Origin of the sequence: Acetobacter sp. KSO5, assembly GCF_044094635.1 — a bacterium.
Lineage (GTDB): Bacteria > Pseudomonadota > Alphaproteobacteria > Acetobacterales > Acetobacteraceae > Acetobacter > Acetobacter cerevisiae.
Genome location: NZ_CP172014.1, coordinates 2541030 through 2597608 on the forward strand (window position 1 = coordinate 2541030; position 56579 = coordinate 2597608).

General features: G+C 59.2%; 55 protein-coding genes, 1 tRNA gene and 1 riboswitch (2 of these 57 cut by a window edge). Of the genes, 21 read left to right on the forward strand and 35 right to left on the reverse strand.

From position 1 onward, the window contains the following. A protein-coding gene (locus tag ACHQGU_RS11390) for an arginyltransferase (RefSeq protein ID WP_395495080.1) crosses the window boundary here: on the forward strand, positions 1 to 489 show its 3' portion. It extends 237 nt beyond the left edge of the window; only the last 489 of its 726 coding nucleotides appear in the window; the start codon falls outside the window, past its left edge; its stop codon occupies positions 487 to 489. A 9-nt stretch (positions 490 to 498) separates the two neighbouring features. Here ACHQGU_RS11390 and parC read toward each other — a convergent pair whose 3' ends face one another. The 9 genes from parC to dnaE form a co-directional block, all read right to left on the reverse strand. After that, on the reverse strand, positions 499 to 2712 hold the full coding sequence (parC, locus tag ACHQGU_RS11395; protein WP_395495081.1) for a DNA topoisomerase IV subunit A: 2214 nt from the start codon (positions 2710 to 2712) through the stop codon (positions 499 to 501). Positions 2713 to 2780: 68 nt separating this feature from the next. Next, positions 2781 to 3581, reverse strand: coding sequence for a DNA repair protein RecO (gene recO / locus ACHQGU_RS11400; RefSeq protein ID WP_395495082.1), 801 nt, complete (start codon positions 3579 to 3581; stop codon positions 2781 to 2783). An 18-nt stretch (positions 3582 to 3599) separates the two neighbouring features. Then, the gene (gene tsf / locus ACHQGU_RS11405; RefSeq protein WP_062141506.1) at positions 3600 to 4505 is read right to left on the reverse strand and encodes a translation elongation factor Ts; all 906 of its coding nucleotides are present in this window, start codon (positions 4503 to 4505) and stop codon (positions 3600 to 3602) included. Positions 4506 to 4633: 128 nt separating this feature from the next. Continuing rightward, positions 4634 to 5443, reverse strand: a complete 810-nt coding sequence (gene rpsB, locus ACHQGU_RS11410) for a 30S ribosomal protein S2 (RefSeq protein ID WP_043553616.1) — start codon at positions 5441 to 5443, stop codon at positions 4634 to 4636. Between the two features lie 164 nt (positions 5444 to 5607). Continuing rightward, positions 5608 to 6711, reverse strand: coding sequence for a Rieske 2Fe-2S domain-containing protein (locus ACHQGU_RS11415; protein ID WP_395495083.1), 1104 nt, complete (start codon positions 6709 to 6711; stop codon positions 5608 to 5610). Positions 6712 to 6906: 195 nt separating this feature from the next. Beyond that, positions 6907 to 7278, reverse strand: a complete 372-nt coding sequence (locus ACHQGU_RS11420) for a hypothetical protein (protein WP_062141502.1) — start codon at positions 7276 to 7278, stop codon at positions 6907 to 6909. A 114-nt stretch (positions 7279 to 7392) separates the two neighbouring features. After that, a complete protein-coding gene (locus ACHQGU_RS11425; RefSeq protein ID WP_395495084.1) occupies positions 7393 to 8217 on the reverse strand; it encodes an aminotransferase class IV in 825 nt (274 codons plus the stop codon). Further along, positions 8214 to 9629 carry an anthranilate synthase component I family protein gene (locus tag ACHQGU_RS11430; protein WP_395495085.1) on the reverse strand — a complete coding sequence of 472 codons (1416 nt, stop codon included), beginning with the start codon at positions 9627 to 9629 and terminating at the stop codon, positions 8214 to 8216. The genes ACHQGU_RS11425 and ACHQGU_RS11430 overlap by 4 nt, the downstream gene beginning before the upstream one ends. Positions 9630 to 9642: 13 nt before the next feature. Next, entirely contained in the window at positions 9643 to 13062 is a 3420-nt protein-coding gene (dnaE, locus tag ACHQGU_RS11435) for a DNA polymerase III subunit alpha (protein WP_043553611.1), read from the reverse strand. A gap of 92 nt (positions 13063 to 13154) precedes the next feature. Here dnaE and ACHQGU_RS11440 point away from each other — a divergent pair, with 92 nt between their 5' ends. Further along, entirely contained in the window at positions 13155 to 14249 is a 1095-nt protein-coding gene (locus ACHQGU_RS11440) for a cobalt-precorrin-5B (C(1))-methyltransferase (RefSeq protein WP_395495086.1), read from the forward strand. 1 nt (position 14250) lies between these two features. On the opposite strand, the gene cobM is transcribed toward ACHQGU_RS11440, so the two are convergent. Genes cobM through cbiE form a run of 3 tightly spaced genes read right to left on the reverse strand, consistent with a single transcriptional unit; the run spans position 14251 to position 16600 of the window. Then, positions 14251 to 15003, reverse strand: a complete 753-nt coding sequence (gene cobM / locus ACHQGU_RS11445; protein ID WP_395495087.1) for a precorrin-4 C(11)-methyltransferase — start codon at positions 15001 to 15003, stop codon at positions 14251 to 14253. Beyond that, complete coding sequence (locus ACHQGU_RS11450) at positions 15000 to 15380, reverse strand: cobalamin biosynthesis protein (RefSeq protein WP_395495088.1); 381 nt, start codon at positions 15378 to 15380, stop codon at positions 15000 to 15002. The genes cobM and ACHQGU_RS11450 overlap by 4 nt, the downstream gene beginning before the upstream one ends. Continuing rightward, entirely contained in the window at positions 15377 to 16600 is a 1224-nt protein-coding gene (cbiE, locus tag ACHQGU_RS11455; protein ID WP_395495089.1) for a precorrin-6y C5,15-methyltransferase (decarboxylating) subunit CbiE, read from the reverse strand. Before cbiE ends, ACHQGU_RS11450 begins: the two co-directional genes overlap by 4 nt. A 127-nt stretch (positions 16601 to 16727) precedes the next feature. Here cbiE and ACHQGU_RS11460 point away from each other — a divergent pair, with 127 nt between their 5' ends. Then, the gene (locus ACHQGU_RS11460; protein ID WP_395495090.1) at positions 16728 to 17534 is read left to right on the forward strand and encodes a cobalt-precorrin-6A reductase; all 807 of its coding nucleotides are present in this window, start codon (positions 16728 to 16730) and stop codon (positions 17532 to 17534) included. Here ACHQGU_RS11460 and cobJ read toward each other — a convergent pair. From cobJ to cobG, 4 genes are read right to left on the reverse strand one after another with little or no spacing between them, the layout of a single operon-like run. Then, positions 17504 to 18262: a precorrin-3B C(17)-methyltransferase gene (gene cobJ, locus ACHQGU_RS11465; RefSeq protein WP_395495091.1), complete on the reverse strand. Its 759-nt coding sequence runs from the start codon at positions 18260 to 18262 to the stop codon at positions 17504 to 17506. The two genes, ACHQGU_RS11460 and cobJ, sit on opposite strands and share 31 nt — an antisense overlap. Then, entirely contained in the window at positions 18259 to 18984 is a 726-nt protein-coding gene (locus tag ACHQGU_RS11470; RefSeq protein WP_395495092.1) for a precorrin-2 C(20)-methyltransferase, read from the reverse strand. Before ACHQGU_RS11470 ends, cobJ begins: the two co-directional genes overlap by 4 nt. Beyond that, positions 18984 to 19613, reverse strand: a complete 630-nt coding sequence (locus ACHQGU_RS11475; RefSeq protein ID WP_395495093.1) for a precorrin-8X methylmutase — start codon at positions 19611 to 19613, stop codon at positions 18984 to 18986. Before ACHQGU_RS11475 ends, ACHQGU_RS11470 begins: the two co-directional genes overlap by 1 nt. 2 nt (positions 19614 to 19615) lie before the next feature. Continuing rightward, positions 19616 to 20848 carry a precorrin-3B synthase gene (gene cobG, locus ACHQGU_RS11480; RefSeq protein WP_395495094.1) on the reverse strand — a complete coding sequence of 411 codons (1233 nt, stop codon included), beginning with the start codon at positions 20846 to 20848 and terminating at the stop codon, positions 19616 to 19618. A gap of 126 nt (positions 20849 to 20974) precedes the next feature. Then, a riboswitch (cobalamin riboswitch) is annotated at positions 20975 to 21219 on the reverse strand. A 121-nt stretch (positions 21220 to 21340) separates the two neighbouring features. Between cobG and ACHQGU_RS11485 the strand changes: the two genes are divergently transcribed. From ACHQGU_RS11485 to ACHQGU_RS11495, 3 genes are all read left to right on the forward strand, one after another. Next, a complete protein-coding gene (locus ACHQGU_RS11485; protein ID WP_395496426.1) occupies positions 21341 to 22396 on the forward strand; it encodes an aldo/keto reductase in 1056 nt (351 codons plus the stop codon). 96 nt (positions 22397 to 22492) lie between these two features. Then, positions 22493 to 23332, forward strand: coding sequence for a pantoate--beta-alanine ligase (panC, locus tag ACHQGU_RS11490; RefSeq protein WP_395495095.1), 840 nt, complete (start codon positions 22493 to 22495; stop codon positions 23330 to 23332). A 29-nt stretch (positions 23333 to 23361) separates the two neighbouring features. After that, entirely contained in the window at positions 23362 to 23712 is a 351-nt protein-coding gene (locus tag ACHQGU_RS11495) for a RidA family protein (RefSeq protein ID WP_061501652.1), read from the forward strand. A 274-nt stretch (positions 23713 to 23986) separates the two neighbouring features. Here ACHQGU_RS11495 and ACHQGU_RS11500 read toward each other — a convergent pair. After that, positions 23987 to 24062: transfer RNA gene (locus tag ACHQGU_RS11500), tRNA-Asn, on the reverse strand. 121 nt (positions 24063 to 24183) lie between these two features. Here ACHQGU_RS11500 and ACHQGU_RS11505 point away from each other — a divergent pair. Further along, a complete protein-coding gene (locus tag ACHQGU_RS11505; protein ID WP_395495096.1) occupies positions 24184 to 25230 on the forward strand; it encodes an ABC transporter substrate-binding protein in 1047 nt (348 codons plus the stop codon). Positions 25231 to 25234: 4 nt separating this feature from the next. On the opposite strand, the gene ACHQGU_RS11510 is transcribed toward ACHQGU_RS11505, so the two are convergent. After that, a complete protein-coding gene (locus ACHQGU_RS11510) occupies positions 25235 to 26149 on the reverse strand; it encodes a DMT family transporter (RefSeq protein ID WP_395495097.1) in 915 nt (304 codons plus the stop codon). A 26-nt stretch (positions 26150 to 26175) separates the two neighbouring features. Between ACHQGU_RS11510 and ACHQGU_RS11515 the strand changes: the two genes are divergently transcribed. After that, positions 26176 to 26733, forward strand: coding sequence for a helix-turn-helix domain-containing protein (locus ACHQGU_RS11515; protein ID WP_209436698.1), 558 nt, complete (start codon positions 26176 to 26178; stop codon positions 26731 to 26733). Between the two features lie 18 nt (positions 26734 to 26751). On the opposite strand, the gene ACHQGU_RS11520 is transcribed toward ACHQGU_RS11515, so the two are convergent. The 3 genes from ACHQGU_RS11520 to gluQRS form a co-directional block, all read right to left on the reverse strand. Further along, complete coding sequence (locus ACHQGU_RS11520; RefSeq protein ID WP_062250930.1) at positions 26752 to 27957, reverse strand: pyridoxal phosphate-dependent aminotransferase; 1206 nt, start codon at positions 27955 to 27957, stop codon at positions 26752 to 26754. A 4-nt stretch (positions 27958 to 27961) separates the two neighbouring features. Continuing rightward, on the reverse strand, positions 27962 to 29164 hold the full coding sequence (locus ACHQGU_RS11525) for a pyridoxal phosphate-dependent aminotransferase (RefSeq protein ID WP_395495098.1): 1203 nt from the start codon (positions 29162 to 29164) through the stop codon (positions 27962 to 27964). Between the two features lie 195 nt (positions 29165 to 29359). Then, complete coding sequence (gluQRS, locus tag ACHQGU_RS11530; RefSeq protein WP_395495099.1) at positions 29360 to 30244, reverse strand: tRNA glutamyl-Q(34) synthetase GluQRS; 885 nt, start codon at positions 30242 to 30244, stop codon at positions 29360 to 29362. Between the two features lie 217 nt (positions 30245 to 30461). Here gluQRS and ACHQGU_RS11535 point away from each other — a divergent pair, with 217 nt between their 5' ends. After that, positions 30462 to 31025, forward strand: coding sequence for an HNH endonuclease (locus tag ACHQGU_RS11535; protein WP_395495100.1), 564 nt, complete (start codon positions 30462 to 30464; stop codon positions 31023 to 31025). 6 nt (positions 31026 to 31031) lie between these two features. On the opposite strand, the gene ACHQGU_RS11540 is transcribed toward ACHQGU_RS11535, so the two are convergent. Both ACHQGU_RS11540 and ACHQGU_RS11545 read right to left on the reverse strand, forming a co-directional pair. Beyond that, entirely contained in the window at positions 31032 to 31298 is a 267-nt protein-coding gene (locus ACHQGU_RS11540) for a hypothetical protein (protein ID WP_062141565.1), read from the reverse strand. A gap of 183 nt (positions 31299 to 31481) precedes the next feature. Then, complete coding sequence (locus ACHQGU_RS11545; protein WP_062141467.1) at positions 31482 to 31694, reverse strand: heavy-metal-associated domain-containing protein; 213 nt, start codon at positions 31692 to 31694, stop codon at positions 31482 to 31484. Between the two features lie 204 nt (positions 31695 to 31898). Here ACHQGU_RS11545 and ACHQGU_RS11550 point away from each other — a divergent pair, with 204 nt between their 5' ends. After that, entirely contained in the window at positions 31899 to 32579 is a 681-nt protein-coding gene (locus tag ACHQGU_RS11550; RefSeq protein ID WP_395495101.1) for a hypothetical protein, read from the forward strand. A 54-nt stretch (positions 32580 to 32633) separates the two neighbouring features. On the opposite strand, the gene hpnR is transcribed toward ACHQGU_RS11550, so the two are convergent. Next, positions 32634 to 34190 (reverse strand): hopanoid C-3 methylase HpnR, encoded by a 1557-nt coding sequence (hpnR, locus tag ACHQGU_RS11555; RefSeq protein ID WP_395495102.1) that lies wholly within the window; start codon positions 34188 to 34190, stop codon positions 32634 to 32636. 438 nt (positions 34191 to 34628) lie between these two features. After that, positions 34629 to 35051: a nucleoside-diphosphate kinase gene (gene ndk / locus ACHQGU_RS11560; protein ID WP_048842124.1), complete on the reverse strand. Its 423-nt coding sequence runs from the start codon at positions 35049 to 35051 to the stop codon at positions 34629 to 34631. A 133-nt stretch (positions 35052 to 35184) separates the two neighbouring features. Here ndk and ACHQGU_RS11565 point away from each other — a divergent pair, with 133 nt between their 5' ends. Further along, positions 35185 to 37077, forward strand: a complete 1893-nt coding sequence (locus tag ACHQGU_RS11565; protein WP_395495103.1) for an ABC-F family ATP-binding cassette domain-containing protein — start codon at positions 35185 to 35187, stop codon at positions 37075 to 37077. Between the two features lie 6 nt (positions 37078 to 37083). Here ACHQGU_RS11565 and ACHQGU_RS11570 read toward each other — a convergent pair whose 3' ends face one another. Next, the gene (locus tag ACHQGU_RS11570) at positions 37084 to 38286 is read right to left on the reverse strand and encodes an MFS transporter (protein WP_395495104.1); all 1203 of its coding nucleotides are present in this window, start codon (positions 38284 to 38286) and stop codon (positions 37084 to 37086) included. A 160-nt stretch (positions 38287 to 38446) separates the two neighbouring features. Here ACHQGU_RS11570 and ACHQGU_RS11575 point away from each other — a divergent pair, with 160 nt between their 5' ends. The 5 genes from ACHQGU_RS11575 (at position 38447) to ACHQGU_RS11595 (ending at position 42984) form a co-directional block, all read left to right on the forward strand. Continuing rightward, positions 38447 to 39613 carry an AI-2E family transporter gene (locus ACHQGU_RS11575; protein ID WP_395495105.1) on the forward strand — a complete coding sequence of 389 codons (1167 nt, stop codon included), beginning with the start codon at positions 38447 to 38449 and terminating at the stop codon, positions 39611 to 39613. Positions 39614 to 39685: 72 nt separating this feature from the next. Further along, positions 39686 to 40363: a response regulator transcription factor gene (locus ACHQGU_RS11580; protein ID WP_062250936.1), complete on the forward strand. Its 678-nt coding sequence runs from the start codon at positions 39686 to 39688 to the stop codon at positions 40361 to 40363. Next, positions 40360 to 41832: an ATP-binding protein gene (locus ACHQGU_RS11585; RefSeq protein WP_395495106.1), complete on the forward strand. Its 1473-nt coding sequence runs from the start codon at positions 40360 to 40362 to the stop codon at positions 41830 to 41832. Before ACHQGU_RS11580 ends, ACHQGU_RS11585 begins: the two co-directional genes overlap by 4 nt. 84 nt (positions 41833 to 41916) lie before the next feature. Next, the gene (locus ACHQGU_RS11590) at positions 41917 to 42267 is read left to right on the forward strand and encodes a hypothetical protein (RefSeq protein ID WP_156474626.1); all 351 of its coding nucleotides are present in this window, start codon (positions 41917 to 41919) and stop codon (positions 42265 to 42267) included. Continuing rightward, a complete protein-coding gene (locus ACHQGU_RS11595; RefSeq protein WP_395495107.1) occupies positions 42268 to 42984 on the forward strand; it encodes an SIMPL domain-containing protein in 717 nt (238 codons plus the stop codon). A 136-nt stretch (positions 42985 to 43120) separates the two neighbouring features. Here ACHQGU_RS11595 and infC read toward each other — a convergent pair whose 3' ends face one another. From infC to ACHQGU_RS11615, 4 genes are all read right to left on the reverse strand, one after another. Further along, positions 43121 to 43642, reverse strand: coding sequence for a translation initiation factor IF-3 (gene infC / locus ACHQGU_RS11600; RefSeq protein WP_043553587.1), 522 nt, complete (start codon positions 43640 to 43642; stop codon positions 43121 to 43123). 171 nt (positions 43643 to 43813) lie between these two features. Further along, positions 43814 to 45745, reverse strand: a complete 1932-nt coding sequence (thrS, locus tag ACHQGU_RS11605; protein ID WP_253554184.1) for a threonine--tRNA ligase — start codon at positions 45743 to 45745, stop codon at positions 43814 to 43816. 45 nt (positions 45746 to 45790) lie between these two features. After that, complete coding sequence (locus tag ACHQGU_RS11610; protein WP_395496427.1) at positions 45791 to 46696, reverse strand: glycosyltransferase family 9 protein; 906 nt, start codon at positions 46694 to 46696, stop codon at positions 45791 to 45793. Positions 46697 to 46710: 14 nt separating this feature from the next. After that, positions 46711 to 47592 carry a hypothetical protein gene (locus tag ACHQGU_RS11615; RefSeq protein WP_395495108.1) on the reverse strand — a complete coding sequence of 294 codons (882 nt, stop codon included), beginning with the start codon at positions 47590 to 47592 and terminating at the stop codon, positions 46711 to 46713. 107 nt (positions 47593 to 47699) lie between these two features. Here ACHQGU_RS11615 and ACHQGU_RS11620 point away from each other — a divergent pair, with 107 nt between their 5' ends. From ACHQGU_RS11620 to ACHQGU_RS11640, 5 genes are all read left to right on the forward strand, one after another. Beyond that, positions 47700 to 48911 carry a glycosyltransferase family 4 protein gene (locus ACHQGU_RS11620; protein WP_395495109.1) on the forward strand — a complete coding sequence of 404 codons (1212 nt, stop codon included), beginning with the start codon at positions 47700 to 47702 and terminating at the stop codon, positions 48909 to 48911. A 57-nt stretch (positions 48912 to 48968) separates the two neighbouring features. Beyond that, positions 48969 to 49790, forward strand: a complete 822-nt coding sequence (locus tag ACHQGU_RS11625; RefSeq protein ID WP_253554196.1) for an NAD kinase — start codon at positions 48969 to 48971, stop codon at positions 49788 to 49790. Positions 49791 to 49924: 134 nt separating this feature from the next. Continuing rightward, entirely contained in the window at positions 49925 to 50740 is an 816-nt protein-coding gene (locus tag ACHQGU_RS11630) for an OmpA family protein (protein ID WP_395495110.1), read from the forward strand. Positions 50741 to 50772: 32 nt separating this feature from the next. Further along, positions 50773 to 51825 (forward strand): flagellar motor protein MotA, encoded by a 1053-nt coding sequence (locus ACHQGU_RS11635; RefSeq protein WP_215754173.1) that lies wholly within the window; start codon positions 50773 to 50775, stop codon positions 51823 to 51825. A 2-nt stretch (positions 51826 to 51827) separates the two neighbouring features. Continuing rightward, the gene (locus tag ACHQGU_RS11640; RefSeq protein WP_395495111.1) at positions 51828 to 52808 is read left to right on the forward strand and encodes a peptidoglycan -binding protein; all 981 of its coding nucleotides are present in this window, start codon (positions 51828 to 51830) and stop codon (positions 52806 to 52808) included. Positions 52809 to 52838: 30 nt separating this feature from the next. On the opposite strand, the gene ACHQGU_RS11645 is transcribed toward ACHQGU_RS11640, so the two are convergent. From ACHQGU_RS11645 to ACHQGU_RS11665, 5 genes are all read right to left on the reverse strand, one after another. Further along, positions 52839 to 54311 carry a hypothetical protein gene (locus ACHQGU_RS11645; protein WP_395495112.1) on the reverse strand — a complete coding sequence of 491 codons (1473 nt, stop codon included), beginning with the start codon at positions 54309 to 54311 and terminating at the stop codon, positions 52839 to 52841. A gap of 71 nt (positions 54312 to 54382) precedes the next feature. After that, entirely contained in the window at positions 54383 to 54886 is a 504-nt protein-coding gene (locus tag ACHQGU_RS11650; protein WP_395495113.1) for a peptide deformylase, read from the reverse strand. A gap of 12 nt (positions 54887 to 54898) precedes the next feature. Next, the gene (locus tag ACHQGU_RS11655; protein WP_395495114.1) at positions 54899 to 55465 is read right to left on the reverse strand and encodes an RBBP9/YdeN family alpha/beta hydrolase; all 567 of its coding nucleotides are present in this window, start codon (positions 55463 to 55465) and stop codon (positions 54899 to 54901) included. Between the two features lie 24 nt (positions 55466 to 55489). Next, positions 55490 to 56002, reverse strand: a complete 513-nt coding sequence (gene rnhA, locus ACHQGU_RS11660; RefSeq protein WP_062141436.1) for a ribonuclease HI — start codon at positions 56000 to 56002, stop codon at positions 55490 to 55492. Continuing rightward, a protein-coding gene (locus ACHQGU_RS11665; RefSeq protein WP_395495115.1) for a homoserine kinase crosses the window boundary here: on the reverse strand, positions 55986 to 56579 show its 3' portion. 381 nt of this gene lie beyond the right edge of the window; 594 of the gene's 975 nt are visible here — the last part of the coding sequence; its start codon lies beyond the right edge, outside the window; the stop codon is at positions 55986 to 55988. The genes rnhA and ACHQGU_RS11665 overlap by 17 nt, the downstream gene beginning before the upstream one ends.

A 56579-nucleotide genomic window follows, 5' to 3' on the forward strand; every position in this document is an offset into this window, starting at 1 on the left:
GAACCAGACCGCACGCAGCGGCGCACCCTGCGCCACAATGCCGATTTGCACGCCATGCGCATCCCGCCCATCACCACGTCGGAACAATACGCCCTCTTCCGCCGCTATCAGACAGCACGCCATACGGACGGTGACATGGCCACCATGACGGGAGAAGACTATCGCAGCATGGTGGAAGACACACCCGTGGAAACCATGCTGTTTGAATTTCGAACAGAAGCGGGTGAACTGATGATTGTGAGCCTGATTGACCGGCTGGAAGATGGGCTGTCGGCTGTCTACAGCTTCTATAACCCGGACCTGCCCCGTCGTTCACTCGGTAGTCTGGCCGTGCTGTTCCTTATTGAGGAAACCGCACGCCTTGGCCTGCCTTACCTGTATCTGGGTTACTGGATTCAGAAAAGCCGGAAGATGTCCTACAAATCCCGCTTCCAGCCTGCCGAAATCCTGACCCACGGCGTCTGGCACACGCTGGATGCTGAGGCGTAATAATCCTGTTCAGGCTTTCTTGAGCGCCCAGGAGGGGGCTTCCTTACCCACAGCGGCGCGTTTCCCCACCCAGGTCTGAAGGTCTGCAAACGGACGCAGGCGCACGTTGCCGGGCCATAGCAGACCATCCTCAGCTTTAAAGACGACTGCATTCTTCAGGGACTCACTGGCTTTGGCATATTTCTGCAAGCCGACACCCAGACCACGCCCCATGACCGGCAGTTGCTCCAGCGGGAAAATCAGGAAGCGGCGGTTACTGCCCAGCACGGCAACCTGATCACCTTCTGCAGGCACGCAGAGCTGTGCGCTTTCCTCGCCCTTCAGGTTGAGCACCTGACGGCCTGAACGCTTTTCCGCCACCATGCTCTCTTCGTCCACCAACATGCCGCGCCCGGCGCTGGAAGCGACAAGGCGACGCGCACCGGCCTGCACCGGGAACACGGTAATCACGTCTTCATCGTTCGAGAGATCAAACAGCAGACGCACTGGCTGGCCATCGCCACGCCCTCGCGGCAGGTCCGCGCCTTTCACGGTAAAGGCGCGCCCATCAGTGCCGAAGAAGCACAATTTGTCCGTGCTCTGGCAAGGCACCGCAAGGCGCAATCCGTCGCCTTCCTTGAACTTCTGGTTCTCCAGATCAACAGCATGGCCTTTCACAGCCCGCACCCAGCCTTTCTGAGACAGGATGAGGGTCAGAGGCTCACGCTCCACCGTTTCCACTACGGAGATATCAATGGGGGCCGGAGCGGACTGGAGCGTGCTGCGCCGTTTGCCCAGCTGACCTTGCCCGAATTTCTTGACCATGCCCTCAAGTTCGCGCCCGATACGGAACCACCGCTTCTTCTCGTCACCCAGCAGCGTTTCCAGTTCGGCCTTCTCGGCTGAAAGCGCGTCATGCTCCTTGCGGATTTCCAGCTCTTCCAGCCGGCGCAGGCTCCGCAGCCGCATATTGAGCACAGACTCGGCCTGCAGATCGGTCAGTGAGAACGTGGCAATCAGGCTGGCCTTCGCATCATCCTCTTCACGAATAATGCGAATGACCTCATCCAGATTCAGATAAACTGCCAGGAAACCTGCCAGAATTTCCAGCCGACGCAGGACAGCGTCCAGACGGTGGCGGCTCCGACGCTCCAGCACCACATGGCGGTGGTCCAGCCAGGCACGCAGAACGTCCTTCAGGCCCATAACACCCGGTGCGCGGTCCGCACTCAGCACGTTCATGTTCAGCGGGAAGCGGCTTTCCAGCGTGGTCGCCCGGAAGAGGGTTTCCATCAGCACTTCCGGCTCAATGCCGCGTGTTTTTGGCTCCAGAACCAGGCGGATTTCATCCGTGCTTTCATCCCGAATGTCGCCCAGAAGCGGCAGCTTCTTCTGCTCCAGAAGATCGGCAATCTGCTCAATCAGACGGGATTTCTGCACCTGATACGGAATTTCGGTGACAATAATCTGCCAGGTGCCAAAACGCCCCTGTTCGACTTCCCACCGCGCCCGCATGCGGAAGCCACCACGCCCTGTCTCATAGGCTTTCAGAATGGCGTCCGAATCTTCAACAATCAGGCCACCGGTCGGGAAGTCCGGCCCCGGCATCAACGCCAGCAGTTCAGCCGTGGTAATGTCTGGCTTACGGGCCAGCAGTGCAGCAGCCGCACAGACTTCGGCAGCATTATGCGGCGGAATGCTGGTGGCCATCCCTACAGCAATCCCGGCCGCACCATTGGCCAGCAGGTTCGGGAAAGCCGCAGGCAACACAACCGGTTCCTGCTCTTCACCATCATAGGTCGGGCGGAAATCGACGGCATCATCTTCAATACCGTCCAGCAGAGCCTTGGCGACTTCGGTCAGCCGCGCTTCCGTGTATCGCATGGCGGCGGCGTTATCGCCGTCAATGGAACCGAAGTTCCCCTGCCCTTCCACCAGCGGGTAGCGGGCAGCAAATTCCTGTGCCAGACGCACCAGCGCCTCATAAACCGAGGCATCCCCATGCGGATGGAATTTACCAATAACGTCACCCACCACACGGGCGCATTTCTTGAAGCCGGAGGACGGGTCCAGCTTGAGTTGGTGCATGGCGTAAACAAGCCGACGATGCACCGGCTTGAGGCCATCCCGCACGTCAGGCAGCGAGCGCGACATGATGGTGGACAGCGCATAGGCCAGATACCGTTCACTGAGCGCATCCGCCAGCTTGGTATCCTCAATATGGCCTTCAAATGTCTCGCTCATTTCCTGCTCCCCAGACCCAATGCCGGCTCTCATACAGCCTGAGACATAACGCTGTGACGCGTTTTGTTCTAGTCTCCTTCTTCTTCAGGCGTCTCATTCGGCTGTCCGGCAAGACGCGCCACCCGATCCACCAGCCGCTCCCGCGCCGCAGGCAGGGGACGATGCCGCTGTCCGAAGGCGTCCCGCGCCAGAAAATGACCTGTCAGCCTTAACCCGGCCAGCCAGTCCTCCGGTGTGCCGGTTTCCTCCTCAGACAGCAGAAAGGACGGAAGCGGCAAGAGCCTGTCTTTCCATTCCCCGGCACCGTCTTCAGACACCGCTTTTCCTGTTTTGGGAGATACATAGGCGAGGCCCGTTGTGGCGCCTGTCACTGCGCAAGCGGAAAAATCGAGACCAAAGCCAAGTTCCGTCAGCAAAGCGCATTCCCAGCGCACCACATCTGGCAGTCCTTCCCGCTCGGACACGGCGGGGTCAAACCCCAGAAAACTGAGAAGTTTTACCGTTTTGGCAAACAGTATCGGGCACGGCTCACCTTCCGGCAAAGCCGCATCGGCCAGCACACAGACGGACTGGACCATGGCCAGCGTGAGCGGCGCATCCAGCAGTCGGAAGCCGCAGCCATACAGTAATTCACCAGAAAGCCGGACGATGCCGCTGGCAGAGCGCGCCTGAAAACGGGTTTTAACCAGATTTCCCGGCTGCCATAACGCGCTGCCTGCGCGGGATCTGGCCCCATAGACCACACCGCGCACCAGCCCGTTTTCTTCTGTCAGCACATGCACACGGGCGTTATTTTCACCCAGCAAGGCCGCAGAAAGCACAAGGGCGGGAGCCTCCCTGTCGAGGGAAGTCCCGCCCTGTTGCATCATCGTGCAGAAACGCCCGACTTAGACGCCGGAAACCTTGGCCACTTCTGCAGCAAAGTCGTCGGCTTCTTTTTCAATGCCTTCGCCCAGCTGGAAGCGGTCAAAGCCAACCAGCTTCACGCCAGCTTTCTCCAGAACTTTCTTCACGCGGCTTTCACCGTCATGCACCCACACCTGCTCCAGAAGAACAACTTCTTCATAGAACTTGCGGATACGACCTTCGACCATCTTTTCGATGATGGCTTCCGGCTTGCCGGAGTCTTTCGCCTGGTCGATCAGCACAGCGCGTTCACGCTCAACTTCAGCCTGATCAAGGCTGGTCACGTCCAGAGCGGACGGACGCGTTGCAGCAACGTGCATGCCAATCTGGCGGCCGAGCTGGGTAATGGCGTCAGAAGCAGACGGAGCTTCCAGAGCAGCCAGAACACCAATCTTGCCAACGCCCGGGCGCAGGGCACCGTGCACATACGTTGCCACAACGCCAGACGGCACCGTGAACACGCGAGCGCGACGCAGGGACATGTTTTCACCAATGGTGGCGATCAGGTGCGTCAGTTCATCAGCAACCGTGCGGCCGCTGGCCAGTGTTGCTGCCTTGATAGCTTCCAGATCGTCACCGACCTTAAGAGCAACCTGAGCAACAGATTCAACAAAGCTCTGGAACGCTTCGTTACGGGCCACAAAGTCCGTCTCGGCGTTCACTTCAACCATGGCTGCTTTTTTGTCTTCGGATGCAACAGCAACCAGACCTTCAGCGGCGGTACGGCCGGACTTCTTGGCAGCAGCAGCAAGGCCCTTGGTGCGCAGCCAGTCAACGGCACCTTCAATTTCACCGTTGGACTCGTTCAGAGCCTTTTTGCAGTCCATCATGCCTGCGCCCGTTTTTTCGCGCAGTTCTTTGACCAGTGCAGCGGTAATGGCCGCCATAGTTCATCTCCTTAAAAACCGGAACGCGCCCCTGGGGGCGCGCACAGGGCTGTCATGCCTGTGTGCAGGCATCTATCGTATCTGAAAAACCGGCCCGGCAGATCATGCGCGGGCCGGCCAGCAAAACTTTAGTTTGCAGCAGGTGCCGGAGCAGCAGCAGCTTCAGGCGCTGCAGCCGGAACTTCTGCTTCCAGAGCCGGGTCAACCGGCAGTTCTTCAGCAGCACCGAAATCCTGGCCAGAAGCGCCCAGTTCAGCGGAGATCCCGTCCAGAACGGAAGAGGAGACCAGATCGCAATACAGGGAGATGGCGCGGATGGCGTCATCGTTACCCGGAACCGGGAAGGTCACGCCCTTGGGGTCGGAGTTGCTGTCCAGAATCGCCACAACCGGAATACCCAGCTTGTTGGCTTCTTCAACAGCCAGCTTTTCCTTGTTGGTGTCGATGATGAACAGGATGTCGGGCAGACCGCCCATTTCCTTGATCCCGCCGAGGGAGCGTTCGAGCTTGTCACGGGCGCGGGTCAGCTCAAGAATTTCTTTCTTGGTCAGACCGGACGTGCCGCCATCCAGCGTTTCTTCAATCTGGCGCAGACGCTTGATGGAACCCGTAATGGTCTTCCAGTTCGTCAGCATGCCACCCAGCCAGCGGTGGTTGACGTAATACTGGCCGCAGCGCTTTGCAGCTTCAGCAATCGGTTCTGCTGCGGCGCGCTTGGTGCCAACAAACAGAACGCGGCCACCACCGGCAACCGTGTTGCGGATTGCCTGAAGAGCGCGGTCAAGCAGGCCAACGGTCTGCTGAAGGTCGATGATGTGGACCTGATTACGCACACCGAAGAGGTATGGCTCCATCCGCGGGTTCCAGCGGCGGGTGTGGTGACCGAAGTGAACACCAGCTTCAAGCAGCTGGCGGAGTGTGAAATCTGGCATCGCCATGGGGCGTATTCCTACCTTATCTGGTTAATCCTCCGCGAAGCACGGCCCCTTTACTGTTCAGGGCACCAGAAGGTGTATGGCTTCGCGTGCGTAGTCCCGGCCTGGGCCAAGCGATGCCGATATGGCGGTTTTCGCTGGCCCTTGCAAGGCAAAAATGCGGGTTATCAGCCCTTGTGGATGGGTTTGGCGTTTGCGTTGGGCACGCCTTTACGGGCAAGCAGAGCCCGCAGAGCCTTCACAATAGGGAAGACTTCAATGTTGTGGTCGCCCCCAAGCTCACGCCAGGCCTTCTGTTCGAGCTCCACAATTTCCCGGTCTTCTTCAAAAATACGGTGCGTGAAGATCCCCAGAACCGGCCAGGCCATATCCAGCAGAAAGCCCCATTTGGGCTTCTTGACGGAGAGCAGACCAAACGTCTGGGTGCCCAGCTGGTCAGACCCCAGCGGCACATAGGCCACCCACAGGTCCATCACCAGATCACCATCTTTGTCATGAATTTGCAGAGTCTGGTACGGGTAGGTGGTGCGGATGGAGACAATTTCCTCCACCGGCTGTTCCTGCCCTTCAATCTCACGATGCTTGCCAAAAATCAGAGCTTCAGCCAGCGGCTGGTTGCCACCCTTACGGGCAAAGCTGTACCGGGCTTCCTGAAAGTTCTCGCCCTTGTCCTGCCCCATGAAGCGGGCCGTGATGGACCCCATCTGCCGCCGATGCAGGAACTGATGGTTCATGTCCATCAGGTTTTCATGCATGAAGGTGTAGTGGCATTTCAGACGCGGATGGAAACGGCGGGTCTTGAATTCCGGATTTTCAACCTGCGCGATATCAGGCATCGGCACGCTGTCCGCCAGAGCAGGGTCTCCGGGGAACACAAAAATCAGACCGCTTTTTTCCCGGCAGGGATAAGACTTAACAGGCCGCCCCACCCCTTCCTTATTAAGATAAGGCACCGTGACGCACTGGCCCGCACGGTCAAACGCCCAGCCATGATAGCAGCATTTGATGCAGTCACCTTCGACCTTCCCCTTGCTCAGAGGGACCTGCCGATGGGCACAGCGGTCTTCCAGCGCATAAACCGGACCATTTTCCGGACGAATCAAGGCAATGGGGTGCCCTGCATACCGGGCAGGAAAAGTCTTTCCCGGGCGCACCTTGTGCGACCACGCAATGGGGTACCAGAAATTCGGATCACAATCGATCTGCCGCAGATCATACTCCGGGGCAGAGACCTGTTCAGCCAGTTTTTCTTTGACTGCTTCTTCCTGCATGGGTCACCTCTCATAGTACCAGAGGCGAATGCGCAAAAAAACGGCACCACCTCACCGGGTCATGCCGTCTAGGATTGGTCTTTCCCCCAGGATCAGACAAGCCCCACCTCTGCATGCCAGATTAGCAAGGGATTAGCGTATTATAAAGGAAGAGCCCTCTGCTCCACTGAGAAACAAAGGGCTCCAGAACATTTTTTATTTAGGCGAATGCGGCAGGGGGTAGTGCTTACGGGGCTTGGTCGGCTGATCAGGCTTTTCGGTTTTTGGGCCCGGAGTTGTGGTGCCGCGGTTCGTCGTCGAGTCCTGACCATTGCCACCATTGGACGGCGGCTGCGTCCCGGGCTGTTCGGCCTCGGTGCGCGGGTTGTTCCAGAGTTTATGAGACGGCTCGACCCGATTGCCGTTCTCGTCCTTGGCCGCAGGCGGCACCTTACCAACCTGAGACGCCGCAGAATTTGCGGTCGGCGCGCCGGGAACCGAATCACTCTGCGTTGTCTGCGCCAACGCAAGCGTCGGGGCCATCAGCATGGAAACAGCCAGAGTCATGGAATACAGTTTTGAAGACATGGGATATCCTCCCGTTCAAGATGTAGATACGCACTCATGCCTCTAACGAGGCCTTTCCGGAAAGGTTGCCTTTCCTTATTTACAGAGCACACCTGCCAGAACGGAAAGGCGGCCTCACGCTCCCCCACATGCGGGCAGCGGTATGTCCAGCGCAGCACATAGCCTGCTCAGACCGGCCGCGGACTGTCTGACCGATGCACCATCAAACGCCTTCACCTGTCGCACACTCAGACTGTTAATCAGGTAAAGTCCCTCTGCGGCCTTCAGTCGCGCCAGAGAGAGAGGCTCTTCCCGCAACAGCCCCGCCTGCAACAGCACGGCCCGCGCAACTCCCGGCAATGCCCCCTCCCCCACCGAAGGCGTAAAAAACTCGTCCCCCTCCTGAATCACCACCGTGCTGATGGGGGTTTCCGCCACTCTTCCGCGCACGTTCAGCAACAGGGCTTCATCACACCCAGCCCGCATGGCCTCCTGCCGGGCCAGAATGTTAGGCAGATAATTCAGGCTTTTCAGACGATTTAAGGGGGATAACTCATCACGCCGAATGGTTTGGCTTGTCATGAGGGAGACCGATGACACCGTTGCCTGCCCTGCCGTAGCCGTCATAAAAACGGTAGGCTCTCCCTGCTGTAGCGGCAAAAGCCCTCTCGGAGCCACACCCCGTGTGACTGTCAGACGGGCAGAGCCGTTTTGCACATCCGTTGCCAGCAAAAGCGCCTGCGCGGCCTGCGCCACTGTCGCCGCATCAGGAACTGCCAGCCCAAGCACCGCTCCTCCATGCTGCAAACGCTGCATATGCAAATCCAGATGGCGCACACGTCCATTTTGCACACGGAGCGTTTCAAACAGGCCATCCCCCAGCGTCAGCCCCCGATCCGTCAGACTAACATGCGCCTGTGCAGCCTCACACAGATGCCCATTCAGCCAGACCAGACTCATGCCTCATCTCCAAAAAGCGCTAGGAAAGGAGCCAGTTTCAGGCGCATTTCTTCATATTCCTTTTGAGCGTCAGAGAGGATGGTAATCCCCCCACCTGCGGCCAGTGTCAGAGAGTCCTTTTTCCGGACAAGCGTTCGAATAATCACAGAACTTTCTAAACGGCCATCCACCCCGACACAGAGCACGCTCCCGCAATAGGCCCCACGCGGAGAAGCTTCCAGTTCTTCAATAATTTCCATAGCCCGATGCTTCGGGGCGCCCGTCACAGAGCCGGGTGGCAGGGTAGCACGCAGCAGGTCAAACACATCCCTCCCGGCCTCCAGTTCCCCCCGCACTTCAGACACCAGATGATGCACATGGGCAAAGCGTTCCACCCTGAGAAATTCCGGCACACTCATGCTCCCAACCCGCGCCACACGGCCAATATCATGCCGCATGAGGTCCACAATCATCAGGTTTTCAGCCCGCTCCTTGTCATCTGCGCTCAAACCAGCCGCAAAAACGTCATCCTCTTCCGGCGTCTGCCCGCGCGGGGCTGTACCCTTGATGGGCCGGGATGTCACAACGCCCTGCGCGTCACACTGCAAAAACCGCTCAGGGGACGTGGAATGTAACGCGTATCCCGCCCCACAGGACAAATACGCGCCAAACGGTGCCGGAGCCTTCTGACGCAGAGCCAGATACAATGCCGTATTTGGAAATTCTTTTGGAAATAAGGAAAAATAACGCCCCGTGATATTCACCTGAAAAATATCCCCGGCAGCAATATACGCTTTAGCGCGCTCTATGGCCTCGCAATACGATGCGCGGGACTGATCGAGACGCAACTGCACCCAAGGCACATCTGGCAAAGTGACCAAGCCCTCAGGCACAGCCTCCCATGCTGCGACATGCGCCGCAACCGACTGGCCCCCAGCGGTATCCTGATCCCCCTCCAACACAACGCCCGTAACAAAAGCACGTTTTGAAAGACGATCCCACACAAAGGCATGATCATAAAAGCCGGAAGCCCAGTCCGGCTCATCCTGCGCAGAGTGACGGGGCGAAATATGTTCCAGCTGCTGCCCGAGACCGTATCCTGCAAACCCGACCCATCCACCGTAAAATGGCAGTTCCGGCATCCCCTCTGGCCCATCTGCGCGGATAACAGCAGACGGCATGGCCTGCCGTAACCGGACAAACAATGCATCTGGCGCAAAGGGAACAGGCGGTTCGGCATTCTGAAAAATCTGCCCACCCTGCACCACAAGAATCTGACGCGGCGTTCGGCAAAAAATCTGCCAGCGACTGCGGCCTTCTACCGGTCCGCCACTATCCAGAAACGCACACCACGGCGCATCTCCCCATGCTGCAAACACAGCCTCCGGCTCACGCCAGGCCAGTTCCTTTACCCAGACCCGTGCCGTGACCATATGTTTTGCAACCTCAGACCTGTTCTACGCGGGAAATACCTTCCAGCATTTTGAGCCTTTGCCCCAATAGCGGTGTAACCCGATACCCACCGCGCAAACGGATTTCCACATCACAGGTTTCCGCAACCCCCGGCAGCAGAACAATCCGGCTGGAACCGCCTTTCTGTTCTGTCAGAATTTCATTCAGACGCGGTAAAGCGCCTTCCTGCTCTACCCAAATCCGCAACTCACTTTTTGCCTGCGCTGCGGCCTGCTCAAGCTCCACAATATCCGTCGCTGTAATGCGCATTGCCTCGCCTTCCAGCTTCAGGTCCGCCGTTACCAAAACAGCAGTGCCAGCCGTAAGGCTTTCGCGCACACGGGTCAGAACTTCAGAAAATACGGTCACTTCACAGCCACCGGAGGAGTCTGAAAGCCGGACCCATGCCATCTTGTTACCCGTGCGGGTCGGGCGTTCCTTACGGTCCACCACACAGCCCGCAATGCGCACACGGCCTACCCCGGCTTCCGCCGCTGAGAGCAGACCAGAACAGCGCGTCACATCCAGCCGACGCAGCACAGTGCCGTAGGAATCCAGCGGATGGGCCGTCATATGGAAGCCAATAGCTTCTGCTTCCATGGCCAGACGCTCGAACTCAGGCCAGTCCTGACATTTTGCAAGACGTAGCGGCTCAACATGGCCACCGCCGCCAAACAGACCAATCTGGCCAGAAGCCGCCTCCTGCGCCTGACTTTGCGCTCGCCGCAAAATGGTATCTGCCGAGTTAAACGCCAGTGCCCGGTTTTTATCCAGACATTCAAACGCCCCGGCTTTTGCCAGATTTTCCATTTGCATGCGATTGATCTGCTTGGGGTCAATCCGCATGGCAAAATCTGCCAGATCCTTGAACGGTTTGTTCCCACGCGTTGCCACAAGAGCTTCCATCGCGCTGAACCCAACCTTTTTGACGGCTGCCAACGCATAACGAATCCCGTGGGTGCCATCCGGCAACGTCTCGACCGAGAAGTCCGCTTCGGATTTATTCACATCCGGCGGCAGAACCTTAATGCCCATCCGCTCGGCTTCCTGCCGCAGAGCCGCCAGCTTTTCCGTCCGCTCCCGCGCCAGAGACATACAACCAGCAAGGAACGCTACCGGATGATTAGCCTTCATCCACGCTGTCTGATACGAAACTAATGCGTAAGCAGCGGCATGGGATTTATTAAAGCCGTAGTCGGCAAATTTCGCCATGAGGTCAAACACCTCAACGGCTTTATCCCGATCAATCCCGCGCTTGACGGCCCCTTCCGTGAAAATCTCGCGCTGGGTATCCATTTCCGCACGGATTTTCTTACCCATGGCACGGCGCAGCAAGTCAGCGCCGCCGAGGCTGTAGCCCGCCATTTTCTGGGCAATCTGCATCACCTGTTCCTGATAGACCATGATGCCATAGGTCTCTTCAAGAATATCGCGGAGTTCCTCGTGCGGCGGTTCCCACGCTTCCCCGTGCTTTCTGCGGCAATAATCAGGAATATTCGCCATTGGGCCGGGACGATACAGCGCCACAGCCGCAATCAGATCTTCCAGCCGGGTGGGACGCATCTGTTTGAGAACATCACGCATCCCGGCACCTTCAAACTGGAAGACGCCGGCCGTATCGCCGTTACTGAGCATGTCGTAGGTGGCCGGGTCGTTCAGCGGAATACGGCTGAGATCAACCTCAATCCCCATTTTCTTGAGGAAGCCAACGCCCCTTTGCAAAATGGTCAGCGTGGTCAGCCCCAGAAAGTCGAACTTGACCAGCCCCGCCTGCTCAACAAATTTCATGTTGTACTGCGTGACGAGCATGTCGCTTTTCGGGTCTCGGTAGAGCGGCACCAGCTCTACCAGAGGCCTGTCGCCAATCACCACACCGGCGGCGTGGGTACTGGCATGGCGGAACAACCCTTCAATCTGCTGGCCAATTTCCAGCAGGCGGCGCAACGCTTCATCATTGTCGCGCATTTCCTGAAGTTTCGGCTCTCCGGCAATAGCTTCCTTCAGTGTGGTCGGTTTGGCCGGGTTGTTTGGAATAAGCTCCGCGACCCGGTTGACCATGCCATACGGCAAGCCCAGCACACGCCCGACGTCACGCACCGCAGCACGCGCCTGCAACTTACCGAAAGTGATAATCTGCGCCACACGGTCCGGCCCGTATTCCCGACGCACATAGGCAATCACCTCGTCTCGCCGGTCCTGACAGAAATCGATATCAAAGTCAGGCATGGAGACACGTTCGGGGTTTAGAAACCGTTCGAACAGCAGGTTGAAAGGGATCGGGTCGATATCAGTAATGGTCAGCGCCCATGCCGCCAGAGAGCCTGCGCCCGACCCACGCCCCGGTCCCACCGGAATATCGTGCGCCTTCCCCCACTGGATGAAGTCCGCAACGATCATGAAGTAACCGGGAAACCCCATGCGGGAGATAATATCCAGCTCAAACGTCAGCCGGTCTTTATATTTCTGCCGGGTTTCCTCATCCATGGTCATGCCGGAAAGGCGTTTTTCCAGCCCTTCCCACGCCATGGCGCGCAGCGTTTCGTCTTCCGTCGCTCCTTCACGCACTTTTGGGCAAACTGGCAGCAGTGGCTTGCGGGTTTCCACTTTAATCGCGCAACGCCGGGCGATTTCCAGCGTATTGTCACAGGCGTCCGGCAGATCGGCAAACAGAGCGCGCATCATTTCCGGCGGTTTGAACCAATGTTCCGGCGTCACACGCCAGCGGTCCCGCTCCGCCATGGTCCGGCCCTGAGCGATACAGATCAGCGCATCATGCGCCTCGTACATTTCCGGGCGCGGGAAAAAACATTCATTGGTCGCCACCAGCGGCAGGCCAAACTCATCCGCCAGCGCCAGTACACCCGGCTCCACCGCTTTTTCCACCGCCAGATTGTGGCGATGCAGCTCGACAATCAGGCGGTCACCAAAGGCTTCCTTCGCCTGCGCCAGCCAGCGTTCTGCCTCGTCCTTCTGCCCATCGGCCAGCATCTGGAAGACCGGGCCGCGCGTGCCGCCCGTCAGCAGCAGCAGCCCTTCCGAACGCTCACACATTACCTCCATGCTGATCACCGGATCAGCCGGGTCGGACTCTCTAAAGCCAGTGGAAGACAGATATTGCAGGTTGGCCAGCCCCACCTCGTTCTGCGCGAGCATGACAATCGGCTCAGACGGAGAGCCGGGCTTGTCGTTACGAGACGGCAGGCCAAGCTGGCAGCCAATAATCGGCTGAATGCCGCTTTTGCTGGTATACTGGGAGAATTCCAGCGCCCCGAAGAGATTGCCCGAATCCGTGATAGCCACGGCGGGCATTCGCATCTCTTTGGTCAGAGAGACCATCTCCGGCACACGAATGGCCCCCTGACTAAGGGAGTAGGCGGAATGGACACGGAGATGAACGAAATCGGCGTAAGACATGCGCCTTTCTATCACATCCTGCGGGGCCTTCGTCACCTTACAAATGCTTATCTGGATACCGCCCCGCGCCCGGATGCTTTACAACCGCCCTTATGGAACATACGGGAACAGAGCTACGCCGGGGCTGGACCACCGGAAGCTGCGCAACAGCCGCCGCAAAAGCCGCATGGCTGACGCTCCTGGGGCACGAGCCTCCGGCCAGTGTGACCATTACGCTCCCCGGCGGCCAACGCCCCACCTTTGCCATTTGCCGAACTGGTCTGGACAACGGGCATCCCTTTGCCGAGGTGGTGAAAGATGCAGGTGATGACCCGGACATCACCCACGGGGCCGTTATCCGCGCCACGGTTCGCCGCCTGCCTGCGGGTTCCGGCGTGCAGTTTCGGGCTGGCCCGGGTGTTGGCATGGTCACACGCCCCGGCCTGCCCATTCCCCCCGGTGAGCCAGCCATTAATCCCACCCCGCGCGCCATGATCCGCACAGCCCTGACCGAAGCCAACGGCGTCACCCTTCCTGACGCAGAGGTCACGCTTTCCATTGAGGATGGGGCCAGACTGGCAGAGCGCACCCTTAACAGCCGCCTTGGCATTACCGGCGGCCTCTCTGTTCTGGGCACAACCGGCATTGTCGTGCCGTTTTCCTGCGCTGCGTGGATCGACAGTATTCATCGCGGCATTGATGTCGCCCGCGCAGAAGGCCTGACGCATATTGCAGGCTCTACCGGCAATGTTTCAGAAAAAGCCGTGCAGAAATTCTATGATCTGCCCGATACTGCGCTGATTGAAATGGGCGATTTTGTCGGCGGTATGTTGAAATACCTGCGCCGCCACCCCGTACCACGCCTGACCATTGCGGGCGGCATTGCCAAAATGACCAAACTTGGTCAGGGCAAGCTGGACCTGCACTCCAAACGCGGACAAGCTGACATGGCAGCACTGGCACAGCTTGCCGCAACAGGGGGCGCCCCTGCACCCATAACAGACGCCATTGCGGCCAGCCCCACCGTCGCGGAGGCTTTTCTGCTAACTACCGCTGCACACATCCCGCTCGGCACGCTCATCGCACAGTCAGCCCTGCGCACAGTTCAGGAAACCGTTGCCCCCGCCCCCTGCGCAGTGGACGTGATGGTCTTTGACCGCTCAGGCCAGTGTGTTGGGCAGGCCGGCCCTTCCCTGCCCCAAACCTGATTTAGCTCCGGAAACGCCGCCGATAATCCGGGTCATACAAAGCGCTTTCCCGAAAGTCTTTTTCCGCCAAAGCAGGCCCCACAAGCACGAGAGCTGTGCGTTCCACCGGGTTTTGCGCCAGTTCTGCTTCAATCGTGCTCAGTGTGCCGCGCAACACGAGTTGGTCCGGCCATGTCGCCCGCGCCACAATGGCGACCGGACAATCGGCTCCATAAAAAGGCGTCAGTTCCTGTACGATTTTTTCCAGCGCATGAATGGCCAGATGAATAGCCAGCGTCGCACCTGTGGCCGCAAACGCCGCCAGTGTTTCACGTTCCGGCATGGCAGAGGCACGGCCTGTCATACGCGTCAGCACAACACTCTGGGCCACACCCGGCATGGTCAATTCCCGCCCCAGAACAGAGGCCGCAGCCGCAAAAGCGGGCACACCCGGCACCATGCTCCATGGAATCCCCAGCCGGTCCAGCCGACGCGTCTGTTCCGCAACGGCACTGTAAATGGACAAATCGCCTGAATGCAGGCGGGCTACAGCGTGCCCTTCCGCATGAGCTTTGGCATATTCCGCTTCAATCTCATCCAGAGAGAGTGGGGCCGTATCCACCAGCCGCGTGCCCTCGGCGCAAAATTTCAGCATATCCGGTGGCACAATGGAGCCTGCATACAGGCACACCGGGCAGCGCTCCAGCAGATCGCGCCCCCGGAGCGTCAGTAAATCCGCAGCCCCCGGGCCGGCCCCAATAAAATAAACCGTCATTTCGTTTCCTCTCCTTCCGCCACCGCACAGGTTATGCCCGCATGCGCTTGCCGCAGCACACGCAACCACGCACCCGGCCCAGCTCCAGCCAGTGCGCAGCCTTCCGCCACAGAGGCAAAACCTGTTTCCTGCAAAGCTCTTTCTGAAACTGTTTGGCAAATATTCTGCACGCCCCGCAATGCGTCATCCGAAACCCAGAACAGAGGGACGCCAAGTAGCGAGGCCACTTCCTCCGGTAACGCTTCACCGTGCCGAAAGCCCGGAACTGCCAGATATGTCAAAGCAGTGGCCTTATTCTGTTGCACCACCTGCCGCACAAAGGTCGCTGCCTCGGTCGCGCTGGCCGAGTTGCTCCATCCCATCCCGGCCACGCTCATGAATGATCTTCCGATTTCCACGCAACCCACTGCGTCACACTCATAGCCGGACGAAAACCGTGCATCTGCCCGACCCCTTCCATGCGAGAGACCGCCAGACGGGTCAGTGTGCCTCCCCATTCCTGCACCGCCTGCATCAGCCGTGCTTCCGTTTCCATCACCACGGCATTAACCACAAGCCGCCCTCCGGGTTTGAGCGCCTCCCATGCGCCTTCCAGAACACCAGTCCGACTCCCGCCCCCGCCAATAAAAATAGCATCCGGGCGTTCCAGATTTTTAAAACCCTGAGGAGCACGCACTTCCACAACCTGTAAATCAGGCACCCCCAGATTTAGGGCATTCCGGGCAATCCGTGCAGCCCGTTCCGGCACGGGTTCAAGCGTGATGGTGCGGCAAGACGGGTCTGCGAGCATCCACTCAATCCCGACAGAGCCAGAGCCGCCCCCCACGTCCCACAGCAATTCCCCGGCACGCGGGGCAAGAGACGAAAGCGTCACGGCACGAATTTCACGCTTCGTCATCTGCCCGTCATGCTCGAAGCAGGAATCCGGCAGGCCCGAAGTCAGAGAAAGGCTAAACGTCCGGCTGTCCGGTACAATCTCCAGCGCCAGAATAGTCAGCCTGCCGGGAGTGACGGGCACACCGTCCCGCGCCTCAAAATCATACCGCCGTTCTCTTGGGCCGCCGAGCGCTTCCAGCCCATGGCAACGTGTGAGCCCAAAGCCTGACTCCGTCAGCCATTCCGCAACCTGAGCCGGCGACTGCTCATCCGCACAAAGCACAATCAGCTGCGCACCGGGCTGCAAAAATGGCCTCATGCGCTGCATAGACCGCCCGCACAAAGACACGACCCGACAATCCTGCAAGGCCCAGCCAAGACGCGCACAGGCCAGAGACATGGACGAGGCCGCAGGCAAACACAGCATTTCTTCCGGCGGCACATACTTAGCCAGCGTTGCACCAACGCCATAGAAAAACGGATCCCCCGAGGCCAGCACCACGACCGGCATGCCCCGACGGGCCAGAACAGCCTCTACACCTTTTTGGAAAGGTGATGGCCAGACCAGCGTTTCTCCCTGAATATTCTCAGCCGCCAGTTCCAGATGCCGTGCGCCCCCCACAACATACGACGCATGAGAGAGCAGTGTGCGGGCAGCAGGACTCAGGCCGTCCAGCCCGTCCTCGCCAATACCGATCAGCGTCAGCCAGACATCAGACATCACATCTCTCTCCCCGGTTCCGCGCTGCCCTCGTCACGCTCATCCTCTCTCGGAGCCTCCAACTTGCAGAAACCCCATGCCGGTCGCTATGGAAAGACCCATACGGTCCTTCAGGATACAGCACGCCATGCCCCTCTCTGCTGCCTCTGCACCCCTGCCCGTGCTGATTCTGGGCGGCACGACGGAAGCCTCGGGCCTGTGCCGTCTGCTGGAACATGAGGCTATTTTTGCCCCCACACTCTCTCTGGCTGGCGTGACCAAAAACCCGCATCTGCCCAATATCGCTGTGAGGATTGGCGGATTTGGAGGCGTGAAAGGACTGAAAGACTGGCTGCATCATCATGCTATTCAAGCTGTGATTGACGCCACGCACCCGTTTGCCGCCACCATGAGCCAGCATGCCGCCAAAGCCTGCGCAGACCTGGAGCTCCCGTTGCTTCGGCTGGAACGCCCGGCGTGGCTCCCCACTGCGGAAGACCAGTGGCACAGTGTCCCCAGCCTGACCGTAGCTGCCAGCCTGTTGGCGGCCCCCGCAGGTTATGGCCAGCCCCCCTTGCGGGTTTTTCTGACAACCGGACGCAAGGAGGTCGCACCGTTCTGCGCTGCCCCGCAACACACCTATCTGCTGCGCTCCATTGATGCACCAGACCCAACCAGCCTGCCCCCGCACACCACATGCCTCTCCGCGCGCGGACCGTTTGATTACGCGGCAGAACTGGCGGTGATGCAGGCGCATCACATTGACATTCTGGTCACTAAAAACTCTGGTGGAACGGCAATCTTTCCAAAATTGGCAGCGGCCCGCACCCTGCATTGCCCGGTGATTATGGTTGAGCGCCCGCCACACCCTGCCTGCCCGAGAGTAGACACGCCGGAAGAGGCTATGGCGTGGCTGCAAACGCATCAGACCGCCTCAACCTTGCGAGACGTATAAAACCACACGCTCCCGTCTGGGCGCGGGATCAGATGACTGGCCACACAGCCAATCAGCACCAGCGTGCTCATATCTGCCCATGTGGCATCAGCTTCTGCCAGAGTGGACAAACGCACGGCCTCATCTTCCCGCCCAATGGCCCGCGCAAAAGCAACCGGGATTGATCCCGGCAGACACCTACGCAAATGGTCCAGAGCCTCCCCCAACTGCGTCGGGCGTGCTTTGGAGCGCGGATTATACAATGCAATCACAAACCCGGCCTCTGCAGCCAGAGCCAGCCTGCGCAAAACAACAGACCAAGGCTTGAGGTTATCAGAAAGCGACATCACACAGAAATCGCCCCCCAGGGGCGCTCCCAGCCGTGCCGCTGCAGCCAGAACCGCGCTGACACCGGGGACAACCGTAATCTCAAGCCCGCGCCATTCCTGCGGCCCATGGTCTACGGCCTCAAACACGGCGCTGGCCATACCGAACACCCCGGCATCACCACCGGACACGACAGCAACATGCCGCCCCCGCATGGCCATTTCCAACGCATGACGCGCCCGCTCAAGTTCCACCCGGTTATCCGAACTGTGCCGCACAACTGATGCAGGCGCCTCAACGCGCTCCACATACGGCCCATAGCCAACCAGATCCGTCGCCCGACTGAGCGCCTGATTAGCCTGTGGCGTGCGCTGTAGCACATTGCCTGGTCCCAGCCCGATAATGCTGACAGACCCCGTCATCGGACACCCTTTCTGCCAGGAACCAACGCCAGTGAAAAATAGGGCGCAGGCCCTTCCTGCTCTGCCAGAGGCAAACACCGCGCCTCTGGCTGTGTGCCGCGTTCCACATAAACAGCTTCTGGCAAACGCCCTGCCTGTGTCAGCGCCTTACGTAATTTTGGCATATTGCGGCCAATCTTCATCACCACAGCAGCATCGGCCTTTTCCAGCCAGTTCGCCAGATCCTCTTCCGGCATGGTGGCGGGCAGCACGCACAACACATCATCACCATGCGTCATAGGCCGCGCCGCCTGTGACCAACACCCGCTCATGGCGGAAATACCCGGCACAACCTGCGTTGCAAACCGGCTGCGCAAGCGGTCAAACAGATACATGGCCGAGCCATACAGAAAGGGGTCGCCTTCACAGAGCAGAGCCACATCCTTCCTCTGCTCCAGCACGGCAGACAGATTCTGCGCGCAGCGATCATAAAAGGCGTTCATGTCCGTATGGTAAGCAGGGTCTTTCACGGAAATTTCGGTTGTGAACGGATACGCCAGCCGGATTTCCTGCGTGGTTGGAGCAATATGCGCCTGCGCAATGCGTCGGGCATGGCCCTGTGTGTTATGCCGGCAGAAATACGCCACCGCCGGTGCTGCTTGCAGGACTTTCACTGCCCGCAGCGTCATCAGGTCCGGGTCACCCGGCCCGACACCCACCACATACAACGTGCCGTGCGCCATCACTCAGCCTCACTTGCGAGTGCGTTCACGGCCGCCGCAGCCATGGCGCTGCCTCCCAGCCGCCCGTGCACAACCAGCCACGGTACATCATGCCTTTTTGCAAGAGCCTCTTTGGATTCCGCAGCCCCCACAAAGCCGACTGGCAAACCGATAATAGCCGCAGGCTTCGGTGCACCGGCATCCAGAAGTTCCAGCAAGTGGAACAGCGCCGTAGGGGCATTGCCGATTGCTACCACGGCCCCGGCCAGTTTCTCGCCCCACAAATCCAGCGCGGCAGCGGAGCGGGTATTGCCAATCTCTTTAGCCAGTCCCGGTGTGCGAGCATCCCGCAGGGTACACACGACCTCATTCTCCGCAGGCAGACGAGCACGGGTAATACCATGCGCAACCATCTCGGAATCACAAAGAATAGCACAGGATTTTTTAAGAGATTCTCTTGCTGAAGAGACGAAATCCTCCGTCATCGCCACAGACTGCGCCACATCCACCATGCCACATGCATGAATGATCCGGACGACGATTTGCGCCTGCTCAGGCGAAAAGCCGCGCAGGTCCGCTTCTGCCCGGATGGTGGCAAAGGAGCGTTTATAAATAGCGGCTCCATCCCGAATATAATCATAAGCCTGCATATTCAAACGTCTCCTTTAGGCAGAGCCTGCAAAAAAGCTCTTACATCTTCAGTTTTTGGCAGAATACAAATCGGCTCATCGCTGGCCGTGCCCTGCAGCACCACGCCATAGCCCTCACTCCCGGCAACCAGCGTGACCGTTGCGACACCGGGATGCGCACAGCCCTTACGACAACCCGATACATGCAGATCGGCTTTATCCGGCAGGAACGGCGCAAGGGCCAGCGCATCGCGTCCCACATCTCCAGCAGCCTGTGCACATCCCGGCGCACCAATGCAGGCATAAACGCGCAGGCGTGCATCATCAGGATGCGTGATCATTCCGGAAATTTCAGGATTTTTTTCCAGACCGGAAAAAACCAGCCCAGACCATGCCGTCATCCGCAACAGGCCATCTCCTTGCTGCGCAACGTGCGCACAGGCGCGAAGCGTTGCGGCGGTCAGACGCCCTAGCGGCGCTACCGCAGCATAAGCTGAGCCTGTCAGATGGCCCGCCCGCGCGGCAAGGAGGCTTCCGTTCTGCATTTCTGCCCCGGAGGCTGACACGCCCCTCAGTCCGATTTCTGCAAACAGCTGTTTCCCGATAGCTGGCTCGCGAAGAGGCCGCTGCGTTTCACCGCGTTTTACAAAAGCCTCTGCCAGAGCAAGGGTTGTCTGCACGGCCTCCTGCGCGATCTGCGGCTCTGAGCAGCCACTCCCACACACCACGCGCCAGCCAGCCTCTGTGGGGACGGAACTTCCCACCGCCTGAAGCATAATATCGGCACGCAGAGAGCCTGTCGGGAAAAACCCTCCGCCATCAACGCAAAAACCAAATTTATCAGGCAGGGCAGAAAGAGACGGATGATTTATCAAGCCGTTCCGCAGAGCGTCAGCACACAGCATAGTCTCTGTCGCACAGGCAGGATCTTTCCCCGCCAGAGGAGAAACCTGAAGAGCAAGGCGTCGCTCGGCTTCCGGGTCAGCCTGCCCCAGACCAGCCGCGATCATCCGCTGCGGGAAAGCCTGCGCGGCCTCCAGACTAAAGCCGCGCAGTTGCACGTTGCCCCGGTTGGTCAAGCTGATCTGCCCATTGCCGTCCTGTTCCGCGACATCTGCCAGCAGATAGGCCTGTGCTGCTGTCATCCGGCCCAGAGGCGGACGCACGCGCACCAGCCAGCCGTCCGCCGCCTGCATGGGCGCAAACAGGCCGGGACACCATCCTTTGACCACAGGTGCAGAAAATGCGGCCGACATGAACACCCTTCAGGCAACACACCGCACAAAACGGCATGGGGGTGCAGTTCCAAGGCCGCCCGGACAAGCCAGACGGTAGCGCGCATCGCAACGCGCCATCACGCACCGGACACCCCGCCAGGCATGACACTCCAGAAATCAGATGGCAGGTCTCCTGGCTGATGACACAAAACCACCGGTTTTCCGGGGGTTCTCACTCGTTCCATACCTTCCCGGAGAAGTCCCCAGTGGTACAACACCCTGTAGCAGAGTGCTGGAACAAGCCTGATGTCACATACAGTTGCGGGGGCAGCGACGGCCAAGAAACAGCGGAGTTCTCACCGTACTTCCCTTTTCATCCCAAAGCGGGAACCATCGCGTCCTGTTAAGCAGGCTCTCCGGGAGATGTCAAAACACTGTGTACGCAGCCCTGCACTCTTGAAACAAAGGCCCTGAGCCGTCAGCTCTCAAGGGGCTCATACCTTACCCGCCACACGCACGGAGAACAGAATGATGCAGTATCGCCAGCTCGGTCGGTCCGGCCTGCGTATTTCCGCCTTTACCCTTGGCACCATGACATTCGGGGGCAAAGGCTCTTTTGCCAAAACCGGCAATACCGATACAGCGGGGGCCCGCCGCCTGATTGATCTGTGTCTGGATGCTGGCATCAACATGTTTGATACAGCAGACGTCTATTCCTCCGGAGAGTCTGAAACCATTCTGGGAGAAGCCCTGAAAGGCCGCTCGCAGGAAACTCTGGTGACGACCAAAGCCCGCTTCCGCATGCAGGACGGCCCGAATGGAGAAGGCTCTTCCCGCCTGCATCTGATTGCCGCGTGTGAAGCCAGCCTGAAGCGTCTGGGCCGGGACCATATTGATCTGTACTATCTGCATGAATGGGACGGCCTCACCCCACTGGATGAAACGCTGGAAGCGCTGGATACCCTGACCCGTGCGGGCAAAATCCGCTATGCAGGCGTTTCCAATTTCTCTGCATGGCAGGTGATGAAAACGCTTTCCGTCGCTGAACGGAACAGGCTGATTGCCCCTGTCTCCCAGCAGATTTATTACTCCCTGCAGGCGCGGGATGCGGAGTATGAACTACTGCCCGCCGCTGTCGATCAGGGTCTTGGGGTGCAGGTCTGGAGTCCGCTGGCAGGTGGCCTGCTCTCCGGCAAGTATCGCCGCAACCAGCCCACCCCGCAGGGCCGCCAGCTTGAAGATTTTGGTGAACCGCCGGTGCATGACAAGGAAAAGCTGTTCGATATTGTCGAAGTGCTGATTGCTGTTGGCAAAGAACATGGCGTTTCTGCCGCCCAGATCGCTCTGGCATGGACCATGCACCGCCCGGCCATTACGTCCGTCATTATCGGCGCGCGCACGGAAGACCAGCTAAAAGACAACCTGAAGGCCGCTGAACTGGTGCTGTCGGAAGACCAGTTGAATCGCCTCAATCAGGCCAGCCTGCCGCCCCTGCTCTATCCATACTGGCATCAGGCCAGCACTGCCGCCAGCCGGTTGAGCGCTGCGGACCGGGTGCTGCTGGAACCGTTCCTGAAAACACAGTAAGACGGGCGCAGGCCGGACAGCCGCCCTCCTCGGTTTTCTCGTGCATAAACCGTGCGGGCGGCTGTCCTTCCCTTTTATCGCAAACCGGGATGCGTCATGAAGCTTGTGAGAACCAGACACGAACTGGCCGAAATTGTCACGCAGTGGCACCATGAGGGTGAAACAATCGGGCTGGTGCCCACCATGGGGTCTTTGCACGAAGGCCATCTGACGCTGGTGCGCGCACTGGACGGCAAAGCCACCCGCCGGATTGTGACGATCTTCGTCAACCCGATCCAGTTCAACAACCCAAATGATTTCCAGCTTTACCCACGCGGTCTGGAGGCCGACGAAGCACTTCTGGCAGAAACCGGCGTGGTGGACGTTCTGTACGCCCCGGATGAAACGCAGATCTACCCGCCCGGCTTTTGCACCCGTATCAGCGTGTCCGGCCCTGACCGGATGCTGTGCGGCGGAGACCGGCCCGGCCATTTTGATGGCGTTGCAACCGTTGTCACCAAACTGTTTATGCAAACCCGGGCCAATATCGCAGCTTTTGGGGAAAAAGATTTCCAGCAGCTCTGCATTATCCGCCGGGTGGTGACGGATCTGGACCTGCCTCTCACTATCCTGCCGGTTCCCACCGTGCGGGAAGCGGATCATCTGGCTTTATCCTCACGGAATAAACGCCTCACCCCGGCTCAGCGGGAACAAGCCAGCCATCTGCCAAAGGCTCTATTGGACTGCCTTGCGGCTCTGAAAGCTGGCCAGCCTGTTACCGCCGCTCTGGAACACTGCACACAGACCCTGAAAGATGCTGGCTTTACCGTGCACTATCTGGATCTGCGCTCTGAAAAATCACTCGGCACTGTTGAAAAGGCCGAGGCCGGCGCACGGCTTTTTGTCGCCGCCAGTCTGGGCGATGTCCGGCTGATTGATAACATGCCGGTAGCCTGAAACCATTTTGCACATACAGGGAAAACCCCATGACCATTACACGCCTTGACCCCGAAGAACGCCTGACAGGCGCAGTAATTTATAACGGACTGGTGCATCTGGCTGGCCAGGTCGCAGATGATGCCTCTGCGGATGCAGAAGGCCAGATGGCGGACATTCTGCGGCAGGTTGATGCCCTATTGGCCAAAGCGGGCACAGATAAAAGCCGCCTGCTCTCCGTGCAGATTTTTCTGGCAGATATGAACGATATGGCAGGCATGAACCGAGCATGGGATGCCTGGCTGGACCGTGACAACAAACCTGCCCGCGCCACCGTGGAAGCCAAACTCGCCAACCCGGACTGGCGCGTGGAACTGACCGGCATCGCCGCTCTGCGCTGAGGCTGACAAAAAGGCTGCTTTCTTCCGGGTGAAACGGAAAAGAGCAGCCTTTCTGGTTTCATAAACACATAGCGCCGCACACAGCGGATTTGCCATGACGGATGCTTTGAACGGATTTTTTGGAAGCATGAAGAGCGCATCAGTCTGAGATTGAAACGGTCAGCCAGAACGCGTTCCACTAGAATCAGAACAACAGACCTATCGACGCAAACTGCATGGCAAAAATCTACAGCTTACAGCGTGAAAATCTATTTTGAATTTTAAGAAGAAAGGCTGGCTCCCGAAGTAGGACTCGAACCTACGACCCAGCGATTAACAGTCGCTTGCTCTACCAACTGAGCTATTCGGGATCAGCGAGGCATCGTATAACCGTGATCCGGGGGTGCCGTAAACCCCCTTTTTTCATTTTTTTTGTGTTGCATGTTTTTATGAGCAGACGACGCTGAAAACCCCGCGTGGTAAGAAAGAAGCATGAGCGCACAAGGACCTTCCTCCGACCCGGCCTTCCGCCGCCGAATTGTTCTGACCAGCCTTGCCGGGCTGGCCATAGCGGGAGCCGTGGGTGCGTTTGAACACCACGCGCATAATCGGCCACCACGCAAGCAGCCGGATGGCCAGTATCGCAAACTCAAGCTGATCTGGCCGCACTCGGACACAGCCCCGGTGCTGGCCGTTGCGTATCAGAAAGGGTTTTTTGCCCGCTACAGTCTGGATTTGGAAAGCGTTTCCACCCCGCAAAACGGGAATGAAGCCCTGGATGCGTTGGCAGCAGGTAAAGCGGACTATGCCGTCGCGCCTGCGTTAACCTGGCTCCCTCGTCTGTATGGCGGTCTGCCTGCCAGCCTCATACTGGGCATTCAGCCCGGCACCTTCCGTCTGCTGGTGCGGCGGGGGGCAAACATCAGCCGGCTGGACCAGCTTGTGGGTCGCACAGTGGCCATGCCGGATAAGAATGCTGCGGATAAATTTTTCTTCGCCATCATGATGCGCCGCAAGGGCATTAACGCCATGGGCGGCATTACCTGGACTGATATGCCAGCAGACCAGATGGTTGACTCCGCGCGCGCACGTACCATTGATGCCGTCGTGGCGCACGACCCGCTGGCCTGGCAACTGCTGAACGGCCATGCGGACCTGTTTTCTGAACTGGTTGGCAGCAACACAGGCCATTATGCAGACCGCACCAGCCTAATCCTCGGGGCCTCAAAGGCCGCGCTGGACACGGACCCCGATGCTGCAACCGCGTTGACTCTGGCTCTGCGCGATGCCGCAAAATGGGCCAATCAGCACCGGGATGAAGCCGCGACACTCGTCGCAGATGACTCCGCAGATGTCAGCACAGATGCCATGCGCGCCATGCTGCATCATCAACCCGCCATCAGCCCGGTGACGGGTCATGCACTGCGCGAGCAGATGGCCCAGTATTGTGATGAATTGCAACTGATCGGCTTGCTCCCTGATACAGAAGCCGCCTCTGCGATTGCCCGGCGTTCGACCCGCAATGTGCTGAACGGCTGATTTGTCAGGACAGTTCAGGGTCTTTTTTACGACGCGGCAGCCGGATTTCACTCGCCAGAACCCCCAGCACAATCAGCCCAGCGCCCGCTATGGCCAGTGGCGGCAGAAGCTCCCCGGCAAGACGCCCCACAAGTCCGGCCCAGACCGGCTCCCCTGCGTAAATAACCGTCGCCCGCGTGGCGGAAATGGTTTTCTGCGCCCAGTTCATGGCGAACTGGATGACCGCACTCATCACCCCCAACCCCACGCCGGACGCCACCCATACCCATGAGAAAGCCGGGATATGTTCCCCCGCCACCGGCATGAAGGCCAGCGCCAGAATGCCAGCCACCAGCAACTGCACAATGGTGACGCGGCGACTATCCACGCGCAGCGCGTAGCGGCTGATCAGAATGATTTCACCCGCTATGGAGACTGCGCCGAGCAAGGTCGCAATCTCACCGGGGCTGAAGCTCAGGCCGCTGGCGGCATCCGGCCCGGTCAGGCAGATCAAACCGACGAAGGCGATCAGAACACCGACCCAGCTCATCATATGCGGCCTGCGTTTGAGCACGGCCCACTGCAAAAACGGCACCATTGGCACATACAAAGCGGTGATAAAGGCGGACTGACTGCTGGAAATGGTTTTCAGGCCCAACGTCTGGAACGTGTAGCCCAGAAAGACGCCAACCCCGATCATGCACCCGGCCTTCAGCTCATACCGTGTCATCCCCGCCAGCGATTTGCGGAACAACAACAGGGACATCAGGCCAGCCGTAAGAAACCGTACGCCCACAAAAAACAGCGGGCCAGTATGTTCCATGGTATGGTGGATGATCAGGAACGTTGCCCCCCACAGCATGGTGATCAGGACAAGTATGATCTCCTGTTTCGACAGGAACTTGACGTGAGAGCCAGAGGCGGGTGGAGTCTTGATCATAGTTAGCAGCGTATATGGGCACTATAATGCACAATCAACCCCCACGATCTGATGTTTTGAAATATGTGGGGACAAATCTGCGTCGCCTGCGCAAAGACGCTGGCCTCAGTCAGGAAGCTCTGGCCAATGCATCCGGCATCAGCCGCCGCATGATTGTGAGTCTGGAAGCCGGGACCGCCAATATCAGTCTGGGCAGTCTGGACCGTCTGGCAGAAGCGCTAGACACAACCTTTCTCAAGCTGGTGAGCAATCCGGACCGCGAATTACGCCGCATTGAGGAAGTGATGTGGCGGGGTAAAACACCCTCCAGTAAAGCAACCTTGCTTGGGGCGGCCCCCGCCCGGCAGGATACGCAGCTGTGGCTATGGTCTCTTGCACCGGGGGAACGCTATGTGGCGGAACCCGACCCGGAAGGCTGGCATGAAATGATTTTTGTGCTGGACGGCACACTCACCATTGAGTTCGATACAGAGACTCAACTAGTGAATGCGAACGATTTTACAATTTATAACAGCGCCCAGAATTACGCCTACCTGAACGCAGGCAAGAAAGCCGTGCGCTTCCTGCGCACGGTTTCATCCTGAAGAAAAAGGGCGACCTGTTCAGCGCAGATTGCTGACAAAACGCTCCAGACGCTGGCAGGCTTCCATCAGGTCGGCATCACTCGTGGCACAGGACAGACGCAAATAGGGCGACTGCCCGAACGCACTGCCCGGCACGGCGGCAACATATTCCTCTTCCAGCAACGCCAGCGCAAAATCATGATCTGTTTCCAGCCGGGCACCGCCCGCACTGGTCTGCCCCAGACACCCGGCCACACCCGGATACGCATAAAATGCGCCTTCCGGCATAGCGCAGGTCAGACCGGGAATGCGACGCAGCGCATCCACCACCATCTGCCGGCGGCGGGCATAGGTTGCGGCCATTTCCTGCACCAGATCCGCCGGACCATCCAGCGCCGCCGCAGCAGCAGCCTGAGCAATAGTGCAAATGCCGGACGTGGCATTCCCCTGCACTCCCCGCATGGCGGCAATCAGGTCTTTCGGCCCACCGGCAAAACCAACGCGCCAGCCTGTCATGGCATACGCTTTGGACACACCATTCAGCGTGATGATGCGGTCTTTCAGATCGGGTGCCACAGCAGCCAGTGAGGCTGAACGCACACCGTCAAACACCAGATGTTCGTAAATCTCGTCCGACAAAACCCAAAGATCAGGATGCTGACGGACGATTTCGGCAATCGCCTCAAGCTCCTGCGCCGTCATCACCGCCCCGGTGGGATTATTGGGGAAGTTCAGCACAAGCCAGCGCGACTTCGGCGTGAGGGCCGTAGCAAGAGCCTCGGCTTTCAGCTTGAAGCCATCTTCCTCACGGCACGGCACCGTGACCGGCACACCGCCAAACATGCGGGCAATTAGCGGATAGCTGACCCAATAGGGTGCAGGCACAACCACTTCATCACCGGGGTTCAGCGTCGCCATGAAGGCGTTGAAAATCACCTGCTTGCCGCCATTGGAGACCATGATCTCATCCGGCGCGTAATCCAGACCGTTTTCCCGCGTGAATTTACGGGCAATAGCGGCTTTCAGGGCTGGTGTGCCGTCAACCGGCGGATATTTGGTCTGCCCGGCCAGAGCTGCCGCATGGGCAGCTTCCACCACAGCCGGGGGCGTGGGGAAGTCCGGCTCCCCCAGCGCCAGAGAAATAACCGGCTTGCCTTCCGCCCGCAGCGCACGGGCACGACGCGCCATTTCAATAGTGGCAGGAGCAGGCAGCCCCTCCAGCCGACGGGCGAAAGACCGGGCCATACTCTTAAATCAACCCTTTGCAGAAGCGCTGGATACGGGTGCAGGCTTCACGCAGGCTTTCCGTATCCGTGGCGTAGGAAATGCGCATGTAATCCGGATACATGAAGGCCGAGCCATGCACGGCTGCAACGCCTTCTTCTTCCAGCAGGGCCGTGACAAAATCCTCATCCGTTTCCAGCTTGCGGCCACCGGGGGAGGTTTTGCCAAGACAGCCTTTGACAGACGGGAACACGTAAAACGCCCCTTCCGGCTTGTCACACTCCAGACCTTCGGCCTCGTTCAGCATGTCCACAACCAGATCGCGCCGCGCCTGATAGGTTTTGACCATCTCGCCAATAAAGTCCTGCGGGCCGGTCAGCGCTTCAACAGCCGCTGCCTGCGCGATGGAGCAGGTATTGGAGGTGGACTGGCCTTGAAGCTTGTTCATGGCTTTGGTCAGTTCCACCGGCGCACCGGAGAAACCAATGCGCCAGCCTGTCATGGCATAGGCTTTGGACACACCATTCATGGTCACGGTGCGGGAGCGCAGCAGCGGCTCCACTTCCACAAACGTGGCCGGACGGAAGCCGTCATAGGTCAGCTTGGCGTAAATATCGTCCGTAAACACCCAGACATGCGGATGGCGCAGCAGCACATCACACAGCGGGCGCAGATCTTCCGCAGAGTACGCGGCCCCCGTGGGGTTACAGGGAGAGTTCAGAAAAACCCATTTGGTACGCGGCGTAATGGCAGCTTCCAGCTCTTCGGCTGTCAGCTTGAATCCGTTTTCCCGACGGCACGGCACAATGACCGGCACGCCTTCGGCCAGCGTCACAATATCCGGGTAAGACACCCAGCACGGAGCCGGGATAATGGCTTCATCGCCCGGGTTGAGCGATGCCATCATGGCATTGTAGATCACCTGCTTACCGCCGGTGGAGACGATGATTTCTTCCGGCGTGTAATCCAGACCGCTATCCAGCCGGAAGCGGTCCGCCACGGCTTTGCGCAGCGCGGGCGTACCGGCCACATCGGTGTAGCGGGTCTGGCCGTCTTCAATCGCCTTCATGGCGGCGCGGGCAATATTGTCAGGCGTGCGGAAATCCGGCTCACCAGCCGAAAGGCTAATGATATTTCGCCCCTGCGTCTTAAGCTCACGCGCTTTGGTCGAAATAACAATCGTCTGGCTCGGGCTGATCCTGTTCAGACGGTCAGCAACAATGCTCATAATCCCAACACTTCCTGACACATTATGCCATCGGCCCCGCCTTGTTCTGCCGGAACAGAGCCTGATGGAGATAAAAAACCGGCAAGGACCAACACACTAATGCGCTTCTGCCTCCGGCGGAACCGGCGAAACCGCGTCTGTCGTCAAATTTTATGAAAAATCATTTAAAAATGACTGGAGGAAATCTCAGATTGCTTACCCAAAAACGCCGGGATACCCGGCAGCCTGCCGCACCTCTTCCGGTGTCATCCCCACGTCCCGCATCGCACGAACAGCTTTGGCTCCATCCCGTTTGGAAAGACGCCGCCCCTCCGCATCACACAACAACGGATGAAACAGATAAGCCGGTGCGGGCCAGCCCATAAGGGCCTGTATCAACCGGTGCAGGTCCGTCGCGGGGCGCAGATCCTCCCCGCGTGTGACCAGCGTGACGCCCTGTGCGGCATCATCATGCGTGACACACAGATGGTAAGAGGCAGGCACATCCCGTCTGGCCAGCACAACATCCCCAAACAACTCCGGCTGGCAATAGACAGTGCCGCGCTCAAGGTCTGTATAAGTCAGCGGCCAGTTGGATGAAGCCTGTGCCCTGACCCGCTCCAGCGCCCGCGCCATATCCAGCCGCAACACATGCGGCTTTCCCTCCGCCAGAGCGGCGGCCCGTGCGTCTAGCGACAGATGGCGGCAGGTGCCGGGGTAGCGCAGACTGCCATCGGGCGCGGCATGCGGGGCGGACATCATGCCCGCAGACTCCCGCGCAATGTCAGACCGGGTGCAGAAACACGGATACAGCACCCCCATCTGGTCAAGCTGCTCCAGCGTTGCACGATAGGCGGCCATATTGGCAGATTGTCGCAAAACAGGTCGGGCAGAGCGTAAACCGAGCCACTCCAGATCTTCCAGCAGAGCCGTGGCGTAACTCTCCCGGCAGCGTTGCGGGTCAATATCTTCCATCCGCACAATCCAGATGCCGTTCGGCCCTTTATGGATCCAGCCTGCCAGAGCAGATGCCACATGCCCCAGATGCAAAAAGCCGGTGGGGCTGGGAGCAAAACGGGTCACCCATGAGGACTCCGTCATGAGGCACACCTGAGGAGAACAGCACGCATAAAACTCTCACAAAATGATAATAATACTGTTTTGTTAAATACTTAGGCCATTTCTTGCGGGAAACCAATCTATCTGCAATACTCAGCCCAACACTGATCTCGACGACGCACTTCTGACGGCGTTCTGTTACGAGTTTTTACGCCAGCTTTTGGAAGTTGCGCCCTCACCTGCACCAAGGAGGCGCGTCTTGGCTGACGGCAGTACGATAAATTTCCCTGCTCTGGTGTTGAATGCGGATTTTCGTCCGCTCTCCTACTTTCCACTCTCTTTATGGTCCTGGCAGGATACCATTAAAGCGGTGTGCCTCGACCGGGTTTCCGTGCTGAGTGAATATGATGCGGAAGTGCATTCCCCCCACCAGACCTTTCGCCTCCCCAGCGTGATTGCGCTGAAGGACTATGTGCCGTCTGCCCGCAAACCGGCCTTTACCCGTTTTAATGTTTTCCTGCGTGACAATTTTTCCTGCCAGTATTGCGGGGACAAGCACCCCACGCAGGACCTGACGTTTGACCACGTCATCCCCCGCTGCAAAGGCGGTCGCACCACGTGGGAAAATGTCGTGACGGCCTGCGGGATCTGTAACCTGCGCAAAGGCCCGCATCTGCCCCACACCATCAACATGCTGCCCCGGCAGCGCCCTGTGCGCCCTACCTCATGGCAGTTGCAGGATAATGGCCGGGCCTTCCCGCCCAATTACCTGCATGAAAGCTGGCGTGACTATTTGTACTGGGACACAGAGCTGGACAGCTGAGCGCCTTTATTTGGTGTAGCTGTAACCGTATTCATCCGCCTGCTTCTGCAGGTCCGGGGCATCTTTCAGATTTAGCGGCAGCGGGTGCGCGCCTTTTTCACCCAGAATGAAGTTGTGGTTGCTCATGCGCTGGCAGGTGTTAGCCGCCAGCGGGAAACTGAGGAACATTGGGCCTTTCATCTGATTTCTCAGGCAGGACACATCCGTATCCAGCAAAGGCTTACGGCCTATTTCAGAAGAACATCCGCCCAGCAGCGTAAGGCCGGTGAGCATAATTCCAAAGCCGATTGTCTTCTTGTTCCGTCTCACAACCACGCTGACCTTTTCCTCGCCACTCTGCGCCGGCATCCAAACGCCGGATAGGGCTGCCTACCCTGCCATGCCTTGCGTTGTGCGCCTAGTATAAGGCTTGGCAAATCGCCCCCGTGCGGACCGCATGACAGAGCGGGTTTTGCTTTATCCGACGTCGAAACCCGCTCCAAGAATGGCGTTCTGCAAGGAGGAAATCCCTGCTCTTGCAGGATCATACACAATTTTCACCTCGCCCGTGGCAAGGTTGACGTCTGTGCTTTGCACCCCATCCACAGCAGCCAGAGCCCGTTTTATGGCGGAGACGCAACCATCACAGGTCATGCCTTCCACCATAAAGCTTGTTTCTGTGGTTGCCATTGTCGCGTTATCCCTTGTTGAAATCTGATTTCTGGCTACTTGCCGCCAGAACAAACCGCATTCTAGACCATCCGCTGCCCTTGCCAAAAGCCCTGCTCCGGCGAAACGTGTTGATTCCTCTTCAGACGGGGACAGAGTTACAAGAGCGGTCTTTTGCGGGTGGCCCCCTCGGCAGACCACTTTGTGCAGAGTAAGATGCATCCCATGCCGGATATGCCCTCTCTTTCTGCCGCGTTGCAGCCTCAGCCTGAACCCTGCTGGCGGGATACGCCGGTGCATCGCCTGATGCTGACAGCCTTGCTGAACGAACTGGACGCCACGCTCCTCAGCACGGCCAGCGCCACCCGGACGCTGGAAGACTGGAGCATGCGGCATCATCTGGCTCCCACCCCGATAGTACGTGCCATCTGCCAGCAAACCCCTCCGCGCCCTTGCCCGGCAGCATTGCGAGATGCCCTACGCCTGCCTGCAGAGGCCGCGCCAGACATCCTGCGTTACAGACATGTCCGGCTAATGTGCGGAAATCTCACGCTCTCTGACGCAGAAAACTGGTATCTGCCCAGCCGCCTGACTGCGGAGATGAACAGAGAGCTGGACACAACAGAGACCCCGTTCGGGCGCGTCACAGCCCCTCTGGCCTTTACGCGCCGCCTTGTGCAGGCCGAGCGCGTGTGGTCTCCGCTGCCGTTGGGGTGGGAACTTACCCCCCTGCCGACAGGCTCAGATCAGCCTTTGGCTTTTCCGTCTGTCCTGTTCCGGCATCATGCCGTACTGTCCCGGCAGGATGGCACGCCCATCAGCGCGGTGATTGAAAGCTATACAGCCGGAGCCTTCTGCTTCCCGCCGCCGGCCATGCCAGACGTGCCCCAAACCTCCGCCCCATAAAAAAAGCCTGAACCCACAAAGCAGGTTCAGGCTTTAGCTATCAGCTATCAGCTATCAGCTATCAGCGGCGCAGGCATCCTCAGTCATGCGGGTCTTATCAACAAACTGCTCTGTTGCATCATCCAGCGCACGCGTCTTGCGGCCCCCGGGACCATGTACATACAGGTCTTTCCGGTCCACAGAATCCACCACGTCCGGCTGAATAGGCATCAGATAGCGGGCCTTGCGCATATGGTCGGCCAGCTGAAGTTTGGGGTTGAAGACGGAATTAAACTTCCACAGCATTTTCAGGAAGTTTGTCTGCCCCTTCAGCAGCAGGCGGCCTGCAATCCCGGCGGTATCTTTCAGCGCTTCCCAACCCATATGTTTGGTGTTGAGCACCTGCTGGGTTTTCACCAGTTCTTCATAAAATTCCGGCAGCGGCAGCTTGGTGGGCAGCACCGCATGCTGAATATCAAACAGGCGATAATCACGCGTCGTCAGGCGGCGTGCTTCCTTGTGCCAGATTTCCGTGCCCGGATAGGGCGTGGTGACGGAAATATTGACGATTTCCGGAATTTCCAGACACCACTGCCGCACAGCCTCAAACCGACCGCGATCCCAGTCCGGGTCAGCAATAATGTTAATGGCGACAATCAGGCCCAGCGAACGCGCGTAATCCAGCGCCTCAAAGTTCTTATCCAGCGAGACACGCTTACGGAACTGCTTCAGCCCTTCCTCATCCACCGCTTCCATACCGATGAAGATGTAGGAGAGGCCGATCTCACTCCAGACCTTGAACACTTCCTTATTGCGCAGCAGCACGTCGGCCCGCGTTTCCAGATAGTATTCTTTCTTGATGCCGCGCTTCTTGATTTCATTGGCAATGGCCATGCCGTGCTCTTCGTGCACAAAGGCCACATCATCCACAATGAAGATGCCGGGTTCCTTGATCTCCTCCAGCTCGTCCGCAATCACGGTCGGGCTGGCGGTGCGGTAGGAGCGGCCATAGAACGTCCATGCGGAGCAGAAGGTACAATCCCACGGGCAACCACGCGCAAACTCAATAGAAGCTGCCGGGTCCAGCGTGCCGATAAAATACTTGTTGCGATGCCGCAGTAGGTCACGCGCCGGGCGGATATCGTTGAGCGATTCCACAAAGACCGGTGACGGACCTTCCCCCGTCATGGTGACAACACCGGGGACAGTCAGCAGATCTTTCCCGTCTTCCAGCGCGCGCAGCAGCAGGCCGATGGAGGCATCGCCCTCCCCTTTGAGAATGCAGTTCACAGCTCCTTCGGACAGAGCCAGCACATCCCGCGCAATAAAGGAGACGGAATGCCCGCCAATAAACTGGAAAATATCGGGGTAGCGTACCCGTGTGGCGCGGCACAGATCGATAATTTCCGGTACATTGGCCAGATAGTTGCCGGAGAAGCAGACAACATCAGGCTTAAAGCTTTCCAGAAGCTCCCAGTAATCCTCATGGGTTTCAACCTGCAGATCAATAATCTGCACGTCATGCCCGGCATCTCGCGCAGCGCCTGCCACCAGCTCCAGCCCGAGCGGCTCCAGCCGGAGAAAAACCTTGGTATACATGAGGGCGCTGGGATGAACCGCCAGGACTTTCATGACATTCCTTTCCTATACGGGCGGCCACAAAAAGGCATGGCCTCTACCGGTTTGTCAGAATTTTTGAGTGTCGGATCATAAAGGATCAGCCGTCCACAACCTTGGTGCTGACAACCCACCACCCATGCGTGGAACAGATGTCTTCAGACACGTTTTCAGGCAGGAAATAACCCATAACTCTTTGTTATAGAATTATTTTTTCATCATTTCAGTTTCCGTTTAACCCGTCTTTTCGGGCTATCCGGTCTACTCATAACTTTTATGTGCTTTACGCAGGTGTCATCTTTCGGGCGGACTCATACGCCCCATACACATCTGGCCCGTCCAGTTCCCAGAACGCTGTAACGCGTAGTGGGTTCCGGTCCGGGCCAGAGTTGTCTCATGCGAGCGCGCTCATGCCCTCAGGCAAAAAGCGCGCTCCTTACATGAAAGACCTTCTCAGGGAAGGATTTCGGTTTCCGCGAAGAAGAAGCGGATTTCATTGGCAGCGTTCTCGGCACTGTCGGAACCGTGCACGGAGTTGGCTTCAATGCTTTCAGCAAACTGAGCACGGATGGTGTGTGCTTCAGCTTTCTTCGGGTCCGTGGCACCCATAACGTCGCGGTTCTTGGCAACGGCGTTTTCGCCTTCCAGAACCTGCAGAACGACCGGGCCGGAGATCATGAAGGACACCAGATCGTTGTAGAACGGGCGTTCTTTATGCACAGCGTAGAACGCACCGGCCTGAGCCGGGGTCAGCTGGGCGCGCTTCTGCGCCACAATCTTCAGGCCAGCGTCTTCAAACACGGCATTGATCTTGCCGGTCAGGTTACGACGGGTGGCGTCGGGCTTGATGATGGAAAGAGTACGTTCTGTCGCCATGTGCGGTCTCCTCATTCATAATCGGGCCGCACAATAACGCGGCCTTTCAGCCTGCTCCTCTAGAGCATATTCGCGCAGGCTGGTAGGTACTTCGCCTGATCAAAATAAGATTCCAGCCAGAACGAGACCCCCGTTGAGCCTTCTTGTCATTTCCGACCTTACACTCCGCATTGCTGGCCGTACCCTTCTGGACCATGCAGACCTCTCCATAGAACCGGGCCGCAAGGTGGGGCTTGTGGGGCGGAACGGGGCCGGAAAGTCCACCCTGCTGGGCGCCATTGCGGGGGATCTTGCGCCCGATGGCGGGGAGATCCGCCTCTCCTCCCGCGCCCGCATGGCGCGTGTGAAGCAGGAAGCCCCGGCCGACGGGGCCTCGCTGCTGGACACGGTTCTGGCGGGCGATACCGAGCGCACAGCCCTTTTGACCGAGGCCGACACCGCCACAGATCCAGTGCGCATTGCGGAAATTCATGAGCGTCTGCGCGCCATTCAGGCCGATAGTGCCCCGGCCCGCGCAGGCTCCGTGCTGGCGGGGCTTGGCTTTAGTGCAGAGGCCCAGCGCCGCCCGGTGTCTGACTTTTCCGGCGGCTGGCGGATGCGTGTCTCTCTCGCCACCGCCTTGTTTCTAGAGCCTGACCTGCTGCTGCTGGATGAGCCGACCAACCATCTGGATCTGGAAGCGACTCTCTGGCTGGAAGGCTGGCTGACCCGTTTTTCCGGTGCTGCCCTGATTGTCAGCCATGATCGCGGGCTGCTGGATTCGTGCGTGGATGCCATTGCCCATCTGGACAAGGGAAAGCTCAGCCTGACCCCCGGCGGCTATGAAAATTTTGTCCGAATCCGCACGGAGCAGGCGTTGCAGCAGGCCCGCGCAGCCGAGCGAATCGCCGCCCAGCGCGCCCATATGCAATCCTTTGTGGACCGCTTCCGCGCCAAAGCCACCAAGGCCCGGCAGGCACAGGCCCGCGTGAAGGCTCTGGAAAAGCTGCCGGTGATTGAAAGCGTGGTGGAAGACACCCCCACCCGCTTCGCCTTCCCGGAGCCGGAACAGCTGGCCCCGCCCATGTTCACGGCCAATCGCGTCACCATTGGGTATGGCACTACGCCCATTCTCTCCAACCTGTCCTTCCGGCTGGATATGGAAGACCGGATTGCCTTGCTGGGCGCGAACGGGAACGGGAAATCCACCCTCGCCAAACTGATTGCCGGACGTCTGGAACCCATGTCCGGCTCGGTTGAGCGCAACTCACGGTTGAAAATCGGCTATTTCGCCCAGCATCAGGCGGAAGAACTGGTGCTGCACCAAACCCCGATTGACCACATGGAACGCGCGCTTCCCAAAGCCCTCCCGCCTGTGATCCGGGCGCAACTGGCGCGGTTTGGTCTGGATGCGGACCGGGCGGAAACCCCGGTCAAAGATCTCTCCGGGGGTGAAAAGGCTCGCCTGCTGCTGGCCCTTGCCACGCGTGATGCCCCGCAACTGCTGATTCTGGATGAACCGACCAACCATCTGGATCTGGATGCGCGTGATGCGCTGGTTCGTGCCCTCTCGGAATTTGAAGGTGCCGTTCTGCTCATCAGCCATGACCCGCATCTGGTGGAGATGGTGGCAGACAGACTTTGGCTGGTGGCAGACGGCAAGGTAACGCCGTTTGACGGCGATATGGCGGATTATCGCCGCTGGCTAATTGAGCAAAACCGTGCGTCCAACCGCAGCACCAAGCAGGACACCTCCGCACAGGCCAGCCGTAAGGATGACCGGCGGGAACGCGCCGAAGCCCGCAAGGCTCAGGCCCCCCTCCGCAAGATTATTCGGGATGCGGAAGCGAAGCTGGCCAAGCTGGCGACAGAACGCACGAAAATTGAAACTACTCTGGCTGACCCTGCTCTTTATACAGACGGCAAGGCCGATGAGGTCACGCGCCTGAACACGCGCCTCGCCGCCATTGGTAAGGAACAGGCGGAACTGGAAGAACGCTGGCTGGAAGCCGAAGCGGAAATCGAAAGCGCTGCTGCGGAAGACTAAGCCCCTTTAGCCCGCTTTGGCAGCCTCTTTCCCGGCGTCCCGCTTCTCACTCCAAAGAGAGAGTAGAAACAGGACGAGGCCAACGCAGGACAGGATCATTCCGGCCCAGCCGGTTGCTGCGTCCCCGTAGCCCGCCACCAGCACAAGGCCGCCAAGCCAGGCCCCCAGGGCATTGGCCATATTAAAAGCCGCGTGATTCATGGAGGCCGCCAGTGTCTGGGCGTCTGCCGCCACATCCATAAGGCGCATCTGCATGGCAGGAGACAGCGCAATCCCACCGCCGAGCATGAAGACGGCAAGGGCTGTCAGCGGAATATTGGACGCCACCAGAGCAAACAGGCCCAGAGCCGCCGCATTCCAGATAAATGCGCCAATGGTGGCCCATTTCAGGTTCTTATCCATGACAATGCCGCCAACCCATGCACCGACAAACATGCCCATCCCCCACAGGGACTGGAACAGTGGCACGGCCCAGATCGGCACATGCGTCACCTGCTGCAAGGTCAGAGAAAAATAGGTGTAGACGCAGAACATCCCGCCACAGCCCACAGCCACCGTGCCAATAACAAACCATACCTGCTTGCGGGTAAAGGCTGCCAGTTCACCCAGAGCTGAACGGGCCCGGTTGGGTGAGTCATAGGGCACAAAAAGCTGAATCATGACGCAGCAAATGGCGCTGATCAGCCCGATAAGCAGATAAGACAGTCGCCAGCCAAAATAGGTACCCGCGTAACTGGCAAAAGGCGCGCCGAGGATATTGGCAATGGTCATGCCCGCAAAAACACGTCCGACAGCCCGGCCGCGATAGCCACGCTCCACAAGTCCCGCTGCAACCAGAGCCGACACCCCCATAAAGGAGCCATGCGGCAGGCCAGTAATAAAACGGGCAATCTCCAGCATGTGCAGAGACGTCGCACAGGTGCTCAGGCAGTTTGTCACAGCAAACCACGCCATCAGCACGACCATCAGGGAGCGGCGTGAAAAACTTGCCCCCACCACAGACACCAGAGGTGCCCCAACCACAACACCCAAGGCGTAAGCGGAAATCGCACCGCCTGCCTGTGGCACCGTAACATGCAGACTGTCCGCCATCTGGGGCAAAAGCCCCATCGCTGCGAACTCGCCCGTTCCGATTGCAAATGTCCCCACCGCAAAAGCGAGAATGGCTTTTGAGGCCGCCTGAAGGCCTCCGTCGTTCCCGCCTGACATCTTTACCCTAACTCCCTAACGTCCAAATGTTTTTGAATAGTCTCAATAGGAACATTTTATTACAGAACAGACAAAAATATGTACTGTCCCCTGTTCTCTGTCACCAAAATCCAGATCAGCCGTTACATAGTCCTTCCTAATCCTGAAAGACCTGCCTTCCATGACGTCCGCTTCTGCCTCTCCCCCTGATTGTAACACTCCCCCGGCGCAAACTGAGGGCAATCAGGGTTCAGCCCAGCCTCCCGCCTGCCCCCTGACCGACGACAATACGGATAACAGCGCCGGATGGCTGGGCAGCATTACCCATATTCTGCGCCTTACGCTGGGACTGGCCGTTATCGGGCTGATGGTGTGGCTGCTGGGTGACGTGCTGACCATTCTGTTTGCGGCAACCCTGTTTGCGGTTGTGCTGCATGGTCTGTCCAAAATTCTGGTTAAGCACCTACGCCTGCCCTATGGCTGGTCCCTCACAGCGGTTGTTGCCGCTCTGATCGCAGCGGTTGCGTTGCTGATCTGGGGCAGTGGTCCCGCAATTGTCAGCGAGGCCGCCAAACTGCAGGACGCCCTGCGCCAGCAGGAAGCCTCTCTGCGCGCAACCTTGCAGACCAGCCCCACCGGCCAGATGATCCTGAACTATCTGCCAGCCTCCCTCGGCGGCAATCAGGGTGGTAACGGCAGCAGCCTCGCTTCGCTCGGGTCGCGCATTGCAGGCTCCATGACGGGCATTCTCGGCTCCGCCTTTGGCGCGGCAGGCACGATTGTGGTGATCCTGATTGCCGGGCTGTATTTCGCCATGGATCCCGGCCTGTACGCCAACGGCGCGCTCCGGCTGGTGCCTGTGGCTCAGCGGCCCAGAGCCCGGACGCTGATGCTCCACGCCAGCCAGACCCTGTGGGCCTGGGTGGCCGGACAGTCTCTGGACATGCTGGTGGTGGGTGTTCTCTCCGGCGTTGGCCTCTGGTTTATCGGCGTGCCGCTGGCTCTGGCGCTGGGTGTACTGGCGGGGCTGTGTAACTTCATCCCCTATATCGGTGCGATCATGGGTGCTGTGCCTGCGCTGCTTCTGGCTTTGTCTCTGGGCACGCGGGAAACCATCATGGTGGCCGTGCTTTACAGCGTCATCCAGTTTTTTGAAGGGAACGTGCTGGCTCCCGTCATTCAGCGCCATGCCGTGCAGATGCCGCCTGCCATCACCGTGCTGTCTCAGACCCTCTTTGGCGCCATTCTGGGCTTCCCTGGCCTGATTTTCGCCTCTCCTCTGACCGCAGCCCTCCTCTCCATTTTCGACGGATTGACGCCACCTCTCTCAGATGACGAACGCGTATAAAAACTCCGTCGTGACAAACCGGTAGGAACACCGTAAGAATTTGGTAATCACTTCCGGAGTCTGGGTCCCGAAATGCGCATTCTTCTTGTTGAAGACGACCAAACAGTCAGAACTTTCATTGCTAAAGGCCTGTCCGAATCCGGGCATCTTGTTGAGCAGGCTGAAAACGGCAAGGATGGTTTGTCACTCGCCACCAACGAGAATTTCGACATCATCATTCTCGACAGGATGCTTCCTGGCGGGGTGGACGGCATTCATATTCTCGAAACGCTCCGGCGGCAGGGCAACGTAACCCCTGTCCTGCTGCTGTCTGCTCTGGCGGAAGTGGACGAGAAGGTTGCCGGCCTGAAAGCCGGTGGGGATGACTACGTCACCAAACCTTTCTCCTTCAGTGAACTGCAGGCGCGTCTTGAAGCCCTCGTCCGGCGCAACCGGAACGAGGCCCAGCCGCAGACCCGCCTGATGGTCGGGGATCTGGAAATTGATCTGCTTGCCCGTGGCGTCAAACGCGCTGGCCAGAAGATTGACCTCCAGCCACGGGAATTCAGACTGCTGGAATTCCTGATGCGCCATGCCGGGCAAGTCGTGACCCGCACCATGCTGCTGGAAGGCGTGTGGGATTATCATTTTGACCCGCAGACCAATGTGATTGACGTGCATGTCTCACGCCTGCGTCAGAAAATTGATAAGCCCTTTGGCCGTCCGCTGGTCCACACCATCCGGAACGCGGGGTATATGCTGCAGGAATGAGCAAGCCCGCTACCATTGCGTCCAGCCGCCCGCACTCAGGCTTTTTACGCCTGCGTTCGGTCAGCCTACGGTTTGCACTGGTTTACGGTACGCTCTTTATCTGCTCCGCCGTGCTGTTTCTCTCCTTTATCTGGTGGGGAACAGTCGGCCTGCTTGAACACCGGGTTGAGCAGGCCATTACGGCGGATTCCCGGGCTCTGTTCAATATCTGGTCAGAAGGCGGCCCCACGGGCCTGACCATGATTATTGATGACAGGCTGGAACAGGACGTTGATGACAACGCCCTGTATCTGCTCGTCAATAAAGATAACAAATGGGTGGCGGGCAATCTGGCGGAATGGCCGCGGCAGATTACCAGCAACGACCACTGGTTCACCATGCCAGTCCAGCGCTCCTATACGCAGGATATGGCCAAGGTCCGGGCGTATGCCCTGCCCGATGGCTACCACCTGTTGATAGGCCGGGATATCAGCGGCCGCACGCTGCTGCGCAAGATGCTGACCGACACGCTCCTCTGGGCGTGCATCATGGTCACTCTGCTGGCAATTGGCGGGGGCTGGCTGATCCGCCGCCTGTTCCGCCACGTCATCCACTCCATCAGCCGCACCACGCAGGCCATTACGCATGGCGATATGTCACGCCGCATGCCGGTGCAGGGCTCGGATGATGAGCTGGATGAAATCGCCATCACCATTAACGAAATGCTGGAACGCATCAGCCGCCTGATGGATGGTGTCCGTCAGGTTTCCAACGCCATTGCGCATGACCTGCGCACCCCCATCACCCGCGCCCGCACCCAGCTGGAAGATGCGGCCCTGCACGCCAAAAATGAGGATGAACTCCGGGCCGCTATTGAACAGGCTGTTGGCAATCTGGACAATGTCACCTCCATTTGTCAGGCTCTGCTACGTATTGCCCAGATTGAATCCGGCGCGCGCCGCTCTGCTTTTGTCCTGTTCAACCTCACCCCAGCCCTTCAGGACGTGTGCGAACTGTATGAAGCTGTGGCGGAAGACCACGGGCTGACCTTTGTGCAGCACCTGCCACACCATCTGCCTTTTTTTGGGGACCGCGCCATGTTCCAGCAGGCTGTGGCCAATCTGCTGGATAATGCCGTTAAATTTTCCCCACCTCATGGCACCATCACCCTTTCAGCTGAAGTCCACTCCACAGCGCGGCGCTCAGACGGCAGCCGAGGCAAGCTGCTCAGCCTGAGTGTGGCGGATGAAGGCATAGGGATGAGTGAGGCAGATATGGCCCGCGCGTCTGAACGATTCTTCCGGGCGGAGCAGGCCAGAAACACCCCCGGCTCCGGCCTTGGCCTGTCACTGGTGCAGGCTATTGTGCAACTGCATGACGGGAAGTTAGAGCTAGCCTCCAACACGCCCGGACTCATCACCCGCATTGAAATTCCGTTGCCTGATGCGGAAACTGCCCCACCCGCACAGCCCATTCCCGCCAACCATTAATTCCTTCAGGTTTGGCATAAATAAACCATTACAAGCGCCTATTTGCCTTGAAAAAGACATTAGTCCTCTTAAAAATTCTTATGAATGAGACGTTCTCTGCCTCTCGCCCTGGTGCTGACGTTAGGGAGTATCGCGACCACAGCCATTTCCACCCGGCTTTCAGCACAAGCGGTTCTCCCCCCATCACCCCCGGTTGAGGGGCGACGGATCATGCCTGCGCTGCCCTCACCCAAACCTGTGGTGATTACCTCGGACAGTGTTGCCTTTTGCTTGCGGCTGTCTCGTGTCATTGAGAGCTATAATAACGGTGCGTTGCCACGCAGGGTCAGTCAGTTGCGGGAAGAAGGGACAGATCTTTGCCGTCAGGGACTGGTCCGCTCCGGGCTTATCCGCCTACGGCGCGCCCTCGTCAGTCTGAAAAGGACAACGCCTTAAATGCGCCTCCCCTCTCGCTTCACCAGCCTTAGCGCTCTGGCCCTCGCTCTGACCGCTATTACCCCGGCGCTTGCTCTGGCTCAGAACAAGCCCGAAGACAGCTATACCCGTCTGGAAATCAGCGGTTCCGGCTCTGTCAAGGCGGCACCTGACCAGCTTATTGCCCGCTTCCGCGCGGAAAGCCGCGATAAAACAGCCGCCGCTGCCCAGAAAGCCGTAAATACTCTGGTGCATCATGCTGTTGAGCAATCTGCCAAAACAGCCGGGGTCAAAGCCGCTGTGCTGCAATATTCCGTGTCAGAAAATCGGCCAGACAAAGCCCCGGCATCCTGGACCGCTTCGCAGGCACTCACCTTTACTGCGCCCGATGGCTCCGGTCTGCTGCCGCTCACGGGTGATCTTCAGGGTGAAGGGCTGATGCTGGAAGATCTTTCCTGGTCTCTTTCGCCGGAGAACCAGAAAAAACTGATGCTGGACGCTGAGAAAAATGCTGTCGAGGATCTGAAAAAACAAGCCGACACGCTGGCGGCCTCTCTTGGCCTGCATGTGGTGCGCTTTGCATCAGTCTCCATGTCCAGCGGCGGATTCCCGCGCCCTGTCATGATGATGGCCATGGCAGCCCGTGGGCCTGCAGACAGCGCCCCGCCGCCGTCCAGCACGGCAGAAGTGCAGACTGTGCGGGCCACTGCCAACGCCACGGTGCTGCTGGCACCGTAACGCTGAGGCGTGGGCATCGAACCTGCGCGGGCATGTCGTCCCAATAAAAAAAGCGCCTGTGCGAGGATAACCCGCACAGGCGCTTTTTTGTGTCTGGTAAGGATGCAGGACGATGCCCTGCAACCCCAATCAGAGCTTAACGGGGTGCGAGCACCATGATCATCTGCCGGTTTTCAAGGCGCGGCATCTGCTCAACTTTAGCCTGCTCATCCATCTCGGTCCGGATACGCTCCAGAACCTTGATGCCCAGTTCCTGATGCGCCATTTCACGGCCACGGAAACGCAGGGTAACTTTCACCTTGTCGCCATCACCCAGAAAGCTTTTTACAGAACGCATTTTAACCTGGTAGTCATTTTCGTCGATATTCGGACGAACCTTGACTTCCTTGATCTCAATGACCTTCTGCTTTTTCCGGGCTTCGTTGCGCTTTTTCTGCTGCTCGTACTTGAACTTGCCGTAGTCAAGAATCTTGGCAACGGGCGGTTCTGCGTTCGGGCTAATCTCAAGAAGATCAAGTCCGACGCCATACGCGCGAGCCAGTGCATCGCGGGTCGACATGACACCCGCCATCTCGCCTTCTTCGTCAATCAGACGAACCTGCGGTACGCGGATCTCTTCGTTAACACGTGGTCCCTCGCGGGTGGGCGGCGCGGGAATAGGGGGTCTGGCTATGGTCAGCTCCTGTCATGGATAAAAAAACTAAACAGAAGCACCTCCCGGTGCCTCCGCTTACAGTGTTATTATGTGCGCAATTCTTAGCCGTTTATCAAGCATATCCGGCCAGAAAACAGACTCATTCCAGCCCTGCCAAAAACAAGGAGCCGAGTCTCACGCTTTTTTGCGCAGATCGGGCGGCGTTGCTTCCTCGGCAATGCGGGTCACAACCTCATCAAACCCAAAGGTTTCCTGATCTTTGCCACCGAGCCGGCGCATGGCGACGGTCCGCTCTTCCGCTTCCCGACGGCCGACCACCAGAATAATCGGCACGCGGGCCACGCTATGCTCACGAATCTTGGAATTGATCTTGTCATTCCGCACATCGGCTTCCGCAGCCAGACCGGCCGCACGCAGGGCAGCGGCCACTTCTTCCGCATAAGGCCCGGCATCACTGACGATAGACGCCACCACGACCTGCACCGGAGCGAGCCAGAGCGGGAAGCGGCCTGCATGCTGCTCGATCAGAATACCAAGGAAGCGCTCAAAGGAGCCGAGAATGGCGCGATGCAGCATGACCGGGCGATGACGGGCAGAATCTTCGCCAATATAGCTGGCATCGAGTCGTTCCGGCAGCACAAGGTCAACCTGCAGGGTGCCGCACTGCCAGTCACGCCCAATGGCGTCACGCAGCACGAACTCCAGCTTCGGACCATAGAACGCGCCCTCACCCGGATTATACTCATACGTCACACCGGCCACTTCACACGCTTCCTTCAGCGCGCTTTCGGCCTTATCCCATGTTTCATCGCTGCCCGCCCGCTGTTCCGGCCGGTCTGCAAATTTCACACGGACATGCTCAAAGCCCAGATCCTTGTAGACTTCATGCAGCATCCGCACGAACTGCACGGTCTCATCGGCAATCTGGTCTTCCGTACAGAAGATATGCGCATCATCCTGCGTAAAGCCGCGCACACGCATCAGACCATGCAGCGCACCAGAGGGCTCATACCGGTGGCATGCACCGAACTCGGCCATACGGATCGGCAGTTCACGGTAGGACCGCAGACCGTGGCGGAAAATCTGCACATGGCACGGGCAGTTCATGGGCTTGAGGGCGAGGGTCTTATCCTCATCCTCAACAGTCGCCACAAACATGTGGTGGCGATATTTGTCCCAGTGGCCAGACGCTTCCCACAGCCCACGGTCCAGAAGCTGCGGAGTGCGCACCTCCTGATACCCGCCACGGGTCTGCGCCCGACGCATATAGTCCTGCAGCGCGCAATACAGACGCCAGCCTTTATGATGCCAGAAGATCTGCCCCACCGCTTCTTCCTGAAAATGGAACAGGTCCATTTCCCGGCCAATACGACGATGATCGCGGCGTTCGGCTTCTTCCAGCTGGTGCAGGTGGGCGTCCAGCTCCTTCTGGTCCCGCCAGGCCGTGCCGTAAATACGGGTCAGCATGGGGTTGCGATGGTCACCGCGCCAGTAAGCGCCAGCCACCTTCATCAGTTTGAAGGCCGTGCCGACATCCTTGGTATTACGCAGATGCGGACCACGGCACAGATCAAGCCATTCACCCTGACGGTAGATGGAAATATCCTCATCTTCCGGCAGATCACGGATCAGCTCGGCTTTGAAGCGCTCACCTTTTTCTTCAAAGAAGGCGATCGCTTTATCCCGCGGCCAGACTTCGCGCACAAACGGCTCGGCATTGGCCACAATTTCCTTCATCCGCGATTCAATGGCGGCGAAGTCTTCCGGCGAGAACGGCTCGTTACGATAGAAATCGTAATAGAAGCCGTTTTCGATGGACGGCCCGATGGTGACCTGCGTGCCCGGGAAGAGAGACTGCACAGCTTCGGCCAGCACATGGGCGGCGTCGTGCCGGATCATCTCCAGAGACTCCGGGTCCTTCCGGGTAATGAAGCGGACGGCAGCATCCTCGGCCACAGAGCGACCAATATCCTGCAGCGCGCCATTGACCTCCATGGCCAGTGCCGCTTTGGCCAGCCCCGGCCCGATGGCTTCGGCAATGGCCGTGCCCGTGACCGGCCCGTCAAAACTGCGAACGGATCCGTCAGGCAAGGTGATGGCAGGCATGGAAGAACTCCGGAGATCAAATGGTTGTAAAGGCTTTTAATGGCGTCAGGAGAGCGCGGCTGCAACCCTGTTGACGGAAAGTGTCGCCAGATCCCGCACAGAAAGCACACAAACCTGCCCCGGCACGCGCCCGAGGGGGGCTGTGAGGGCGGGATTACTGTCCGCAGAAAACAAGACCACGCTGGGGCAGCCCATGATAGCGGCCAGATGCATCGGCCCGGTATCATTCCCCACAGCAACCTGCGCCCGGGCCGCCAGACCGGCGAGTTCCGGCAGAGTGGTCTGGCCTGTCAGATCCAGCGCCTGCGGGCAGACTTGCCGGATCGCCTCCGCCAGGGGTTTATCGGCCCCGCTCCCCACAACAACAGGGCGCAGTCCCCGGCTTTCAAACCGGGTTGCCAGTTCCGCATACCGGCACACAGGCCAGCGCTTAGCCGGGCGATGGGGGGAGGCTCCGGGCACAATCAGGCCATAGGGTGCATTGAGGTGCGGCCCCAGCCCTGCGAGCCATGAAACATCCGGCAAAGGCACATCTGGTATCCCGGCTCCCAACAACTGGTCGCGCTGGCGAGTGCGGGTGTGCATGTCATTCCGCCGGGGATTGGCGTGCACCAGGGGAGAGCGCCCCACATGCCCGCACCACATCTTCGGACGTCCGGCCAGCACATAATAGCGGGCCGTGCGGCTGGAGGTCTGAAGGTCATACACCCGGTCATAACCGCGCAGCTGTTGCCGCAACGCCAGCAAGGCCGGAAGATTGCCCCATGAAGGACGCTGATCGACCTTAACCGCATCAAACCACGGGGAAAGATGAGCCAACTCTACAAAGGGTGAGGTCGTCAGTAAGGTTATCTGTGCTGTGGGGTGTGCTGCCCGGATAGCCTGAAACGGCCCGAAGCTCTGCACAAAATCCCCCAGCGCACCGAGCCGGATGACCAGAATACGGCGCAAACTCTGGGGTTGTGTCACGGCGAATCCGGGTCAGCGGCCAGAACGGCCAGATCCTGCCGGGCCAGATCGGCCTCATGGCTGTCAGGGGAGAGGTCCAGCACATGCTGCCAGTCCGCCTGTGCGCCGGTGGCATCCCCTACCTGCTCCCGAATAATCCCACGCTCCAGCAAAGCCGCAGCATCGTCCGGCATCCGCTGCAAGGCCAGCGTAATATGCTGGGTGGCTTTATCCAGTTGCCCGAGCCGCCGCTCAGCTGAGGCCAGCAGCACAAATGCCTCGGTAGGAGCTTCTGCGCCCCGCGCAACCAGCGCGGTCAGATCCGTCACCACAGCCCCGGTATTGCCCTGCTCAAGCAGGGCGCGCGCTTTGGCGAGCCGCAAATTCGTATCACCGGGGCGGATGGACAAGCCATAATCGACGATATTCAGCGCGCCGGGCGGATTACCGGCTGAAAGCCAGGCTTCTGCGGCTTCTTCCGCCATCACAGCCCGCAGGCTGGCAGAGCTTTCCGGGCCGGAGGGCGGCGCTTTGCGCACCAGATCATCCAGCTCCTGCGCCGCGTCCAGTTCATCGCCCAGTTCCAGCAGGGCCAGAGCATGGCAATGCCGCGCTTCCCTGTCCCCGCCGTGCTTCATCCAGTCCTGTGCGTAGTCCCGCGCGCCGAAGGGGTCTTCTTCCACCATGCTCATGCAATCGGCCAGCGTCCATGTTTGCGGCGCTTCTTTGCCCCCGTGGCCAGTGCTCGTTCCCGTCCCCACCTGCCCGACTGCGGGATGAGGGCGGATGGTGGCCGCGCTGGCCGGAACACCGGCCAGCAACAGGCCTACTCCGAGTGTCGCGGCAAATGGTGCGCAGCGCGCCGGAACGGACCGGGCAGAGAAGGACAAGTGCGTCATCTCTCTTTCCATAGCGCGGATACGGGCCGGGTGGTCAAGTCGGGCCAGAAATGCGGATGTTCGCGGAAGAGTGTCTGTTGCCAGAAAACCATGCTAACAGCCCTAATATGACGATACCGCCACATTCCCCCGTCATCCTGCAAATTCTTCCCGCTCTGGAACAGGGCGGTGTCGAACGGGGCACGCTGGAAATGGCGGATGCCATCACGCAGGCAGGCGGCACTGCTCTGGTGATGAGCGCTGGCGGCAGGCTGGTCCCTTCGCTGGAACGGCTCGGGGCGCAACACCACACCCTGCCCCGCTGTGGGAGCAAAAACCCGCTCTCCATTTTGCGCAACGCCGGCACGCTGGCGCGCTTTATCCGGCAGAATAATGTGGCCCTCGTCCATGCCCGCTCGCGCGCACCGGCATGGGTGGCACGTCTGGCCTGCAACCGCACCGGCACCCCTTTTGTCACCACATGGCATGGGGTGCATGCCAACAATTTCCCTGGCAAAAAGCGCTATAACGCCGTTCTGGCCTCTGGCGACCGCGTGATTGCCATCAGCCAGCATATCGGCCAGCGGCTGGCGCAGGAGTATCATGTCGGGCCGGACCGTCTACGGGTCATTCCGCGTGGCGCTGACATCACTCAGTTCAGCCCGGATGCCGTCAGCGGACAGCGGGTGCACCGGCTCGGCGAGAGCTGGGACGTCCCCGCTGGCGTGCCGGTTCTTCTCATGCCGGGCCGGCTGACGGAATGGAAAGGCCAGCGATTTCTGCTGGATGCGCTCGCACGGGTGAAACAGACAGCGCCCATGATGCCGTGGGTCTGCGTGTTTGCCGGGTCCTGTCCGCCCGGCCATGCCTATGGGGAGGCCCTTGTTGCCCATGCCCGCACGCTGGGCCTGACGGAACAGGTCCGGTTTGCCGGGCATTGTCAGGATATGCCGGCTGCCATGGCACTGGCCGCGCTGGTGATTATACCTTCCCTCCGGCCAGAACCGTTTGGGCGTGTGGTGGTGGAAGCACAGGCCATGTCTCGCCCCGTAATCGTCACAGCCCATGGCGCGGCGCTGGAAACGGTCCAGCATGGCCTCACCGGCCTGAGCGTTCCCCCCGGTGATGTGCAGGCGCTAGCCGAGGCTATTGCCAGTATCCTGCACGCCCCGCCTGAGGCTCTCCACGCCATGGGAGAGGCCGCGCGCGCCACCGTGCTGGCGCACTACACGACCCACGCCATGCAGCAGGCAACCCTGAGCGTTTATGATGAGTTGCTGGGCACCAGCCTCCATAAAAATGAGGCCGCCCCCTTTCAGGACCTGTCCGTTGCAGGATAAGGGATGCGGCCTGCCCGCCCGCTTTTTCCGACACCGGCCCGCTATGGGGTGCCTGCCATGACCAGCTCTCCACTTCCCTCCGCTCCCCCGTCACCCGTGCTGACCAAAGTGCCGGAACGCATTGCCTTTATGGCCGCCCCGACCGAAGTCGCCAGACACGAGTTTGACCGCCTGACTCACCAGTATGGCAACTGCCATCCGGGGGAAGCCGATGTGGTTGTCTGCCTTGGAGGCGACGGCTTCATGCTGGAAACGCTGCGCGTGGTGCTGGAGCAAAATCTCACCGTGCCGGTTTACGGGATGAACTGCGGCTCCGTCGGGTTCCTGATGAACCCGATGCTGGAAGACAATCTGCCCAAACGTCTGACCACCACCCAGGCCGCCACCCTCCATCCGCTGCGCATGACGGCCCGCACCATGCAGGGGGACACGCATGAGGCTCTGGCCCTGAATGATGTCTTCCTGTTCCGCCAGACCCGTCAGGCCGCCAAAATCCGGGTGGATGTGGATGGGATGGTGCGCATGCCGGAGCTGATCTGCGACGGCGCATTGCTGGCCACCCCGGCCGGCTCCACCGCCTATAATCTGTCCGCCCATGGGCCGATTGTCCCGCTTTCGGGCAATCTGCTGCCGCTGACCCCCATCTGTCCGTTCCGCCCCCGGCGCTGGCGCGGCGCGCTCCTGCCTTCTACGGCACAGGTGGGCTTTACCATTCTGGAAGCTGAAAAACGCCCGGTCGCGGCGGTGGCTGATTCGATTGAAATCCGCGATGTGGTCTCCGTGCACATTCATGAAGACCGCAATCTGGCCGTAACGGTGCTGTTTGACCCCGGCCAAACCCTGTCCGAACGCATTACCGCAGAGCAGTTTTCCGCCTGATGCCCTACATTCGCCCCGTTAGGCGCATAAAAGATCACTCTGAAGGGTGTTCTGCCATTTCACCCCGCCCCTCTTCTGGTTTAGTCTTGCCCGCAATGCACAACTCTCATCTCCGACCGCGCCGTCTGACAGGATTGTGCGCCCTCCTCCTGCTGCCGACCTCGCTCGCGCATGCGCAGGTTGTCACCAATACGCAGGCGCTGGATGAACTGGCGAGCAAGCACCCCGCCCCGGCTCATACCGCCCCGCATCCGGCTGCGCACAAGACAGCCCCCGCCCCCAAACGGGTCGCGCCGAAGCCGGTCACCCAACCGCCGCTGACGCACGCGGTCACGCCCGCTCCCGCAGCTTCCGGAACACCGGCGGCTGCCACGCAGAATGCGCCTGCCGCTACTACGGCTGCACCGCAAACCACACCAACTCCTGCTGCCAGCACCACAGCACCCGCAGGCAATGCCAAGCCGGCAACGCCCGCCCATCCACCAGTTCCGGCAACCATTCCGCTTGCACCACCGCCGGTGCCGCAGCTCACGCCAGCTCCGCCTGATGTGGAACTCCACCCGTTCCCCATGCCGGCACAGCCTGCCATTGACGAAAAAGCCACCGGCACTGTGTTCACCATTCCGGGAGGTGTTCGGGTTACCTTTGCCGCCGGGGCCGCTACGCTGAACCCCGAAACACATCAGGCTCTGCTGGGTTTTGCGCAGTCGCTGGCTGACAAGCCGCATGTGCGCGCCCTGATTGATGCCTACAGCTCCGGCGCTGTGGATGATCCATCCCTGCCCCGCCGCATGTCCCTCTCTCGCGGGCTGGCGGCACGCAGCGTGCTGATGAATAGCGGCATTCCCTCCACCCGCATTTATCTGCGCGTGATCGGCCTGCCCAAAACCCCCGTCGATCATGGTGGGCAGGATTATATCGATATTTACCAGTCAGACGCTGTACCCTGACGCCCTTCCTCTTCTAACCGGACCGGAACCAGATGACGCGCCCCACACAGTATCTTTTCAGAATGATCGGGTTTCTCGTGTGTGTGGCGCTTGTCGCTGCAACATTGTGGCGGCCACTGCGGGATGCCTTCTTCAGCAACCCGCTGCTTGATGGTCTGATTCTGGGGATTCTGGCCATCGGTATTCTGTGGAATGTCGTGATGGTCCGCCGCCTGTTGCCGGAAGTAGGCTGGGTGGACGCCATTCGTCAGTCCCGCACCGGTCTGGCTGCCCTGCCGCCGCCGCGTATGCTGGCCCCGCTGGCCACGGCCCTCGGCACCCGCCCGGACCAGCGCGGTAACCCTGCCGCCCTTTCCACCCCCGCCATGCAGGCCGTGCTGGATTCCATCTCCGGCCGACTGGATGAAGGGCGGGAAGTCTCCCGTTATCTTACGGGCCTGCTGATTTTTCTGGGTCTGCTGGGCACCTTCTACGGCCTGCTGCTGACTGTCGCCGCCATTGCGGACGTCATTGGCAACATGTCCGTCGGTGGTGGCGATCTGGACGCCATGTTCGGCCAGCTCAAAACCGGTCTGGCCAAGCCGCTGCATGGCATGAGCACGGCATTTTCCGGTTCTCTCTTCGGTCTGGCCAGTGCGCTGGTTCTGGGCTTTCTGGACCTCACCGCCGGGCAGGCACAAAACCGCTTCTTCAACGAGCTGGAAGAATGGCTGGCGGAACAGACCCGCTTTGGCGCACCCTCCGGCTCTGGCGTGGAAAGCACGACCTCCGTCCCGGCTTACATTCAGGCACTCTTGGAACAAACGGCCGAAAATCTGGAATCCCTGCAAAATCTGGTCCGCACCAGCGAGGCCCGGCGTGAGCGGGAAAGTGCTGTGCTGAGCAAGCTCTCTGACCGGCTGGAATCCACCGCAGGCCAGACAGAAGCCCTGCATAATATTGAACGCCTGCTGCAAACGCTGGTGCAGAACAATGAGGAAGGCCGCACCCGTATGACGACGGATCTGCGGAACGACCTGCGTCTGCTGGCCCGCACTATTGCTGCAACAGCCGAGACTGCGCCCTCCGACCGGAAAGCACCCTGAGCATGGCCCGCCGCCGCAGAAAGCTGCACGCCGGACTGGATGCGTGGCCCGGCTACGTGGATGCGCTTTCCACGTTGCTGATGGTCGTTATTTTTGTGCTGCTGGTGTTTGTCATGGGCCAGACCCTGCTCTCCGCAGCGCTGAACCGGCGCGAGCATGTACTGGAAAAACTGGAAGGTCAGACGGCGGAACTCTCCCGCCAGCTTGATACGGAACACGCCCGCAACCATGCCCTGGAAGACAGCGTGACCGGCCTGCAGGCCCAGCATACCCACGATACGGAAGCCCTCTCGGCTCAGACCGCCGAGGCCGAAACCGCGCGCAATGCCGCACAGGCCGCCAGCACTCTGAGCGTTGCCGACCAGACGCGGGTCACACAGCTGAATGATGAACTGACGGACCTGAACGCCCGTCTCGCTGCTCTGGCGCAGGCGCTCGATGTCTCGCAAAAAACCGTGCAGAACAAGGACGCCACCATTGGCGATCTTTCTGCAAAACTGAATACCGCTCTGGCAGACAAGGTCGGCCAGCTTAGCCGCTACCGCTCCGAATTTTTTGGCCGCCTGCGGGACATCCTGCACAACCAGAAGGGTGTGCATGTGGTGGGCGACCGCTTTGTGTTCCAGAGCGAAGTGCTGTTCCCGGTGGGGAGTGCTGACCTCTCTAAGGAAGGCCAGTCAGAAATCCATACGCTGGCCCAGACCCTTAAAAGCGTGACCAGCCATATCCCTGCTGATATTCCGTGGATTTTGCGCGTGGATGGCCATGCTGACCGTCAGCCCATTCACACCGCCTTCCCCAGCAACTGGGAACTGTCCAGCGCCCGCGCCATTACCGTGGTCAAGCTGCTGGTGGCGGAAGGGATCAACCCGCACCATCTGGCCGCAACCGGCTTTGCGGACTATCAGCCGCTGGATACGGAAAGCAATGCTGCCGCCTACGCCCGCAACCGCCGGATTGAATTCCGTCTGACGGACCGCTGAGAACATCCCTGCCGGGAGGCTTTGTGCCCCTTAACCCGGCAGTGTGAGTATCTTGTCCCACACCAGCAGGATGTGCCCGTCCACCGGCTCAACCATGCGGGCCGAGCCGAAGCGGATCTGTGCCTGAGCAGCCTGCGCGGGGGTATCGCACAGAACAAAATTGCCGCCCTGCGTGTACCAGTCGCGTTTTGACAGGTAATGAAACGGCTTGATTTCGGCGCCAAATTCCACCGGCGCAATGCGCACCTGATTGGGTAGACTGTTACTCGCGGCACTCCAGTAGGATGCAAAGCCTTGCGTGAGACCAAGGCGGGCTAATTCCATATTGATGGGGAAGTTCCGGTTTGTCTGCCAGATGTGCAAGGTTGGCGCTGGCACACTCAGCACCGCATAGACTGCCGCTCCTACCAGCCCCATTGTCCGGCCGGCAGCAGGCAGAACCGTATGCCGTGCCAGCAGAAGCGTCATCATCACATATGGGAACACCAGATAGCGGGTTGAGGCATTGTCAATCGCCAGCTGGCTAAACGTAAACGCCCCGACCATAATACCGATGCAGAGCAACGCAGCATAATCAAACAGATCTAGCTGGCGCGTTTTACTCCGTGCAACGCGCACAACACCCCACAACGCCAGCAGCAACACAGCCAGATGGAGCAGTTCTTTCCCTGCGCCCTGCAGGGAGAACTCTTTTTCAAAAAAATACGCACCGAAGAAGTGCAGAACCCCGGAAACCAGCACGGAAAGATTATACCAAACACGCGTCTGCCCGGCGAAAGACATGGTCCACAATCCCGGCACATGAAAAGCGCCGTTATGTGCCAGCACGGTTTTCAGCACATGCGCCAGCCCCAGCGACGCCAGCACGCACAGCACCAACCGCCCGTATTCCAGCCGGCGACTTTGCACGCTCAGCAGAGCAGCAGACCCCAGAACGGGAAGGACAAAGCAGTATTTTACAATGTCATCACTGGCGAGGCACAGGACCAGCAGCGCAACAAACACGGTCCACACCGCCGGTTTCTCCTGCCTGATCTGCGCAAAAATCAGCAACCAGCAGACCAGCACCCCAACATAGGCACCCATATGGATGCAGGGGATCAGCATCACCTGCACACCAAAGGCCGTGGGGGCTGCAACCAGAGCCAGCCACCACCATGCCCCAGCCGGAGCCATGATCCGACAGAGCCGGAAAGCCAGCAGCACCAAAGCGGCCAACAGCATGGCCGGCACCAGATAGTAAAAAGACAGATGCCAGCCTGCCAGACCCGCCAGTACAACGTATGGAAGCGTTTCTGTTGCATAGTAGGATTCAGCGGAAAGGTCCCAGCCATGCAGCAGACCATTTCCATGCAGGATGTCCTGCGCCTCCAGCACAGCGGAGGCACTGTCTGAATTAAGCGGCAGGGTGGCCGCCAGAGACATGTAAAAGCCGGACAGCACGACAAAAGCTAGCAGATAGCCAAAGCTCTTCTTGCTGATCTGTTTGAATAGTACAGACACTCTTGCTCTCTCAAACACTGGCTTTCCCCCAAACGCAGGGGCAATTTTTTCAAGCTTTAACCGCCAGCACTTTACCGCTGGAGGCGCTGCAATTTCTCATACCGGGCAATCACACGCTTACGCCTCAGGCCGGACAGCCGCTGAATCCAGAAAATCCCGTTCAGCTGATCAATCTCGTGCTGGTGGCAGGCCGCCCGCAGACCCTCCGCCTCCTCCACATGGGTCACGCCATCCAGATCCTGATACTGCACCCGCACTTTGGCGGCCCGCTCGATCAGATCCGTCACGCCCGGCATGGAGACGCTGCCCTCTTCCTGCCGGACCGTTTCTTCCGACATCCAGATGATGTCCGGGTTCACATAAATCTGGGGCTGCGGAGCATCGGGGAGTTCCAGCACCACCACACGTTGCGCCACGCCAATATGCGGGCCGGTCATACCAATACCCGGTGCGGCCCGCATGCTGTCGAGAATATCCTGCGCCAGAGCGGACAGACTCTCGTTAAAAAGCGTCACAGGAGCGGCTACCTGCCGCAAACGCTGGTCAGGAAAACGGACAATCGGGCAAATTGTCATAGCGAGGGGCTGTCAGGCATGCGTCAGGAGATCAAGCAGTTGAGGAAACTGTTCGTGCCCCTCACGCCCCAGAAAATGCCCACCACCCGGCACTTCCAGCGTTGTGGTGTGCAGAGACGTGGCAAGAGCCTGAGACAGACACGGGTCCACGATCTGATCATTGTCAGAAAAAACAGACGCCCGAAACGCACTCCGGCGCTGCAAGTCCTCATAATCCAGAGGGCTATCCGTAAAGGCATCCAGTTCCGGCAGGGTCTGAAGATGTTTGTCGAACCCGGAAACCAGAACATAACCTCCCACCGTCTCCCCTTTGGGGCGGGACATCAGATGACGCAGGAGGGTTACGCACCCAAGACTGTGGCCAATCAAAACCGTCTGGTTGTTCAGGTGCGGCAGAAGCGTATCCAGAGCCTCGGCCCAGGCTTCAGGCTCCGGGGCCTGAGACGCTGGCAGAGCGGGCACAGAGACCGTGGCTCCGCGCTGTTCTAACTGCTTTTTAAGCCAAGGAAACCAGTGCGCATCAGGATTGGCCAGATAACCATGGACAATCACATACTGTCTTGAGGACAAATCAGGCATCTTCTGCTCCGGACAGCGCGACGCTCAGCTCGCGGTTTTCATGGCCTCTTCGACGGTTTTCCGGGCTTCGGTGGCGAGTTCATCCACGCGCTCATTTTCCGGCACACCGGAATGGCCCTTCACCCAATGCCATGAGACATCATGCTGTTTGGCCGCATCCAGCAAACGCCGCCACAAATCCATATTGGCAACCGGGTCACCCGAGGCATTCCGCCAGTTGCGCCGCACCCAGCCCGTATGCCAGCGCGTAATGCCGTTGCGCACATATTCACTGTCCGTATGCAGCCGCACTGTGCAGGGGCGCTTGAGGGCTTCCAGCGCTTCCGCCGCCGCCGTCAGTTCCATACGGTTATTGGTGGTGGCTTCTTCCCCACCAGAAAGCTCACGCTCTACACCTTTAAAGCGCAGCAGCACCCCCCAGCCACCGGGGCCGGGGTTGGGGCGGCATCCGCCATCTGTCCAGACTTCCACAACCTGCGGAGAAGGCTGCTCCGCCAACTGCTCGGCAGGGGCGCTCATTTCAGAATCCGTAGCCATCGACCGTCTCCGTTGCCAGATGGAAGCGCAGGCGCTTGAGGTAATCCAGCGGGTCTTTAGGGGTTACCAGTGCATCTGGCGGCGTGTTGATCCAGTCATACAGCCGCGTCAGCAGGAAGCGCATGGCGGCACCCCGGGCCAGAACCGGCAGCGCCTGCCGTTCTGCGGCACTCAGCGGGCGCACAGACTCATAGCCCTGCACCAACTGGCGGCCGAATGTGACGTTAAATGACCCATCTCCTTCAAAGCACCAGGCGTTGAGGCAGATGGCGATGTCATAGGCCAGAAAATCCGTGCAGGCGAAATAGAAATCAATCAGCCCGGAGACGGTTTTTCGCAGGAAGAAAACATTATCGGGGAACAGATCCGCATGGATCTGCCCATGAGGGAGCGCAGGATTTGCACCCTGCCCCGGCCAGTACGGCAGAATATGCGTAAAGGCCGCATCCAGTTCCGCCAGCAGGCCGGGATGCACCGCATCCGCCCCCGCCCGGCAGGAGTCCAGCAGCGGCTGCCATGCGTCCGGCCCCAGAGCGTTGGGGCGCACAGGCGTATAGGTCCGCCCGGCCTCATGCAG

Excerpts from the sequence above, each read along its gene's own strand:
- parC (WP_395495081.1), bottom strand. The coding sequence starts at position 2,712 with ATGAGCGAGACATTTGAAGGCCATATTGAGGATACCAAGCTGGCGGAT.
- recO (WP_395495082.1), bottom strand. The coding sequence starts at position 3,581 with ATGATGCAACAGGGCGGGACTTCCCTCGACAGGGAGGCTCCCGCCCTT.
- tsf (WP_062141506.1), bottom strand. The coding sequence starts at position 4,505 with ATGGCGGCCATTACCGCTGCACTGGTCAAAGAACTGCGCGAAAAAACG.
- rpsB (WP_043553616.1), bottom strand. The coding sequence starts at position 5,443 with ATGGCGATGCCAGATTTCACACTCCGCCAGCTGCTTGAAGCTGGTGTT.
- ACHQGU_RS11415 (WP_395495083.1), bottom strand. The coding sequence starts at position 6,711 with ATGCAGGAAGAAGCAGTCAAAGAAAAACTGGCTGAACAGGTCTCTGCC.
- ACHQGU_RS11420 (WP_062141502.1), bottom strand. The coding sequence starts at position 7,278 with ATGTCTTCAAAACTGTATTCCATGACTCTGGCTGTTTCCATGCTGATG.
- ACHQGU_RS11425 (WP_395495084.1), bottom strand. The coding sequence starts at position 8,217 with ATGAGTCTGGTCTGGCTGAATGGGCATCTGTGTGAGGCTGCACAGGCG.
- ACHQGU_RS11430 (WP_395495085.1), bottom strand. The coding sequence starts at position 9,629 with ATGGTCACGGCACGGGTCTGGGTAAAGGAACTGGCCTGGCGTGAGCCG.
- dnaE (WP_043553611.1), bottom strand. The coding sequence starts at position 13,062 with ATGTCTTACGCCGATTTCGTTCATCTCCGTGTCCATTCCGCCTACTCC.
- ACHQGU_RS11440 (WP_395495086.1), top strand. The coding sequence starts at position 13,155 with ATGGAACATACGGGAACAGAGCTACGCCGGGGCTGGACCACCGGAAGC.
- cobM (WP_395495087.1), bottom strand. The coding sequence starts at position 15,003 with ATGACGGTTTATTTTATTGGGGCCGGCCCGGGGGCTGCGGATTTACTG.
- ACHQGU_RS11450 (WP_395495088.1), bottom strand. The coding sequence starts at position 15,380 with ATGAGCGTGGCCGGGATGGGATGGAGCAACTCGGCCAGCGCGACCGAG.
- cbiE (WP_395495089.1), bottom strand. The coding sequence starts at position 16,600 with ATGTCTGATGTCTGGCTGACGCTGATCGGTATTGGCGAGGACGGGCTG.
- ACHQGU_RS11460 (WP_395495090.1), top strand. The coding sequence starts at position 16,728 with ATGCCCCTCTCTGCTGCCTCTGCACCCCTGCCCGTGCTGATTCTGGGC.
- cobJ (WP_395495091.1), bottom strand. The coding sequence starts at position 18,262 with ATGACGGGGTCTGTCAGCATTATCGGGCTGGGACCAGGCAATGTGCTA.
- ACHQGU_RS11470 (WP_395495092.1), bottom strand. The coding sequence starts at position 18,984 with ATGGCGCACGGCACGTTGTATGTGGTGGGTGTCGGGCCGGGTGACCCG.
- ACHQGU_RS11475 (WP_395495093.1), bottom strand. The coding sequence starts at position 19,613 with ATGCAGGCTTATGATTATATTCGGGATGGAGCCGCTATTTATAAACGC.
- cobG (WP_395495094.1), bottom strand. The coding sequence starts at position 20,848 with ATGTCGGCCGCATTTTCTGCACCTGTGGTCAAAGGATGGTGTCCCGGC.
- ACHQGU_RS11485 (WP_395496426.1), top strand. The coding sequence starts at position 21,341 with ATGCAGTATCGCCAGCTCGGTCGGTCCGGCCTGCGTATTTCCGCCTTT.
- panC (WP_395495095.1), top strand. The coding sequence starts at position 22,493 with ATGAAGCTTGTGAGAACCAGACACGAACTGGCCGAAATTGTCACGCAG.
- ACHQGU_RS11495 (WP_061501652.1), top strand. The coding sequence starts at position 23,362 with ATGACCATTACACGCCTTGACCCCGAAGAACGCCTGACAGGCGCAGTA.
- ACHQGU_RS11505 (WP_395495096.1), top strand. The coding sequence starts at position 24,184 with ATGAGCGCACAAGGACCTTCCTCCGACCCGGCCTTCCGCCGCCGAATT.
- ACHQGU_RS11510 (WP_395495097.1), bottom strand. The coding sequence starts at position 26,149 with ATGATCAAGACTCCACCCGCCTCTGGCTCTCACGTCAAGTTCCTGTCG.
- ACHQGU_RS11515 (WP_209436698.1), top strand. The coding sequence starts at position 26,176 with ATGCACAATCAACCCCCACGATCTGATGTTTTGAAATATGTGGGGACA.
- ACHQGU_RS11520 (WP_062250930.1), bottom strand. The coding sequence starts at position 27,957 with ATGGCCCGGTCTTTCGCCCGTCGGCTGGAGGGGCTGCCTGCTCCTGCC.
- ACHQGU_RS11525 (WP_395495098.1), bottom strand. The coding sequence starts at position 29,164 with ATGAGCATTGTTGCTGACCGTCTGAACAGGATCAGCCCGAGCCAGACG.
- gluQRS (WP_395495099.1), bottom strand. The coding sequence starts at position 30,244 with ATGACGGAGTCCTCATGGGTGACCCGTTTTGCTCCCAGCCCCACCGGC.
- ACHQGU_RS11540 (WP_062141565.1), bottom strand. The coding sequence starts at position 31,298 with ATGCTCACCGGCCTTACGCTGCTGGGCGGATGTTCTTCTGAAATAGGC.
- ACHQGU_RS11545 (WP_062141467.1), bottom strand. The coding sequence starts at position 31,694 with ATGGCAACCACAGAAACAAGCTTTATGGTGGAAGGCATGACCTGTGAT.
- ACHQGU_RS11550 (WP_395495101.1), top strand. The coding sequence starts at position 31,899 with ATGCCGGATATGCCCTCTCTTTCTGCCGCGTTGCAGCCTCAGCCTGAA.
- hpnR (WP_395495102.1), bottom strand. The coding sequence starts at position 34,190 with ATGAAAGTCCTGGCGGTTCATCCCAGCGCCCTCATGTATACCAAGGTT.
- ndk (WP_048842124.1), bottom strand. The coding sequence starts at position 35,051 with ATGGCGACAGAACGTACTCTTTCCATCATCAAGCCCGACGCCACCCGT.
- ACHQGU_RS11570 (WP_395495104.1), bottom strand. The coding sequence starts at position 38,286 with ATGTCAGGCGGGAACGACGGAGGCCTTCAGGCGGCCTCAAAAGCCATT.
- ACHQGU_RS11575 (WP_395495105.1), top strand. The coding sequence starts at position 38,447 with ATGACGTCCGCTTCTGCCTCTCCCCCTGATTGTAACACTCCCCCGGCG.
- ACHQGU_RS11580 (WP_062250936.1), top strand. The coding sequence starts at position 39,686 with ATGCGCATTCTTCTTGTTGAAGACGACCAAACAGTCAGAACTTTCATT.
- ACHQGU_RS11585 (WP_395495106.1), top strand. The coding sequence starts at position 40,360 with ATGAGCAAGCCCGCTACCATTGCGTCCAGCCGCCCGCACTCAGGCTTT.
- ACHQGU_RS11590 (WP_156474626.1), top strand. The coding sequence starts at position 41,917 with ATGAGACGTTCTCTGCCTCTCGCCCTGGTGCTGACGTTAGGGAGTATC.
- ACHQGU_RS11595 (WP_395495107.1), top strand. The coding sequence starts at position 42,268 with ATGCGCCTCCCCTCTCGCTTCACCAGCCTTAGCGCTCTGGCCCTCGCT.
- thrS (WP_253554184.1), bottom strand. The coding sequence starts at position 45,745 with ATGCCTGCCATCACCTTGCCTGACGGATCCGTTCGCAGTTTTGACGGG.
- ACHQGU_RS11615 (WP_395495108.1), bottom strand. The coding sequence starts at position 47,592 with ATGACGCACTTGTCCTTCTCTGCCCGGTCCGTTCCGGCGCGCTGCGCA.
- ACHQGU_RS11620 (WP_395495109.1), top strand. The coding sequence starts at position 47,700 with ATGACGATACCGCCACATTCCCCCGTCATCCTGCAAATTCTTCCCGCT.
- ACHQGU_RS11625 (WP_253554196.1), top strand. The coding sequence starts at position 48,969 with ATGACCAGCTCTCCACTTCCCTCCGCTCCCCCGTCACCCGTGCTGACC.
- ACHQGU_RS11635 (WP_215754173.1), top strand. The coding sequence starts at position 50,773 with ATGACGCGCCCCACACAGTATCTTTTCAGAATGATCGGGTTTCTCGTG.
- ACHQGU_RS11640 (WP_395495111.1), top strand. The coding sequence starts at position 51,828 with ATGGCCCGCCGCCGCAGAAAGCTGCACGCCGGACTGGATGCGTGGCCC.
- ACHQGU_RS11650 (WP_395495113.1), bottom strand. The coding sequence starts at position 54,886 with ATGACAATTTGCCCGATTGTCCGTTTTCCTGACCAGCGTTTGCGGCAG.
- ACHQGU_RS11655 (WP_395495114.1), bottom strand. The coding sequence starts at position 55,465 with ATGCCTGATTTGTCCTCAAGACAGTATGTGATTGTCCATGGTTATCTG.
- rnhA (WP_062141436.1), bottom strand. The coding sequence starts at position 56,002 with ATGGCTACGGATTCTGAAATGAGCGCCCCTGCCGAGCAGTTGGCGGAG.